51 protein-coding genes (2 of these 51 cut by a window edge) are annotated in these 57,671 nt (G+C 61.2%); 23 read left to right on the top strand and 28 right to left on the bottom strand.

Annotated features, from left to right (window positions below; genetic code table 11):
- A protein-coding gene (locus BM438_RS21955) for a hypothetical protein (protein ID WP_093637794.1) crosses the window boundary here: on the bottom strand, window positions 1–78 show its beginning. The gene continues 210 nt to the left of window position 1, outside the view; the window shows 78 of its 288 coding nt (coding positions 1–78); its start codon is at window positions 76–78; its stop codon lies off the left edge, out of view.
- A 458-nt stretch (window positions 79–536) separates the two neighbouring features.
- Between BM438_RS21955 and BM438_RS21950 the strand changes: the two genes are divergently transcribed.
- Window positions 537–1,040 (top strand): lecithin retinol acyltransferase family protein, encoded by a 504-nt coding sequence (locus BM438_RS21950; protein WP_093637657.1) that lies wholly within the window; start codon window positions 537–539, stop codon window positions 1,038–1,040.
- 55 nt (window positions 1,041–1,095) lie between these two features.
- A complete protein-coding gene (locus BM438_RS21945; RefSeq protein ID WP_093637652.1) occupies window positions 1,096–1,350 on the top strand; it encodes a hypothetical protein in 255 nt (84 codons plus the stop codon).
- Here BM438_RS21945 and BM438_RS21940 read toward each other — a convergent pair.
- The gene (locus tag BM438_RS21940) at window positions 1,347–2,225 is read right to left on the bottom strand and encodes a LysR family transcriptional regulator (protein WP_093637648.1); all 879 of its coding nucleotides are present in this window, start codon (window positions 2,223–2,225) and stop codon (window positions 1,347–1,349) included. The genes BM438_RS21945 and BM438_RS21940 overlap by 4 nt on opposite strands.
- Before the next feature lie 99 nt (window positions 2,226–2,324).
- Between BM438_RS21940 and bla the strand changes: the two genes are divergently transcribed.
- Together bla and BM438_RS21930 are read left to right on the top strand one after the other, a co-directional pair.
- Window positions 2,325–3,260 (top strand): class A beta-lactamase, encoded by a 936-nt coding sequence (gene bla, locus BM438_RS21935; protein ID WP_093637645.1) that lies wholly within the window; start codon window positions 2,325–2,327, stop codon window positions 3,258–3,260.
- 314 nt (window positions 3,261–3,574) lie between these two features.
- The gene (locus tag BM438_RS21930; RefSeq protein WP_054035548.1) at window positions 3,575–4,039 is read left to right on the top strand and encodes a hypothetical protein; all 465 of its coding nucleotides are present in this window, start codon (window positions 3,575–3,577) and stop codon (window positions 4,037–4,039) included.
- A gap of 191 nt (window positions 4,040–4,230) precedes the next feature.
- Here the strand turns inward: BM438_RS21930 and BM438_RS21925 are convergent, their stop codons facing one another.
- On the bottom strand, window positions 4,231–4,779 hold the full coding sequence (locus BM438_RS21925; RefSeq protein WP_143131735.1) for a MuF-C-terminal domain-containing protein: 549 nt from the start codon (window positions 4,777–4,779) through the stop codon (window positions 4,231–4,233).
- 134 nt (window positions 4,780–4,913) lie between these two features.
- Window positions 4,914–5,924 carry a dicarboxylate transporter/tellurite-resistance protein TehA gene (tehA, locus tag BM438_RS21920; RefSeq protein WP_093637636.1) on the bottom strand — a complete coding sequence of 337 codons (1,011 nt, stop codon included), beginning with the start codon at window positions 5,922–5,924 and terminating at the stop codon, window positions 4,914–4,916.
- 303 nt (window positions 5,925–6,227) lie between these two features.
- On the opposite strand from tehA, the gene BM438_RS21915 reads away from it, so the two are divergent.
- The gene (locus tag BM438_RS21915) at window positions 6,228–6,992 is read left to right on the top strand and encodes an IclR family transcriptional regulator (RefSeq protein ID WP_093637631.1); all 765 of its coding nucleotides are present in this window, start codon (window positions 6,228–6,230) and stop codon (window positions 6,990–6,992) included.
- Here BM438_RS21915 and BM438_RS21910 read toward each other — a convergent pair.
- The 9 genes from BM438_RS21910 to BM438_RS21870 form a co-directional block, all read right to left on the bottom strand.
- Complete coding sequence (locus BM438_RS21910; RefSeq protein WP_093637628.1) at window positions 6,980–7,804, bottom strand: citryl-CoA lyase; 825 nt, start codon at window positions 7,802–7,804, stop codon at window positions 6,980–6,982. The two genes, BM438_RS21915 and BM438_RS21910, sit on opposite strands and share 13 nt — an antisense overlap.
- 2 nt (window positions 7,805–7,806) lie before the next feature.
- Complete coding sequence (locus tag BM438_RS21905; RefSeq protein WP_093637625.1) at window positions 7,807–9,006, bottom strand: CaiB/BaiF CoA transferase family protein; 1,200 nt, start codon at window positions 9,004–9,006, stop codon at window positions 7,807–7,809.
- Window positions 9,007–9,031: 25 nt separating this feature from the next.
- Window positions 9,032–10,465, bottom strand: a complete 1,434-nt coding sequence (locus tag BM438_RS21900; RefSeq protein ID WP_093637622.1) for an MFS transporter — start codon at window positions 10,463–10,465, stop codon at window positions 9,032–9,034.
- Window positions 10,466–10,586: 121 nt separating this feature from the next.
- Window positions 10,587–10,937, bottom strand: coding sequence for a response regulator (locus BM438_RS21895; protein ID WP_093637618.1), 351 nt, complete (start codon window positions 10,935–10,937; stop codon window positions 10,587–10,589).
- A 6-nt stretch (window positions 10,938–10,943) separates the two neighbouring features.
- Window positions 10,944–12,419 (bottom strand): ATPase domain-containing protein, encoded by a 1,476-nt coding sequence (locus BM438_RS21890; RefSeq protein ID WP_093637615.1) that lies wholly within the window; start codon window positions 12,417–12,419, stop codon window positions 10,944–10,946.
- Between the two features lie 401 nt (window positions 12,420–12,820).
- A complete protein-coding gene (locus BM438_RS21885) occupies window positions 12,821–14,548 on the bottom strand; it encodes a tannase/feruloyl esterase family alpha/beta hydrolase (RefSeq protein ID WP_093637611.1) in 1,728 nt (575 codons plus the stop codon).
- A gap of 10 nt (window positions 14,549–14,558) precedes the next feature.
- Window positions 14,559–15,698: a porin gene (locus tag BM438_RS21880; RefSeq protein WP_093637608.1), complete on the bottom strand. Its 1,140-nt coding sequence runs from the start codon at window positions 15,696–15,698 to the stop codon at window positions 14,559–14,561.
- An 85-nt stretch (window positions 15,699–15,783) separates the two neighbouring features.
- A complete protein-coding gene (gene mhpT / locus BM438_RS21875; RefSeq protein ID WP_425270744.1) occupies window positions 15,784–17,016 on the bottom strand; it encodes a 3-(3-hydroxy-phenyl)propionate transporter MhpT in 1,233 nt (410 codons plus the stop codon).
- Window positions 17,017–17,411: 395 nt separating this feature from the next.
- Complete coding sequence (locus BM438_RS21870) at window positions 17,412–17,882, bottom strand: MarR family winged helix-turn-helix transcriptional regulator (RefSeq protein WP_175049047.1); 471 nt, start codon at window positions 17,880–17,882, stop codon at window positions 17,412–17,414.
- 167 nt (window positions 17,883–18,049) lie between these two features.
- Here BM438_RS21870 and BM438_RS21865 point away from each other — a divergent pair, with 167 nt between their 5' ends.
- From BM438_RS21865 to BM438_RS21845, 5 genes are all read left to right on the top strand, one after another.
- Window positions 18,050–18,877, top strand: a complete 828-nt coding sequence (locus BM438_RS21865; protein WP_093637597.1) for a p-hydroxycinnamoyl CoA hydratase/lyase — start codon at window positions 18,050–18,052, stop codon at window positions 18,875–18,877.
- Window positions 18,878–18,962: 85 nt separating this feature from the next.
- A complete protein-coding gene (locus BM438_RS21860) occupies window positions 18,963–20,414 on the top strand; it encodes an aldehyde dehydrogenase (protein ID WP_093637593.1) in 1,452 nt (483 codons plus the stop codon).
- 168 nt (window positions 20,415–20,582) lie between these two features.
- Window positions 20,583–22,421: a feruloyl-CoA synthase gene (locus tag BM438_RS21855; RefSeq protein ID WP_244179428.1), complete on the top strand. Its 1,839-nt coding sequence runs from the start codon at window positions 20,583–20,585 to the stop codon at window positions 22,419–22,421.
- Window positions 22,422–22,530: 109 nt separating this feature from the next.
- On the top strand, window positions 22,531–23,577 hold the full coding sequence (locus BM438_RS21850) for a phytoene/squalene synthase family protein (protein ID WP_093637589.1): 1,047 nt from the start codon (window positions 22,531–22,533) through the stop codon (window positions 23,575–23,577).
- A 166-nt stretch (window positions 23,578–23,743) separates the two neighbouring features.
- Window positions 23,744–23,992 carry a hypothetical protein gene (locus BM438_RS21845; protein ID WP_093637584.1) on the top strand — a complete coding sequence of 83 codons (249 nt, stop codon included), beginning with the start codon at window positions 23,744–23,746 and terminating at the stop codon, window positions 23,990–23,992.
- A gap of 277 nt (window positions 23,993–24,269) precedes the next feature.
- On the opposite strand, the gene BM438_RS21840 is transcribed toward BM438_RS21845, so the two are convergent.
- The 4 genes from BM438_RS21840 to BM438_RS21825 form a co-directional block, all read right to left on the bottom strand.
- Entirely contained in the window at window positions 24,270–24,578 is a 309-nt protein-coding gene (locus BM438_RS21840; protein ID WP_093637581.1) for a DUF4148 domain-containing protein, read from the bottom strand.
- A 226-nt stretch (window positions 24,579–24,804) separates the two neighbouring features.
- A complete protein-coding gene (locus BM438_RS21835) occupies window positions 24,805–25,668 on the bottom strand; it encodes an ABC transporter permease (RefSeq protein ID WP_054035533.1) in 864 nt (287 codons plus the stop codon).
- Window positions 25,669–25,685: 17 nt separating this feature from the next.
- Window positions 25,686–26,480, bottom strand: a complete 795-nt coding sequence (locus tag BM438_RS21830; protein WP_054035532.1) for an ABC transporter ATP-binding protein — start codon at window positions 26,478–26,480, stop codon at window positions 25,686–25,688.
- 53 nt (window positions 26,481–26,533) lie between these two features.
- The gene (locus BM438_RS21825) at window positions 26,534–27,553 is read right to left on the bottom strand and encodes an ABC transporter substrate-binding protein (protein WP_093637576.1); all 1,020 of its coding nucleotides are present in this window, start codon (window positions 27,551–27,553) and stop codon (window positions 26,534–26,536) included.
- Window positions 27,554–27,836: 283 nt separating this feature from the next.
- Here BM438_RS21825 and BM438_RS21820 point away from each other — a divergent pair, with 283 nt between their 5' ends.
- The 6 genes from BM438_RS21820 (at window position 27,837) to BM438_RS21795 (ending at window position 33,594) form a co-directional block, all read left to right on the top strand.
- Window positions 27,837–28,514 (top strand): response regulator, encoded by a 678-nt coding sequence (locus BM438_RS21820; protein WP_027778124.1) that lies wholly within the window; start codon window positions 27,837–27,839, stop codon window positions 28,512–28,514.
- On the top strand, window positions 28,504–29,898 hold the full coding sequence (locus BM438_RS21815) for a sensor histidine kinase (protein ID WP_093637573.1): 1,395 nt from the start codon (window positions 28,504–28,506) through the stop codon (window positions 29,896–29,898). Before BM438_RS21820 ends, BM438_RS21815 begins: the two co-directional genes overlap by 11 nt.
- A 185-nt stretch (window positions 29,899–30,083) precedes the next feature.
- On the top strand, window positions 30,084–31,466 hold the full coding sequence (locus BM438_RS21810) for a sensor histidine kinase (RefSeq protein ID WP_093637570.1): 1,383 nt from the start codon (window positions 30,084–30,086) through the stop codon (window positions 31,464–31,466).
- A gap of 25 nt (window positions 31,467–31,491) precedes the next feature.
- The gene (locus BM438_RS21805) at window positions 31,492–32,190 is read left to right on the top strand and encodes a response regulator (protein WP_054035528.1); all 699 of its coding nucleotides are present in this window, start codon (window positions 31,492–31,494) and stop codon (window positions 32,188–32,190) included.
- 155 nt (window positions 32,191–32,345) lie between these two features.
- Window positions 32,346–33,101 carry a COG4705 family protein gene (locus BM438_RS21800; RefSeq protein WP_093637566.1) on the top strand — a complete coding sequence of 252 codons (756 nt, stop codon included), beginning with the start codon at window positions 32,346–32,348 and terminating at the stop codon, window positions 33,099–33,101.
- A 73-nt stretch (window positions 33,102–33,174) separates the two neighbouring features.
- Window positions 33,175–33,594, top strand: coding sequence for a histidine kinase (locus BM438_RS21795; RefSeq protein WP_208620684.1), 420 nt, complete (start codon window positions 33,175–33,177; stop codon window positions 33,592–33,594).
- Window positions 33,595–33,689: 95 nt separating this feature from the next.
- Here BM438_RS21795 and BM438_RS47025 read toward each other — a convergent pair whose 3' ends face one another.
- Window positions 33,690–33,968: a transposase gene (locus tag BM438_RS47025; RefSeq protein WP_093637563.1), complete on the bottom strand. Its 279-nt coding sequence runs from the start codon at window positions 33,966–33,968 to the stop codon at window positions 33,690–33,692.
- 482 nt (window positions 33,969–34,450) lie between these two features.
- Here BM438_RS47025 and BM438_RS21785 point away from each other — a divergent pair, with 482 nt between their 5' ends.
- On the top strand, window positions 34,451–35,281 hold the full coding sequence (locus BM438_RS21785; protein ID WP_244179423.1) for an EAL domain-containing protein: 831 nt from the start codon (window positions 34,451–34,453) through the stop codon (window positions 35,279–35,281).
- A 208-nt stretch (window positions 35,282–35,489) separates the two neighbouring features.
- On the opposite strand, the gene BM438_RS21780 is transcribed toward BM438_RS21785, so the two are convergent.
- The 3 genes from BM438_RS21780 to BM438_RS21770 form a co-directional block, all read right to left on the bottom strand.
- Window positions 35,490–36,758: an isoprenylcysteine carboxylmethyltransferase family protein gene (locus BM438_RS21780; RefSeq protein WP_093637556.1), complete on the bottom strand. Its 1,269-nt coding sequence runs from the start codon at window positions 36,756–36,758 to the stop codon at window positions 35,490–35,492.
- 77 nt (window positions 36,759–36,835) lie between these two features.
- On the bottom strand, window positions 36,836–38,689 hold the full coding sequence (locus BM438_RS21775; protein ID WP_093637553.1) for a collagen-like triple helix repeat-containing protein: 1,854 nt from the start codon (window positions 38,687–38,689) through the stop codon (window positions 36,836–36,838).
- 269 nt (window positions 38,690–38,958) lie between these two features.
- The gene (locus BM438_RS21770) at window positions 38,959–40,119 is read right to left on the bottom strand and encodes an iron-containing alcohol dehydrogenase (protein WP_093637550.1); all 1,161 of its coding nucleotides are present in this window, start codon (window positions 40,117–40,119) and stop codon (window positions 38,959–38,961) included.
- A 263-nt stretch (window positions 40,120–40,382) separates the two neighbouring features.
- Here BM438_RS21770 and BM438_RS21765 point away from each other — a divergent pair, with 263 nt between their 5' ends.
- From BM438_RS21765 to BM438_RS21755, 3 genes are all read left to right on the top strand, one after another.
- Window positions 40,383–41,963 (top strand): methyl-accepting chemotaxis protein, encoded by a 1,581-nt coding sequence (locus tag BM438_RS21765; protein ID WP_093637546.1) that lies wholly within the window; start codon window positions 40,383–40,385, stop codon window positions 41,961–41,963.
- Window positions 41,964–42,226: 263 nt separating this feature from the next.
- Window positions 42,227–42,700, top strand: a complete 474-nt coding sequence (locus tag BM438_RS21760; RefSeq protein WP_093637543.1) for a hypothetical protein — start codon at window positions 42,227–42,229, stop codon at window positions 42,698–42,700.
- Between the two features lie 56 nt (window positions 42,701–42,756).
- Window positions 42,757–44,055, top strand: a complete 1,299-nt coding sequence (locus BM438_RS21755; protein ID WP_093637540.1) for an MFS transporter — start codon at window positions 42,757–42,759, stop codon at window positions 44,053–44,055.
- Window positions 44,056–44,154: 99 nt separating this feature from the next.
- Here the strand turns inward: BM438_RS21755 and BM438_RS21750 are convergent, their stop codons facing one another.
- Window positions 44,155–45,861: an MFS transporter gene (locus tag BM438_RS21750; RefSeq protein ID WP_093637536.1), complete on the bottom strand. Its 1,707-nt coding sequence runs from the start codon at window positions 45,859–45,861 to the stop codon at window positions 44,155–44,157.
- 126 nt (window positions 45,862–45,987) lie between these two features.
- Between BM438_RS21750 and BM438_RS21745 the strand changes: the two genes are divergently transcribed.
- On the top strand, window positions 45,988–46,905 hold the full coding sequence (locus BM438_RS21745) for a LysR family transcriptional regulator (RefSeq protein WP_093637532.1): 918 nt from the start codon (window positions 45,988–45,990) through the stop codon (window positions 46,903–46,905).
- A 55-nt stretch (window positions 46,906–46,960) separates the two neighbouring features.
- Here BM438_RS21745 and BM438_RS21740 read toward each other — a convergent pair whose 3' ends face one another.
- Window positions 46,961–49,150 (bottom strand): TonB-dependent siderophore receptor, encoded by a 2,190-nt coding sequence (locus tag BM438_RS21740; protein ID WP_093637788.1) that lies wholly within the window; start codon window positions 49,148–49,150, stop codon window positions 46,961–46,963.
- Between the two features lie 407 nt (window positions 49,151–49,557).
- On the opposite strand from BM438_RS21740, the gene BM438_RS21735 reads away from it, so the two are divergent.
- A complete protein-coding gene (locus tag BM438_RS21735; protein WP_093637529.1) occupies window positions 49,558–51,786 on the top strand; it encodes an NADP-dependent isocitrate dehydrogenase in 2,229 nt (742 codons plus the stop codon).
- A gap of 162 nt (window positions 51,787–51,948) precedes the next feature.
- Here BM438_RS21735 and BM438_RS21730 read toward each other — a convergent pair whose 3' ends face one another.
- The 5 genes from BM438_RS21730 to BM438_RS21710 form a co-directional block, all read right to left on the bottom strand.
- A complete protein-coding gene (locus BM438_RS21730) occupies window positions 51,949–52,176 on the bottom strand; it encodes a hypothetical protein (protein WP_093637525.1) in 228 nt (75 codons plus the stop codon).
- Between the two features lie 397 nt (window positions 52,177–52,573).
- A complete protein-coding gene (locus BM438_RS21725; protein ID WP_093637522.1) occupies window positions 52,574–53,380 on the bottom strand; it encodes an alpha/beta fold hydrolase in 807 nt (268 codons plus the stop codon).
- A gap of 217 nt (window positions 53,381–53,597) precedes the next feature.
- A complete protein-coding gene (locus BM438_RS21720) occupies window positions 53,598–54,899 on the bottom strand; it encodes a DUF3443 domain-containing protein (protein ID WP_093637518.1) in 1,302 nt (433 codons plus the stop codon).
- A gap of 29 nt (window positions 54,900–54,928) precedes the next feature.
- Window positions 54,929–55,435, bottom strand: coding sequence for a DUF2844 domain-containing protein (locus BM438_RS21715; RefSeq protein WP_244179421.1), 507 nt, complete (start codon window positions 55,433–55,435; stop codon window positions 54,929–54,931).
- Between the two features lie 350 nt (window positions 55,436–55,785).
- Window positions 55,786–56,697, bottom strand: coding sequence for a LysR family transcriptional regulator (locus BM438_RS21710; protein WP_093637510.1), 912 nt, complete (start codon window positions 56,695–56,697; stop codon window positions 55,786–55,788).
- Window positions 56,698–56,796: 99 nt separating this feature from the next.
- Between BM438_RS21710 and BM438_RS21705 the strand changes: the two genes are divergently transcribed.
- Window positions 56,797–57,671, top strand: the 5' portion of a protein-coding gene (locus BM438_RS21705; RefSeq protein ID WP_093637506.1) for a CitMHS family transporter. The gene runs 430 nt beyond the window's last position; 875 of the gene's 1,305 nt are visible here — the first part of the coding sequence; the start codon lies at window positions 56,797–56,799; its stop codon lies beyond the right edge, outside the window.

The following is a 57,671-nucleotide window of genomic DNA, read 5'->3' as shown; positions in this document are numbered from 1 at the left end:
GCCGCCGCGGATCGCGGCCATTGCTTTACGGTCGAGCGCCAGGTTCAGCGAGAGGTCGTTTACTGTGATGGAAGCCATATCGTTCTCCGGTTGGCCGCGTGCGTCGGGCGCGCGGTTGAAAAGGAATTGAACGTGATGGTGCAAGTGCCATGCCAATTTGCGGCTCGAGCGGGCGCTTTCTCGTAACGCGTTGATTGGTGGGCGATCCCGCGCGTCTGACTGGCAGCGCTTGTTCGTGCGGCGCCGCAGAGGTCGGGATGCAGCCAACATCCGGGCGCTCACACCGGTGCAGGACCCAACACATTGGCCGGACTCCCGGCCCTTGGCGAACCTGCTCGCTAAGGCTCAAACAACACGCCAAATGATCGACGTCTGCCAACAGATCGGCTCGATTTGTGTCGGCTCCCGGCGCACACATACGGCACTCAAAATGCCTCCCAATTCCTGCCAGCCCTTTAAATAAAGGCTTTTCGCCACATGGCCCGGATGATGCAAAAGATCTCGCAACAGTGTTGGATATTGAAGCGAGACCAGCCATGAACACGAACCACCTCCCGACGAGCAGCGAAGATCAAGACGAACGCTGCAATGAAACGTCGACCATCGACCTGCCGATCGGCGCGCATCTCGTTACGCAACGGCGCGGCTACGAACACCACGGCATTTATGTCGGCAATGGCCGGGTGGTTCATTACGCCGGTTTTGCGAGCTCGGCACATCGCGGTCCGGTGGAAGAAGTGGAATTAACCAACTTCGCCGCCGGTCATCCCTTGACGATCCGCCCAACCCCGAGCGCCCGCTACGTCGGAGATGAAGCCGTGCGCCGTGCGCGCTCCCGCCTTGGCGAAAACCATTACCGCCTGCTGACGAATAACTGCGAGCACTTCTGTGCGTGGTGCCTGCTTGGCGAAAGCCGCAGCGAACAGGTGCATTGCTGCCTGACGCATCCCCGTGCCGGCGTTCTCACGCTGGTGTGTCTGGTGAAGGCGTTTGTCGAACGCACCGCGAAGAATGGTCAGGTTGCCGCCCAACTCGCGTGAGCGGGCAGTAACGAGTTATCAGCAATTCAGGGATTCAAGGATCGAGGAGAGCATCATGGTTGCCGCAGAAAAGACCTTGCACTGGGCCGTCGATAAATGGCTTGCACCGACCCCCTCGATGCCCGCACGTGTCGTCCAGTTTTGCCACCGCGCGTCGCAGCATCAGCGTTACGTTTGTGTGGAAGCTCTGCGGCCGAGCGGGTTGTTGTCGATCTTCTTCTTCCGTCATGACGACGGCTCGTGGAACGTGTTCCCGCCGCAAGCCGAGCGGCCCGCCATGAACGGCCATCGACGCGCGGCGGTTTGCTAGCTTTGTGTGTGCGCGGCCGCTTCCTTGACGATCCACTGACTGAACAGCAGCATCGCCGACGTCATCGGCTTGCCCTTCAACCACGTCAGCCAGTAGCTGCCGGCGTGAACTTCCACTTCGAACGGCCGCACCAGCCGGCCCGTGTTGATCTCGTGATCGAACATCAGCGCCGGCGCCAGCGCGATACCCGCACCCTGCATGGCCGCTTCCACCATCAGTCGCGATGAATCGAACACCGGGCCGCGAATCGGCCGCGGCGAGATGCCGGCGGCCGTGAACCAGCTCATCCAGTCGTCGACGCGATAGGAACGCAGCAACGTTTCGTTGGCGAGATCCGTTGGCTCGGACAGACGCTCGGCGATCTCGGGCGCACACAGAATGGCGAGCGGTGCGTCGAGCAGCCGGGTGGCGAGCGAGCCTGGCCAGGTGCCGTCGCCGAAGCGAATTGCGAAGTCGAGGCCCTCGGTGGCGAGATCGACCAGATTGTTGTTCGTCAGCAGCCGCAGCTCGACAAACGGATGCGCGTCGCGAAACGACTTGAGCCGCGACATCAGCCAGCCCACCGCGAAAGTGCCTACCACCCCGACCGTCAACACTTCGTGAAAGTGGCCGCCGTCGAACTGTTTGAGTACGGCTTCGATGCGATCGAATGCGTCCGTGAGGACAGGACGTAGCGCGAGGCCTTCGTCGGTCATGGCCAGTCCACGGGGCAGCCGTTTGAAGAGCGCGGTGCCCAGCCGCTCCTCCAGCGTTCTGACCTGCTGGCTCACGGCCGCCTGGGTGACGTTCAATTCGAGCGCGGCGCGCGTGAAGCTCAGATGTCGCGCGGACGATTCGAAGGCGCGCAGCGCATTCAACGGGAGATACGGTCTCATGGCAGAGGCATAAGATTTTCTAGGGGATCGACTAACTTATCATCGTTTGCCAGCGGGCGCCGAAAAACCGATAGTTGCGGCTTCATATAAGGAGCGGCGATGATCACAAGACGGAAATTCGCGGGCGCGATGCTCGGCGTTTCGATAGCTGGGGTTGCGGTTGGCAGTGGTGGCGCGTTCGGAAAAGCGGTGAAGGCGGGCACAGCAAAGCCGGGCGGTAGCGTGGCCAAGGCGGACGCCATTCGTCAACGGCTCGCGCAGATCGAAGCGGAAAGCGGTGGGCGGCTGGGCGTTTCGATCGTCGACACGACCTCCGGATTGCACGCCGGTTTGCGGACGGACGAGCGGTTTCCGATGTGCAGCACGTTCAAACTGCTGGCGGCGGGTTTCGTCTTGACGCGCGTGGATCGCGGACAAGAAGACCTGGAACGGCGCATCGTGTTTTCCAAAAGCGATCTTGTGCCGTACTCGCCCGCTACCAGCCAGCACACTCGCGAGCGCACTGGCGACGCGGGGATGAGCGTCGCCGATTTGTGCAAGGCGGCCATTACGCTCAGCGACAACACGGCGGCGAATCTGTTGCTGGCGAGCTTTGGCGGCCCCGCAGCTTTGACCGCGTTCGCGCGCAGTATTGGCGATGGCATCACGCGGCTGGACCGCAATGAGCCGACGCTGAACGAAGCGACGCCCGGCGATCCGCGCGATACCACCACGCCCAACGCCATGCTCGGCAATCTGCGTGAGCTGCTGCTGGGCGAGCGTTTGTCTTCGCCGTCGCGTGCGCAACTGCTGGCCTGGCTTGCCGCCAACCAGACCGGTGGCGAACGGATTCGCGCGAAGCTGCCGAAGGATTGGGGCGTCGGCGATAAAACCGGCACCGGCGATCACGGCACGGCAAACGACGTCGCGATTCTGTGGCCGCCGGGACGCGGGCCGATTCTCGTGACGGTCTACCTCACCGAGACGAGCGGTGATGCGGCGCGCAGCAATGCGGCGATTGCCAACGTCGGGGCGTTGATCGTGGCGTCGGTTTGATGGAGTGAGCACGTTCAGCGCATGAACCGGTTCGTGGTGCAAACGCGCTGACCACGGGAGAAAGGCGGACCGTTCGTGGGAAAAAACGGCCCGCGTCCTTCGCTGACGGTTGAAAGACGAATCGTGCGACACTAGGGCCACACCGAAGGGGGCGACGAATTTGGCAACTGAACCGACAACTGGGGATCGGCCTCGACTTACGCGGTGAGAAGTTGATTGTGCAAGTGATTGCGTGACACCTCCCGCCGACGTTCGTCCAGGTAAGCCGTCGGCTTGTCCAACCGCGCAGTATTGGTCTTGGTTCGGAGTCTCCTATGCCTCTCTATGTCGTTGCATTGCTAATCGGTGTAGTGGCCGGACTCCGCGCGATGACCGCTCCCGCGGCCATCAGTTGGGCGGCGCATCTGGGGTGGTTGCCGCTGCAGGACACGCCGCTGGCATTTCTCGGCTTTGCTGCCACACCGTATATCTTCACTGTGCTGGCGATCGTCGAACTGATTACCGACCAATTGCCCAAGACACCTAGCCGTACCGTGCCGATGCAATTCGGCGCGCGTATCGTCCTGGGTGGGTTGAGTGGCGCGGCGATCGGGGCCGCACATGGCGGCTTGGTGGGTGGTTTGATTGCCGGGGTGGTGGGTGCGGTGATCGGCACCTTGGGTGGCGCGAGAGTGAGAGCTGCGTTGGCGCGCACATTCGGCCGTGACTTGCCGGCCGCGTTGATCGAAGACGCGGTGGCGATCGTTGGCGCTGTGGTGATCGTGATGGCGTTGCGTTGACTTAAGTGAGTTTTTGTCCGCATCAGTGTGCGGAAGTCATTGGTGCCGTTTGACAAAATACCCATCGACGCGCATAATCAGCTCTGCCTAAGGGCTACGATAAATACCTGACTAGCAGCAGACGGTTGGCTATCCGTGGACTTAGGCATTTTCATTTCTAGGCCGCGTCGCGGTCTTTTTTCATTTTCGGCTTAGGTATTGGACTCGGCGGTCGCAGTTTCTTCCACCTGGCCTGCCGGGTCGATGGTGACTTTAACCATCGGCTCGCGCTTCCAAATCAGAAGTCCATTTGCCTCCCAGCGCTTGACGATCTCGGGATCATCTTTCGCATAGGCGCTCACCATCCAATGCATGTTCGGCTTGTTCGCTGAGTCTGGCACGTCGACACGGATCGTGACAAGCAGCGGATTGCTATCGTCGGGCATTTCGATCGTAACCACCACGATGCTATCGCGCTCAGTGGCCGACTCATACACAGCGACGGGTTTAAGGATCAGTTCTCGTAGCGAGGCAACCGTTTCGGGAGGCAGGCCATGCTTCTCCATGATTTTGACAAGAAGGCGGACTGACGTAACAACGGCGCGATCAGGGATGTCGATCACTGTCAGCGCCTCCTTCGTGAAACGGCCGATGAGCACTTGGTGACGGTAGTCGCTCTCCGCGAGGCGACCTGTTTGGTGCCTTCGCAGCAACTCTGTTGTCAACTCTACTGACAGATCGAATCGTACAAATCTGCTCATTAATGCCCTTGTATTTTTGCCTGACAGGCATCGGAGAAGATCGGAATTTTATCCGCCCCGTCAAAGCAAAAGGCATCTCTTTATAGTATGTTCGGACACGACCGCACCCTGCCTTCCGAAAAAACGTAGGGTTCCTAGCTGATGCTCGCCGTCCGAGAGTCAACGGGAATCCGAGGCGCGGGCCGTGCCTCAACAACAGCCGGAATCAACTTCCCTCGCACCAGCAACCTGAGCGTCTTCACTACCAGAATTCCAATCACCACATTCGCCGCGATGAACAAAACCGGCGCGATCCATTCGAGCGGACCCGTTGCGCCTCGTTCGACTATGCGAATCGCCATCGTCGGCAATGCGGCTACACCGAAGCTGAACGCCCAGTATCCCGGCACGAATGCTTGCTGACGAATCCACGGCAGCAGACGCAACAGCATCAACGCCTGGTAGAGCCCATAACCGAGCAGCATCAGCGCGATCAGATCAGGCGTACCACTGCTCAAGCTCAGATACGTCACACCGCCCACCACCGGCGGCGCGAGTTGAATGCCGAGGACCGGACGCAATGCTTCGGGCAGTGGTTCGTGCACGGCGGCGCGGTGCAGAATCATCGATTCGATCGCGAGCCAGGACAGTACGCCGGCGCCGAAGAACAGCCCGCCCAGCTGATGAAAACCAAAGGTAGCCGCTGCAGTCCCCGCGACAAAACTCGACGCGACGGTTGGCAGATAAATGGCCGCCGTGATCAGTTCAGGCTTGCGGCCACCTTGCCACAGCCGTCCATGCAGGTACACGCCGAGCACCAATTGCGCGACCACGGCGACGCCGAACAGTGCAAGCGCAACCGAATGCGCGTAAGTCTGCAAGATCTGCGCGGCAAGCAAACTCGAAACCGGCCCGAGCGCTGCAAAAGACGATTGCACCGGATGCTGCATTTCCGCGCGAGCTTCGGCTGCGTGCGTCAACCACTTATGCCCGTAAGCAAGCAGAACGACAACCCAAGCCGCAAGCGCTGCGACGCTCAACACGTCTCCAGCGCTTGTTGGCAGATGCCACACCCTGATCGCCACGCGCCACAAGTTGGCGAACGCCAGCGCGCCCACCGCGATCCCGAAGAAAGAAACTGGAATCGTGCCACGATTGCTGTTCATCTCTGATCCTCCGAAACGTTGCGACGCGCTCCAATGCTCCGGCGTTGCGCGTTCGATAACGCACTGTAGAGGGCGGCGGCAAAACGCTGAATGCCGGAACGGCTCAACAAATGGCGCGATCGTCTCAACGTGCATTCACAGTGCGTGCTTTGCCCCAGTGGCGCCAAGTTCCGACGGCTTTCACCGCCCAGCCGCTGATTTCCGGCTGTTTCGGCCCCGAAGAACCACCGCCTGGTATGACAGCCCCGCGTCATGGCGTAAAATTTCCACTTCGATATGAAGTAACGTCATTTACGCCAACTCATGCCAACGCCTGCGGACAAATCAAACTCAAAGGAAAGCGAGGGCGTTGCCGTCATCGATCGTGCTTGCGCGATTCTGTTCGCCTTCAGGCCGGACGACGTCGCGCTCACGCTCGCCGAGCTCGCGGCTCGCACGGGCCTCTACAAGAGCACGCTGCTGCGGCTGGCGGGTTCGCTGATTCAGCACCGCCTGCTGCTGCGACTAGACGACGGCCGCTATCAACTCGGCTCCGCCACCTTCATGCTCGGCGCGTTGTATCAGCGCAGCCTGAACGTCGGCGACATTGTGGTGCCGCTGATGCGTGAACTCGCTGAAACGAGCGGCGAAAGCGTCTCCTTTTATGTGCGCGACGAGGCGGTGCGTGTGTGTCTGCATCGTGTGGACTCGACGCATGCGGTGCGATTTCACGTGCGCGAAGGTGACGTGCTGCCGCTGGAAAGCGGCTCGGGCGGTCTTGCATTGCTGGCGTTCGGCGGCAAGCCGGGCGAGCCGTACGAGAAGATCCGCGAGGATTTCTACTGTGTGTCGATCGGCGAGCGTGACCGCGAGACGGCGGGGGTGTCGATGCCGGTGTTCGGTGTGCGGCAAAGTTTGCGTGGCGTGCTGACGCTTGCTGGCCCGAGTTCTCGCATCGATCAGGCGTTCCTCGAGAGCAATCTCGGCGCGCTGTTCGATTGCGCCGCACGCGCAACGGATGCATTAGGCGGCGACTCGCGCGCAATGCGCAACGCGCAGCGGCGCGCGGCCGAAGTTCAGGACAGGTGACGCTCGGGCTTGCCCGTGTACGTGTAGCTCATCTGGCGCGGCATCGGGCCTTTGTTGCGCTCGTTGCGTCCGCGTTGCTCCCATGCATGCGACAGAATGCCGACCGCGCGTGACAGGCAGAACACCCCGCGTGCCAGCTCCGGCGCAAAGCCGAGTTCCGCGTAGATCACGGCGGTAGCGCCGTCGATATTCATCGGTACGGGCTTGTTCTTGCGTTGCTTGAGCAAGGCTTCAATGCCGCGCGCGATAGCGGCGTATCGTCCGCTGATGCTTTGCTGTTCGACGCTTTCGTCCACGAGCGAAAGAAGCCGGATGGCGCGCGGATCGACCGGATGAAAGCGGTGCCCGAAGCCGGGCAAATACTTGCCGTGTTCGGCGGTGAAAGCATCGACACCTTGCTCGACCGCATCTTCCAACGTGGCACCTGCTTGTATGCGTTCGGCGATGGAATCGTACAGTTCGACCGCCTGCTGACCGGCACCGCCATGCACATCGTCCAGTGCATTGATCGCCGAGGCCATCGCGCCGTTCAACGGCAAACCGCAACTGGTCGCCATCCGCGAGATTGCAATCGACGGTGCATGCGGACCATGATCGACCGATGCCACCAACGCCGCTTCGAACAAGCGCGCTTGCGCGGCATCGGGCAGTTCGCCGCGCAGCATCAGCCAGATCATCTGCGGAAAGCTGACGTTGCCGATCAACTCCTGAATCGGGAAACCGCGCACCTTGATCGAACCGGGATGGATATCGATGATCGAGGTGCTCCAGTACTCGGCGGCGAGCTTGGCGGCGTCGAATGCTTGCGTCATGTTCAGATCACTCCTTCGGAGCGTAGATGGTCGATTTGCGCGTCGTCGTAACCGAGCGAGGCGAGATGTTCGCGCGTGTGAGCGGATAGAACCGGCGCGGGTGCGGTCGGTGCCGTGTCGGCATCGGAGAGGCGAAAGCCCGCACGGGTGACGCGTTGCCGCTCAGTGGCGCCGTCGCCGGCAAATTCGCGGATGAACTCGCGCGATTCCAGATGCGGGTGCGCGAGAATCTCCGGCACCGACATCACGCGCCCGGCCGGCACACCTGCTTCGAAGAATTTGGCTTCCCAGTTCGTCGCGCTGTCGCTTGCCAGTGCCGCTTCGATTTCGGCTTTCAATGCTGCGCGATTCACTTTGCGCGCGTTGCGCTCGGAGAAGCGCGCGTCATCGAGCAGATCCGCACGGCCGATCAGATGGCAGAGGCTCGCGAACTGCTTGTTCTCGTTCGCGGCGATGTTGAGGGGGCCGTCGCCGGTTTTGAAGGTGCCCGAAGGCGCGGCGGTGAAGTTCTCGTTGCCCATCGGCTCGGGCGTGACGCCGGCATTCAGATAGTTCGACACGACCCAGCCCATCGTCGCCAGCGTGGCTTCCAGCATCGAGACGTCGAGCATGCGGCCGTGTCCGCTCGCGCGGGCGTCGACCAATGCGGCGCAGATGCCGAACGCCGCCGTGAGACCGCCTACGGTATCCGATACCGGATAGCCGACGCGCAATGGTGCGCTGTCGGCATCGCCGGTCACGCTCATCACGCCCGAGATGCCCTGAATGATCTGATCGTAGGCCGGGCGTTTCGAAAACTCGCCGTCCATGCCGAAGCCGGAGATCGCGCAATACACGAGCTTGGGATTCACTTCACGCAGGGCGTCGAAATCGAGGCCGAGCCGCGTCATCACACCGGGCCGGAAGTTTTCGACCAGCACGTCCGCGGTTTTGACGAGCTCGCGCAAAATGGCCTTGCCGCGCGGGTCTTTCAGATTGAGCGTGATGGACTGCTTGCCCGCATTCACCGCGACGAACGAGGCGCCCATGTTGCGCATGGATGCGCCCTTGTCGGCGCCCAAACGCCGCGCAAGATCTCCGCCCTCGGGGTGTTCGACCTTGATCACGTCGGCGCCGAGCAGCGCGAGTTGATATGCGCAAAAGGGTCCCGCCAACACATTCGATAAATCCAGTACCCGTACTCCAGCCAACGGCAGCGTCATCTTTGAAGCCTCTTGTTCAATGCGTTCAATGCGAAATTTCGTCGAGATTGCGATTGTTGGTACGCGGCCCGAAGATGCCGATCGCGCCCATCACCATCACCATCGACACAGTGATCAACGCGAACACGCCCGGCACCTGGAAGTGGCGCAGCGCGAAGGCGATCATGAAGCCGGAAAACATCGCGGATAAACGCGACATCGAATAAACGAAACCGACCGCGCGGGCCCGCAAGCGCGTGGGGAACAGTTCGGTCTGATACGCGTGATAGCCGACCGAGAGCAGTGTGCCGCTAAGGGTGATCAGCACACCGAGCGTCATCAGCATGGCGGGCGAGGTTTGCGTCGCGAACAGACTGCCGAACACGGCGATACCGAGTGCCGACAACACGATCAAGGTCTTACGTTCGATGCGGTCCGCGATCGCCATGCCGATCAGCGGTCCGAACGGATTCGAAGCTGCAATCACGAACGAGTACATCAGGCTGTGCGTGATCGTTATGCCTTTCGAAACCAGCAGGGTCGGCACCCATGACGCGAAACCGTAGAAGCCGATCGCCTGGAACAGGTTGAACACGAGCATCGTGATCGCGCGTTTGCGATACGGCGGCTGCCAGATTTCACGGAAGGCCGCCTTCGTGGTGGCGGGCTCGACTGTCGGGACAGGGGCGGGCAATGGCTTGCCGTATTGCTTCGCGACTTTCGCTTCAATCGCCTGCAGGACCTGTTCCGCTTCGGCGGCGCGGCCTTGCTGCGCGAGCCAACGCGGGCTTTCCGGCACGCGCCGGCGAATCGCCCACACCACGACCGCGCCGAGCGCGCCGATGATCACGACCCAGCGCCAGCCGTCGACGCCGTACGGCGTTTGCGGCACGAGCCACCATGCAAGCAGGGCGACCGACGGCACGGCGGTGTACTGCACCAGATGAACGAAAGCGAACGCGCGGCCACGCAGATGTTTCGGCACGAGTTCGCTGACGTACGTGTCGATCGTCACCAGTTCGACGCCCACGCCGATGCCCGCGATCAGGCGCCACAGGTTGATAGCCGGCGCGCTGGTTTGCAGCGCCATGATCAGTGTGGCGGCGGAATACCACAGGAGCGATACGGTAAACACGGTTCGGCGGCCATAGCGGTCCGCCATGCCCGCGAAAAAGAACGTGCCGATGAAGAGTCCCGCGAACGACGCCGCTACAAAAGCGCCCAGCCCGGCCACGCCGAAGAACGACGCGGTGGTCGTCGCGTAGAGCCCGCTTTTGACGAGGCCCGGGCCGACATAGGCCGTAAAAAACAGATCGTAGAACTCGAACCAGCCGCCGATCGACAGCAGGAATACCAGCATCCATACCGTGCGCGTCGCGGGAAGTCGGTCGATGCGCGCGTTGATGCCGGTCGTAAGTCCCTGCGCACCGGCGCTTGAATCGGGCGACGCGCCGGGTGCTTCGATCGGCAGGCTTGCCATGGAATCCTCCTTGGAGTCTCTTGCTGTGTCGTTCTGTTCAACAGAACGACGTTCTATTTAATGGGTGTGCCGAGATTAGTCCGTGTGGCGTCTGCCAGGGATTCGGGGTTTTACCTAGCCGTCAAACTCCCATTCGCTGCAACATCGCGAGAAGGGCGTCGAATGAAAGCGGCTTGCGCGCGTATGCGATGCTGGGATTCGGTTGCACGGGGATATCCGCGGCCGCGCTGCACAGGATGATCGGAATCGCGCGCAGATTGGGGTCGTTGTAAAGCGCGGCGCACAGTTGCAGCCCCGACATGACCGGCATCATGCAGTCCGACACGATGATGTCGGGCCGGGTCTTGTTGATCTGTTCAAGCGCGGCCGCCCCGTTGGAGGCCGTCAATACGGCATAGCCATGCCGCTCCAGCAACAGTCGCCAGACCGTGAGGATGTCGAACTCGTCGTCCACGACCAGAATGGTTTTCATGGGTGGCTACGTTTCTCGTCGCGGCGTCAGCGTGGCCGACAGGCCTTGCGCTGAAACCACGTTGGCGGGGCTGAGCGGGCTTTCGATTACGTCGAGGCCCTGAGACGAAATGAGGAGCTCGCGCAGCGACGTGTCGTGCGCGCTTTCGCGTTGCTTGACCACCGAAATCATGCGTCGCAAACCCGTGTCCGTTTCGGCGTAGCGCAGCAGCACAAGGTTTTCGGTCAAGGCGGAGACCCGCACGCTCTTCGCGTGTCCGGGGTCGGCGTAAAGCGGCAACTCCTCAGTCAGTATCGTGGTGACGCAGGCTTCCCTCAGTTGATGAAGCAAGGCATTCAGGAACAGGCCGAAGCGTTCGGTTCGCAAGGCGGAATCGCGAAAGCCTTCCACGCCGTCGATCACGATCCGCTTCGCACCGCTCTGCTTGACCGTGGCAAGCGCAACCGCCGCGAGTTCGTCGATCGCGAGTTCAATGGCGGGTTGCCATTGAATCATGAGGCGGCCGTCGTCGTACGCGTCGGCGAGATCGATCGAGACGGCCTCGGCTTTGCCGACCAGCCGCTGCGGCCCTTCGTAAAATCCCAGGTACGCGCAGCGTTCGCCGCGCGCCACGCCGGCCGCGAGAAACTGCAGGCAGAGCAGGGTCTTGCCGACACCTGACGGCCCGATCAGCGTGGTCGTGGAACCTTGAGCAAAACCGCCGCCGAGCAGATTGTCGAGATGCGGGAGACCGAAGCCGAGCCGTGTTTTCAGATCGACCGGGCCTGGTTGCGCGGCGCATTGCGATTCCAGGCGCGGGAACATCAGAAGCCCGCTTTCGGCGATGCGAAAGAAATGCTTGCCCATCAGATGGTTGCGCGCCCGCATCTTGTGCACTTCGATTTCGCGTCCACGGCGCATGCCGTCGTTATAGCGGTTCAGCTCGATCAGACCGTCAACCAGCGTGTGCTCGGGGTGCGGTTCGTTGCCGGAGAGCGGCGCGAGCAACAGCGTGGTGCAATCCATTGCCGCGGCCAGCGCGTTCAGTTCGTGGATGAACTTCGATAGCGACAATTCGGTTTCGCTGAATTCGCGTGCGCTGCGAAAGCCGTCGATGATCATGAGGCTCGGCCGATGGTCGTAAATGCTCGACGCAATCAGCTTGAGGAAGCCATCGAGACCGTCCTGCATCAGCTCGTGATAGCCGGACACGAACAGCATTTGCTGCGCGACGGCGGTTTCGTCGAAGAAGCTCAGGCCTTTGAGGTGCGCCAGCAACTTGTCGTGCGACTCGGCGATCAGGGTCACGTAGAGCACCTTTTCGCCCTTGCTGACACGATGAAAGCCGATCTGGCTCGACAGAATCGTTTTGCCTGCACCGGCCATGCCTTCCAGCAGATAGACGCCGCCGCTGACCAGACCTCCGCCCAGGATCTCGTCGAAACCGGGGACACCTGTTTCGATGTTGGAGCGGGAAGGTGTCTGAGATTCGTGGATAGTCATTGTCGATATGTCGTTCAAAGTACGGAGGAGCGACAGCTTGCAAATGAAATCAAGCGGAGGTGCGTCGCTCAACCTAACCGCGCCAGCAATTCGCGTTCCTGGTCGTGGGCGCCGCTAAGCGTGTCGGCATTCGGTGAGGGGAAACCTGGCTGCGCCCGCCTCCCGCTTGGTGAGCAGCAAGGGAGAGGCCAGCGCGCAGCGTGCGCAAGGGGCGCGAGAGAGGGGGCTTACAGGGCGGGGCAGCGGGAGTGTGGCGGTGTTTTTTTCAAATCGATGCAACGAAGGGGGCACGGCAATGGAGGAGATGAGATATCCCTCGCGCATGCAAAGTGCCCGTCATGCGCGAGGATGAGGTGTTTTCCGCTGGGTCGGTAATGGCGCGGCAATGCGCCAGTTGCGCCTTAGCTACACGCGAAACTGCTCGCGGCATTAATATCGCCGCCTTGATAACGGGCGACTTTCGGATACGCACAGAGCGGCCGCGTGCGTCCCGCACCCCAATCGGCCGGCACGTCCGTGTTCGGCACGACATTGCTCGCATCGCGCGCGGTGGCGACCACGCTGTCCGGCGCCTTACCCTGTTCGACCCAGGCGATCATCGGCGTGAGCATGTCGAACTGGTCGGTGCTCGGACCGCCGGAGCAGTGGTTCATGCCGGCGATCGTGTAGAGACGGGCGAAGTTCGAGGCGTCGCCGCCATTGGCTGCCGTGAGCCGCTGGTACCAGTCGGTCGTATCGTTCGACGAAAACACCGGGTCGCTCGTGCCGTGATAAACCATGAGCTTTGCACCGCGTTGCTTCAACGCACTGAGGTTGGTCTCGTCGGGCGGCGTCATGAACGACCAGGCGGACTCGCTATACACGCCACTCGTGGCGAAGATCTTCGGCGCGTCGGTATCCATGCTGAAGTTCAGCGCGTAGGCCGACAACTGGCTCAACACCGATGCGCTCTGTGGCGGCGTGGTGAACGTGAATGCCGCTGCGGCGGGATCAAGGGTGATCGAGTTCGCCTGCTTCCATGCCGACCAGCCCGGGCCGAGCCCGGCGTCGTATGGAAAGCTCGAATACAAGGCCGTGCCGGCGCTGTTGCGTGCGCCTGAGAAGACGTTGCCGATCGCGTCCTTCTGCGCGCTCGTCAGACAGGTTCCGTCGCGCACGTTGTTCGTGCAGATGGGTACGTCTGTCGCCAGGCTGAAATTTGCCTGGCATGCCTTGATATCCTGAATGAGGCCGTCGCTGGCGCCGTCGAGTGAATCGCATTTGGCCAGTATCTTCGAGGCCACCATCTGACGTTCCGCTGCGGTAAAGCCGGTCGTGATGTCGGGCAGGCCGTTCGTGGTTGCGGCGGTCGCCACCTTGGCCAATTGCTGCGCGCTCCACATTTCGCCGATTGCCGCCTTCGGCAAGTGGAAGCCCGGGTCGCCGGCAATGATCCCGTCGTATTGCGCCGAAGAACGTGCCGCCGCGACCAATGCATGACGGCCACCGTTGGAGCAACCGTCGAAATAACTGCGGTCCGGCCCTTTGCCGTAGGCGAGTTTGATCACCTGCTTGGCCATCGGCGTGAGCGTGGCGACTGCGTTGTAGCCGTAGTCGAGGCGTGCTTGCGGGTCGAGGCCGAACAGCGGGTTTTGCGACGCGCTGTGGCCTGCGTCCGAACTGATTACAGCGAAGCCCATGTTGAGCGCGTCGTTGGTCGGGCCGCCGCCGCCGATTTCACCGGTGGCGGTCGCCACATTCCCATCAAGTCCGCCATTGGCCTGATAGAAGAAGCGCCCGTTCCATGCCAGCGGCAGACGCATCTCGAAGCCGATGGCGTACGTCTTGCCATCGACGCCGCTCACGCGCTGATTCATGCTGCCCTGGATCAGGCAGTGCTCGGCGATCGGTTTGCCGGCCACCTTGAGCGTGCCGGCCGCGACGTCTGACACCGAGGTGAAGACGGTGTTGGCGAACGTGAGTTTCGCGGCGAGCGCGGCGCAATTGCCGGCGAGTGTGCCGGGAGTCGCCGCATTCAGTTGTGGCAGGGCATTCGTGCTCGTGGTGGCCGGGTCGCTGACATCATTGCCGCCACACGCGGCGAGAGTCAGTGCCGCCGCTGCAGCCAGTGCGATGGATGTGTGCTTCATGCGGTATCCCCTAGAACGAGTGACGAATGCCGAGCATTACGCCGGTCTGGCCGGTGCCCGCCGTGGGTGTCGTGCCGCCGCCTCCGGCGCTGACCGAGTAGCGGGCCTTCGCGCTGTTGGCGAGATACGAGCCCTGCGCGTAGACGGCGGTGCGTTTCGACAGCAGATAGGTGGTGCGCAGCGTGCCCATCGTGGCGCGCGTGTCGTGCTCGCTATTGGTGATGTGATAGACCTCGCCGTCAACGATGAAGGCCGGCGTTACGAAGTACGAGGCGCCCACGAAGAACAGATTCGAGCGCACCGCTGCAATCGTGACGGCTGATGGTTCGACCCGGCGATTGAGCCAGCCCGCGCCGATCTTTGCCTTGCCGATATTGGCGTAGGCGCTGACGTGGGTGCGAATGTCTTTGTCGGTGGCATTGGTGAGCGGAATGGGCGCAACGCCGTCGAAGAAGTTCGCCGCAGCAGTGCTCCCGCCGCGTTGCTCTTCATACGACGCCGCAACGCCGAACAGCGGCGCGTCGTACTTCAACATCACCGACCACTCGCGGCATTCCGTTGCATGCCCGGCGACAGAGCCGCTGCAGGTGCCCTGGCCCGGCGAGTTGCCGGTGCCCGCCGCGTCGCGGCCGAATGAATAGTTCGCGCCGAGCGTCACGCCCGCATAAGTGCCGAGGTAGCTCACCGAATTGTCGGCGCGGGCGTTCGGCACGTAGGCGTCGAGCGAGCCCAGCCCGTAGATGTCCGGACCAATCAGGTCCGCGCCCATCAGCGCGAGATACGTCATCGTGTACTGTCGCCCGAACGAAACGGTGCCGTACGGACTCTTGATGCCGACGAATGCCTGACGTCCGAACAATCGGCCGCCCTGACCGAGATCGCCGGCGCGCACGTTGAAACCGCTTTCCAGCGTGAATACCGCGCTATAGCCGCCGCCCAGATCTTCATTACCGCGCAGGCCCCAACGCGAAGGCAGTTCGCCGGTGACCGACGGCATGCGAAAGACGCTTTTGCCCGCGGCGTTTGCGTGCGATACGTATTCGATGCCGGTGTCGATGATGCCGTAGAGCGTTACGCTCGATTGAGCCGCCGCGGCACCGCTGACGGCGCACAATGCGCTGCAAAGAAGAATGCGTGTGGATGCTTGCATGCTGGGTGTCTCCAAACCGTTGATCGAATGTGGTTGTTGTTGGTGGGTTTTCTTGAATCTTCTTGAGTCTTCTTGCCTGGTCCGGTCAGTTGTCAGCACGCGGACGGCGTAGCAACAACAGCGCAGCCGCGGCGGCGATCAGCGTGACGGGAATGCTCGCGCCGATCACCGTCGACGAACTGCGCCCCATCGCCAGCAATTGACCTGCTGCCAGCGGTCCGACCACCGAGCCGATACGGCCCACCGCCACCGCCGCGCCGACGCCGGTGCCGCGCATGGCAGTCGGATAGAACGCGGCCGAGAGTGCGTACAGCACCGATTGCCCACCGATCACGAACATCCCCGCGAAGAAAGCGGAGGTGGCGAGCGCGCCGAAACCGGGCGCCATCGAGAGCGCCGCGAGCGACGCGATGATCCCGACATACATGCCCGCCACGACGAGACCCGAACGCATCCGGTCCATCAACATGCCGATGCACAACGCGCCGATGCCGCCGCCGATGTTGAAGAAAATCTGCACATAGCCCACTTGTGCGCGTGACAGACCGCTTGCGGCCATCAATGAAGGCAGCCAGTTGAGCAGGAAGTAGAGGACGATCAGCGTGCAGAAATAGCTGACCCAGATCTGCACGGTCGAGAGGCCGCGTGTACCGCCGAACAGGATTTCGCCCACCGGCGCGGGCTTCGCCTGACCGTCTCGGGAGGCTTGAGTGAATGCCTTCGAATCCGCGAGAAACACGAGTAACAGCGGCACCAGCACGAGCGGCCCTGCGCCGCCGACATAGAAGATGTGCCGCCACTCGGTGTCGCCCGCGCTCAACACGCCGATCACCGAAGCGATCACGCCGCCGAACGGAATGCCGCAATACATCACGCTCACGGCGGTGCTGCGCGAGCGCGGCTCGACCGCTTCCGACGACAACGCGATCAGGTTAGGCAATGCACCGCCAAGACCAATGCCCGTCAGCACCCGCACGATCACCAGCGTGTGAAAGTCGCTTACTAGCGCGGTTGCGATCGACAACAAGCCGAACAGGCATGCGGAAATCACCAGCACGCGCTTGCGGCCGATCCGATCGGCAAGCCGTCCGCCGAACATCGCACCCGGCAGCAAGCCGAAGGTCCCGGCGCTGAACGCGAGACCCATTTGCCCGACCGAGAGACCGAACTCGCGCGCCATCCGTGGCGCGGCGATGCCGACTGACTGCAGATCGAGCCCTTCGAGCAACGCGACGGCAAAACACAATCCGAGTGTGACAAAGGCGCTTGTCCGGCTGGACGTCGCCGGTCCTGCAAGGCTTTCTGTCGAGGGTAGTATTCCGGCTCTTTTCACGTTAGTGATCCTTATTAAAATGCGTGGTTTTCCGGCGTCGATGAAGAGCGGCAGGTGCGGAGCCGCCGTCTGGTGTGCCGGCTTGGCGCAGAGACGGTTGCGTTTGCTCAATGTCGGGGCGGTCCGGTGTTCCAGACCGGCTCGATGAAACGGGACTCAGACCGCCGTCGAGGTCATCGAGGAATGCTTAAGAACCGCCCGGCGAAAGCCGCAGCGCACAGCACATCGGTTCGATGTCTGCGTTGCTGTCCGTTTGATTCGACGCGATGCAACGCGTCTCCACACGCTGCATCGTGGATAGGATTTAATATCAGGTAGACTGATAATACAAGTGCAAATGCTTCGGTGAAAACACCTAGCAATTTGCAAAGACGGAGAAGTTAGTCGCGCAGGTTGCGCACGAAAGTTTCGAGGTGAGTTTGTACGACGCCGGCCGTGTCGAGCTCGAGACCTTCCATCATCTGTTTCTCGATCGTCTTCACCGCTTGCTCGCATTCGCGCAGCACGGCCCGCCCTTCATCGGTCAGTTGCAGCAGCACGATGCGGCCGTGCGTCGGGTCCGGCTCGCGGCTGACCCAGTTCCGGCTCGCCATGGCGTTCATCACTTCATTGGCCGATTGCGGCGTGATGAAGGAGCGTTCGGCCACTTGCGCATTGGACGCCTGCCCCTTTGCGTCTAGCACCGAAAGCGCGGTGAATTGCGAAAGCGTGAGACCGAGTGGTGCGAGTGCTTCGGTCATGCGGCGCCGCAGGATGCGGTCGAGACTTCCGATCACGTAGGCCAACCGCAGATGCGGGCGACGGGTACGCGTAGTGGTGGGTTCGGCGGGCGAATCTGGATTTTTGCTCATGGTGGGCTGGAGGTCCGGTCTAGCCTGCATCTTAGCGCGCCTCTGCGTTAATTCGACCGATAGGGGTTTGCACCGAGTCAGCGAAATTCCGCTTTACATATCAGGTAGCCTGATATTAAATGCACTCATCGGGCCGCTGCAGGGGTCAACATTCACGGAGAAAGTAGATGAGTTACGAAGGTCGTTGGAAAACCGTCAAGGTCGATGTGGCAGAGGGCATCGCATGGGTTACGTTCAATCGCCCAGAGAAGCGCAATGCGATGAGCCCGACTTTGAACAAGGAAATGATCGAGGTCCTCGAGGCAGTCGAGCTGGACGCCGAAGCACAGGTTCTCGTGCTGACGGGTGAGGGCGACGCGTGGACCGCCGGTATGGACCTGAAGGAATATTTCCGTGAAGTCGACGCCGGCCCGGAAATCCTGCAAGAAAAGATTCGCCGCGATGCATGCCGCTGGCAATGGCAGTTGCTGCGCATGTACGCGAAGCCGACCATCGCGATGGTCAACGGCTGGTGCTTCGGTGGCGGCTTCTCGCCGCTGGTGGCGTGCGATCTCGCAATCGCCGCTGACGAAGCCGTGTTCGGCCTCTCCGAAATCAACTGGGGCATTCCGCCGGGCAACCTGGTGAGCAAGGCGATGGCGGATACCGTGGGGCATCGTCAGGCGCTTTACTACATCATGACCGGCGAGACGTTCACGGGGCAGGAAGCCGCGCGGATGGGTCTCGTCAACAACAGCGTGCCGCGTGCCGAACTGCGCGAGGCGACGCGTGTTCTCGCAGGCAAGCTGTTGCAGAAGAATCCGGTGGTGCTGCGCGCGGCCAAGCACGGTTTCAAGCGTTGCCGTGAACTGACCTGGGATCAGAACGAGGATTACCTGTACGCCAAGCTGGACCAGGCACAACTGCGCGATCCCGAAGGCGGCCGCGAGCAGGGCCTGAAGCAGTTCCTCGACGAGAAGGCGATCAAGCCGGGTCTGCAAACCTACAAGCGCTGAGCTATCGCCGGCGCTAAGGTAGCGCAGGCAGATACACGCGCAGGAAGACTGGCGGGACGAGAGATATAGCGAGGAGACGAGACACATGCATGAAGTGACATTGTTGATCGGCGGCGAGAGCCGTGGCGCATCGGACGGCAGAACATTCGAGAGGATCAATCCCGCGAGCGGCGTGGCGGCTTCGCGTGCGGCTGCCGCCACGTTGGCCGATGCCGATGCGGCGGTCGAATCCGCTGCGCGCGCGTTCCCGGCATGGTCCGCGTTGGCGCCGACCGAACGTCGCAAACGTCTATTGGCTGCAGCGGATCTGATGGATGCGCGCACCGCGCAGTTCATCGAAACCGGTGTGGCAGAAACCGGCGCCATGCCGAACTGGTACGGCTTTAATGTGATGCTGGCCGCCAACATGCTGCGCGAAGCTGCTGCGATGACCACGCAGATCGACGGCGACGTGATTCCGTCGGACGTGCCGGGCAGTCTCGCGATGGCCGTGCGCCAGCCGTGCGGTGTGGTGCTCGGTATGGCGCCGTGGAATGCGCCGGTGATTCTCGGCACACGGTCAATTGCCATGCCGCTCGCGTGCGGCAACACAATCGTGCTTAAGGCTTCCGAAGGCTGTCCCGGTGTGCATCGACTGATCGGCAGTGTGTTGCAGGAAGCCGGCCTCGGCGACGGCGTGGTGAACGTCATCACGCATTCGGCTGAAGATGCGCCGGCGATCGTCGAAAGGTTGATCGCGCATCCGGCAGTGCGGCGGGTCAATTTCACCGGCTCGACGCGAGTTGGGCGCATCGTCGCGCAACATGCCGCGCAGCATCTGAAGCCGGCGTTGCTCGAGCTCGGCGGCAAGGCGCCTGTGGTGGTGCTCGACGATGCCGATCTGGATGTCGCGGTGGACGGCATCGCGTTTGGCGCGTTCTTTAACCAGGGGCAGATTTGCATGTCGACGGAGCGGCTGATCGTCGACCGCAAAATCGCCGACGTGCTGGTTGAGAAGCTCGCGGCCAAAGCACGAACGCTGAAGGCGGGCGATCCCGCTGCGGCCGATTCCGTGCTCGGCGTGCTCGAAAGTGTGGCGGCGGCGCGGCGCATCAAGGCGCTCGTTGAAGATGCGCATGAGAAGGGCGCGAAGCTGCCGGTCGGTTGCTCGGTTGACGGTGCGGTGATGCAGCCGGTGATTGTCGATGGCGTGACGCGGGACATGTCGCTCTATGCCGAGGAATCCTTCGGCCCGGTGGTGACGGTGCAGCGCGTGGACAGTGACGAGGAAGCGATTCAGGTCGCCAACGATAGCGAATACGGTCTCTCCGCGGCAGTATTCAGCCGCGATATATCGCGCGCGTTGAATGTGGCGAAACGCATCGAATCGGGCATCTGTCACATCAACGGGCCGACTGTGCACGACGAAGCGCAGATGCCGTTCGGCGGCGTGAAGAAGAGCGGCTATGGGCGCTTTGGCAGCAAGGCGTCGATCGCCGAGTTCACTGACCTGCGCTGGATCACGATTCAGACCGGCCCGCGGCACTATCCGATTTGATTGTGCGCGGTCGAATGACCGCGTTGGAGCATTAAAGGAAGGTCGCGCCGCCGCAGAGAACGGGGCGCAGACTGCTTTCCATGGAGACAGGCGTTGCATTCCGAGCCGAGACAACCGAACACTTCCATCGCGCACGACAACGCGTCGACGCATTACCGCGCGACGACGATCGGCGCGTCATCGTTGCACGCGCAACGGCACGGCGACACGTGGTATTTGCGCGCTGCCGAGCCGCTCGGCGAACACCCACAACGAATGACCGACCGGCTCGCGAGCGGCGCGCGCGAACATCCGGAGCGCTGGCTGGCGGCGCGACGCGGCAGTGACGGTCAATGGATCGGCCTGAGCTACGCGAAGGCGCTGCAAAGTGCTCGCGCGATTGGGCAAGCGCTGCTGGCGCGTGATCTCTCCGTTGAGCGTCCGGTCGTGATTCTCTCGGGCAACGATCTCGAGCATCTGCAACTGGCGCTCGGCGCGATGTGGGCCGGCATTCCGTATGCGGCAATCTCCCCGGCGTATGCGCTCGCTTCCGGCGACTTCGGCAAGCTGCGCCATACGATCGATCTGCTGACGCCGGGCCTGGTCTTCGTAACGGGCTACGACATCTTTGCGAGGGCGATCGATGCCGTGGTGCCAGCCGACGTCGAAGTCGTCGCTGCAACAGAACCCAAAGAGCCGCAGGCGGCGCGCAGCGTGACTTCATTCAGCGACCTGCTGAATACAACGCCCACCACAGTCGATTCCGTTCAGGCGGCGTTGAGCCCGGACGCCATCGCCAAGTTTCTGTTCACGTCAGGCTCGACCAAACTGCCCAAGGCCGTGCCGACCACGCACCGCATGCTGTGCAGCAACCAGCAGATGCTGCTCGAAACGTTTCCTGAGTTCGCGAACGTGCCGCCGGTGCTGGTTGACTGGTTGCCGTGGAATCACACCTTCGGCGGCAGCCATAATGCGGGCATCGCGCTCTACAACGGCGGCACGCTCTATATCGACGATGGCAAGCCAGTCAACGGCAAGTTCGAAGAAACGCTGCGCAACCTGCGTGAAATCGCACCGACGATCTACTTCAACGTGCCGAAGGGCTGGGAAGAACTGGCCATCGCGCTGGAGCAGGACGCGCAATTGCGTGAGACGTTTTTCTCGCGCGTGAAGGTGTATTTCTTCGCGGGCGCGGGGCTTTCGCAAGCCGCGTGGGATCGGCTCGAACGCGTCACCGAGCAATATTGCGGCGAGCGCATTCGCATCATGGCCGGACTCGGCATGACCGAGACCTCGCCGTCTTGTCTGTTCACCACAGGTCCGATCATGCGCGCCGGCTATGTCGGCTCACCGGCGCCTGGCTGTGAGGTCAAACTCGCGCCGGTCGGCGACAAACTGGAAGCGCGTTATCGCGGACCGCATGTGATGGCCGGCTATTGGCGCGCGAATTCCGCGGAGTTGGACAACGTCTTCGACGAAGAAGGTTACTTTTGCAGCGGCGACGCGTTGCGCTTTGTCGATATCGAACGACCGGAGCTCGGGCTGCTGTTCGACGGGCGCATCGCCGAGGACTTCAAGCTGAGTTCGGGCACCTTCGTCAGCGTCGGCCCGATGCGGGCTCGCGTGATTTCCGAAGGCGCGCCGTACGTGCAGGACGTGGTCGTTACCGGGATGAATCGCGACGACGTGGGTTTGCTGGTGTTTCCGCGGCTCGACGATTGCCGGCGACTGGCTGGTTTGCCTTTGTCGGCCAGCGCGCGTGAGGTGATCGAAGCACCCGCCGTGCGCGCGCATTTTGCAGCCTTGTTGGCAACGCTCAATCGCGGTGCGACTGGCGGCGCGACGACGATCGCCCGTATCCGGCTGATGGACGTCGCCCCTTCGCTCGATCTCGGCGAGATCACCGACAAAGGGTCGATCAATCAGCGCGCGGTGCTCACGCATCGGGCGGCGCTCGTCGAAGCGATGTACGGCGCGGCACAGCGCGACCCCGCCGTGATTTACGCGGCTGCGTGTGGCGCGACGTAAGGCACGCATCGTTCGCTAACCCTGGGTCTCTCGTCGCACGGCAAAGGCGCTTCGCCGTATACAATTCGGCAGCGCCTGATTCTTGCCCAATACTGACCTGATCCCACTCATGCCGAATCCGACCCGGGCCTTTCTTCTCGGCCCGCTCCTGAAAGGCGTTTCACGCTCCTTCTATCTCACCCTGCGCGTGCTGCCCGCGGGGATGCGCGATCCGATCGGCCTCGCGTACCTGCTCGCGCGCGCGGCCGACACGATTGCGGATACCTCGCTGATCTCGCCCGAGCAACGCCTTGCAATGCTGCTGTCGCTGCGCGACCAGATCAACGGCGCCCCGAACGACGGCGCGCTGCTCCAGCGCATGGCCACTGAAGTGGCGGGCCAACAGATCCAGTCCGATGAAAAGGTGCTGCTCGAGTCGCTAGGACCTGCGCTCGAGGTGCTGTCGCAACTGAGCGAGTCCGACCGTAAGGCCGTACGCGAGATCGTGTCGACGCTGACCGAGGGCATGGAATTCGACCTTCGCACGTTCCCCGACGAACGTTCCGGCCAGATCGCCGCGCTCTGCGAGTACGACGAACTCGACCGCTATACCTACCTGGTGGCCGGCTGCGTCGGCGAATTCTGGACCACCATGACCTACGCGCACATGCCCGGCACACTGAAAGAGCGGTCTGAGATCATGACGCGCCGCGGCGTGGGTTTCGGCAAAGCGCTGCAGATGACCAACGTGTTGCGCGATTGCGGCAAGGATCTGCGGATCGGCCGCTGCTACCTTCCGCAGACGATGCTCGATCAATATGGTCTGAGCGCACAAGACCTCCTGCAGCCGGCAAATTCTGTTCGCGGCCGGCCGCTGATGGTCGAACTCGTGCGCAAGTCGCTGGATCATTTTCGCGAGGCATTGGACTACACGCTCGCGATTCCCGCGTTTTCAGTGCGTTTGCGCCTCGCCTGCTTGTGGCCGATCCTGATCGGCCTGGATACGCTGCTGTTGCTGGTGGATAACAATGACTGGCTCGACCCGGCCAAGGTCTCTAAAGTGCGGCGCAATCAGGTGTATCAAATCATTGCGTCTTCACTGCTGCTGGTGCCTTCGAACGGTCTGGTGCGAGCGTCGGTTGAAAAGCGGATCAAGCAAATCGAAGCTCGATTCTGAGCGTGGGTTGCGATGGTTTTAACGTGGATTCAGTCATGCCGCATAGCCGATTTACGCGGCATTGCCTTTCAACTTAATCCGCATTATTGAATCGCCAGCAATCGGGAAACCCCTGGCACCCTGCATTGATGGTTCGCGTTAGTCTCTTCAAAAGAGGAGACGATTCATGAGACAAGCGTTCAATATTGCAGTGGTGTTGTTGCTTGGCTATTTGATGGCGGATAGAGCGCTGATGCGCGCGCAAGCCGGAGAGATGGGGACAATTACGTGCCACCAGGGCGCGGAGCTGGTCAAAGCGAATGCGTTGAAAAAGGGTTTCGGTGACGCCGGGGCCAGCAGCCAGGGTGAAAATTTCCTGTCGAGTTGTCTCGTCACGGGTCGTGGCCAGGTGGGCGATCTGATCGCTCGCGAATAACGCAAGCAGCCTGGCGCCGCTAAGGCTCAGGCCAGATATAGCACGACATAAACAAAAAGCGCCCAGACCGTGAAGGTCCAGGCGAAGTCATCGGGAGCCCGATGACGGAGGTATCGAATACAGAACTGGCCCGCGATCGGGGATACTCGGTCGCGGGCCAGTTCGTTTGAATCAGAGCGTGCGGCTGTGTTGCGGGCTTAGCGGTAGATCAGGGCAGACGGCGTGGCCTCTCTGCCTCGATCCGCTGGACGGCTTGGTTGGCAACTCAGTTACCAGCTTAGTTACCGAAATAAACCGACTTCGAACCGCTCACCGGAACCGGCTGGCTCGACTGCGACGAGCCGTTCGCCACACCGCCGTAGCTGCTTTCTGCGGTACCGTTTTGCTGGGCGACACGAGCTTGTGCAGCCTGGATGTCAGCCGGATAGTACGGGTCGGAACGGCCCGGCTGGTAGCCTGCCTTTTCGAGTTGAATCAGTTGCGCGCGGACTTCGGCGCGGGTCACGGGCTGGTTGGACTGCGCGAACGAGGCAACAGGAGCGGCCAGCACAGCGGCGACAACAACGGCTTGAATGAGCGATTTCATGATGAACTACCTCCAGTTCGGTCTTTATCTTGCTACGAGCGGTGTTGTTCGTAGTCAGTGATTCCATTGTAGTTTTGCGATCTGACCGGAGTAATCATCAATTCAGCTAATGTTTGTTGCGAGATTTGCAACAAAAGAAGAGTGCTTTGGTTAATGCGCTCTTGTGCGCATCGCGAAAAAAGGGCGCCGACGGCGCCCTTTCTCCCTTTACGACCTGACGTTCAACTCAAACCGCTGCGGGCCGCCACTTCAACAGCCGCTGTTCGACCGCAGTCAGCAGGTAGTCTGCGGCGAGCGCGACCACCGCCAACACGATCATCGCCGCGAACACGCCGCTTGCGTTGAAGGCGCCTTGCGCAGTGGAGATCAAGAGGCCGATACCTTGCTTCGAGCCGAGGAACTCACCCACCACCGCGCCGACCAGCGCAAAGCCGAAGCTCACGTGCAAGCTGGCGAGAATCCAGCTCAATGCCGACGGGATCACCACCGAGGTTGTCACCTGACGGCGCGACGCACCCAGAATCTGCGCATTCGCGATCATGTAGCGGTCAGCTTCACGCACACCCTGGAACGCATTGGCGAACACGACGAAGAACACCATCACCACTGCCAGCGCCACCTTCGAAGCCATGCCAAGACCGAGCGCAATCACGAACACCGAGCCGAGTACGACGCGCGGAATCGAGTTGGCGATCTTGATGTAGAGGCTGAACACATCGGAGAGCAGCTTGTTGCGCCCAAGCACGATGCCGCAGAACACGCCCGCCACCGAACCGATAATGAAGCCGAGCCCGGTTTCTTCGAGCGTGACCCACACCTGCGTCAGGAGCGGTCCTTGCGACGTGCCGTTCACGAACCAGTCGATGATCTGATCGAAGATCGCACTCGGCATCGAAAAGAAGAACGGATCGATCCACTTCAGGCGCGCGGACAATTCCCATCCGCCGAGCACAACCACCAGCACGACAATACGCAGCGTGATCACCAGCGCATGACGTTGGCGGATACGTTTTTGCGCGACGCGTTCGACTTGCGCGAGCGACGCGGGATCGATGCCCGAAGGCATCGTCTGTTGAGGGGTAGTAGACATGTTTGCCGTTCCTTGGGTTATCCGATCTGCACTTCTTCGCGCAGGTCGTGCCAGATGTCGCGCGAGATTTCGATAAAGCGTGGGTCGTAGCGAACTTCCGACGTGACGCGCGGACGCGGCAGATCGATTTCGTACACCTTCTTCAGCGTCGCCGGACGCGCGGTCAGCACGAACACGCGATCCGCAAGCGCAATCGCTTCTTCCAGATCATGCGTGACGAACACCACCGAACCGGCGCCGCCCCACAGTTGCAGCAGTTCGTCCTGCATCAGCGTGCGCGTCTGCATGTCGAGCGCCGAGAAGGGCTCGTCCATCAGCAGGATTTCCGGCTTGTTGATGAAGGTTTGCGCCAGCGCCACGCGCTTTCTCATGCCGCCGGACAGTTGATGCGGGTAGTGCTTGCCGAACTTGTCGAGGCCCACGCGGCGCAGCCATTCGTTGGCTTCGTCGTACGCGGCGGATTTTGAGCGGCCGCGATAGAGCGGGCCGGCCGCCACGTTGTCGATGACCGAGCGCCACGGAAACACGGCGTCCGCCTGAAACACGAAGCCGATGCGCGGGTCGATGCCGTCTACCGGTGCGCCCATTACGCGCACTTCGCCGGTGGTGGGCTTCAGCAAGCCGGTGATCATGCTGAGCGTGGTCGACTTGCCGCAACCGGTCGGGCCGACAACCGCGACGAACTCGCCGCGCGCAACCGACATGCTGAAGTCGCGCAACGCGATCGTCGCTTTGCCATCCGGAGAGATGAAACGGCACGATACGTTGCGCATCTCGATGGCGGGCGTATCGCGTGACAGAGGTTGATTCATCGGCTGGTGCCTCGCAGTTCTCTTGATGTTGAAAGGGCGTGACGCAGAGGGTGTTACTTCGCCGCGGTCTTGACCGGTGCCGACACGTAGTCGTTGCTATAGGTCTTGGCGAGGTCGATATGCTTGCCCTTCACCGAAGGATTGAACGCCGACAGCACCTTCAGGACAGTTTCCGGGCCGTCGGCGGGCATCTTGCCGTCCTTCGTGAACATCGGCAGCGACGCTTTCAGCGCGCCGACGTACAGATCCTTGTTGTTGCCGTAGTAGTCCTTCGGCATCTTCGCGGCGATCTCTTCCGCGCTGTGGGTCGCGATGAAGTTCAGCGTCTTCGCGAAGGCGTGCGAGAGCTTCGTGGCGTCGTCCTTGTGCGACTCGGCCCATGCGCGCTGCACGTAGAAGCTCGAAGCCGGATATGTGCCGCCGAGCGCAGCGCGCGTGCCTTCCAGCGTGCGCATATCGACCAGCACCTTGGCGTCGCCGGTCTTAAGCAGTTGTGAGACCGTCGGCTCGGTGGTCATGCCCGCGTCGATACGGTTCTGCTTGATGGCGGCGATAAAGCTGTTGTCCGCGCCAACCGGCAGCAGCGTGTATTGCGTGGACGGCACGCCCGCACGTTGCGCGAGGTATTGCGTGAGGAAGCTGGTCGACGAGCCAAGGCCGGTCACGCCGAGCGTCTTGCCCTTCGAGTCGGCCATGCTCTTGAAGGTCTCTGCCGACTTGGTGGCGACCATTTCCACTTCACCCGGCACCTGGCCGAAAATCACCAGTGCCTGGACTTCTTTGCCCTTGCTCTGCAAGTCGATGGTGTGGTCGTAGAAGCCCACCACGCCTTGCACCGCGCCCGCCAGCAGTTCGTTTTCCGCGTCCACGCCGGCCGGTTGCGAGAGGATTTCGACGTCGAGGCCTTCGTCCTTGAAGTAGCCGAGCTGCTCCGTGAGCTTGGCCGGCAGATAGATGATCTTGGTGGCGCCGCCGACCATGATCGTCAGCTTCTCCGCATGGGCCGCGGCCGAAGCGGCGGCAAGGGTAAACGCAACACCTGACACGGCGGCAATCTGGCGCAAGGTACGCATGAAGCAGTCTCCTGAGGTTTATTCGCCGCCCTGTGCGGATACGGCGCTTTCTGGACGAATGACGGCGATTATAGAAATCTGAAACCTTCTGGCAGCTTTCGGGGCTGCGAGCAAATCATGGGTGTTAACCCGAAAATCCTCCGTAATCTTTGGGGCGCCCCCTGGCAAACCCCATAACGTGGGCCACAAAGCACCCAAGCCGCGCGCAAAGCCCTTGTTTTACGGCACAATCGGCGTCCTGACTTTTGCCGCGCATTAAGTTGCCTATTTCGCCGTTCTCCCCATGAAGCTGCTGCTCATCGAAGACAACCCCACGCTGGCGCACTGGCTCGCGAAGATGCTGGAGCAGGAGGCGTTCGCGCTCGACGCTGTGCAGGACGGCGACGCCGCCGACCGCTTGCTGCGCACCAATCACTACGACGTGATCCTGCTCGACCTGAATCTGCCGAAGCTGTCGGGCAAGAACGTGCTGCGCCGTTTGCGCCAGCGCGGTGACGCCACGCCGGTGCTGATCCTGACGGCGAGCGGTTCGATCGACGAAAAAGTGGAACTGCTCGGCGCCGGCGCGGACGACTACCTGGTCAAGCCTTTTGAAGTACGCGAGCTGATCGCGCGCATCAAGGTGGCGATCCGCCGCCAGTCGCCCTCGAAGGCGAGCGAGGTAGTGTGCGGCGATCTCGCGTTCGACATCGACACGCGCCAGTTCACGCTGAAGGGCGCGCCGCTGAACGTGACGCCGCGCGAGCGCTCGGTGCTCGAAACGCTGATCCTGCGTTTGGGCAAGACGGTAACCAAGCCCGCCCTGGTCGACGCGATCTTCACGCTCGCGGACGAGCCGAGCGAGGACGCGGTCGAAATCTACATTTCGCGGCTGCGTAAGAAACTCGACGGCAGCTCGGCCGCGATCGTCACGTTGCGCGGACTCGGTTATCTGCTGCGCAAGAAAGAAGATGACCAATAGCCTGCGCATGCGTCTGCTGTGGTGGCTGCTGGTGCCGCTTGCGTTGTACGTGTTCGTCACGGGCAAAGCGGAATACGACAACGCGCGGCGCACGGCGGACCTGGTGCAGGACAATCAACTTATCTCATCGGCGCGGATGATCGCGGGTGAAGTGGAGTGGGTGGACGGTTTTCTGCGCGTGGACGTGCCGCCCGCCGCGCTTGAAGTGTTCGTGTCGCCCTATCGCGATCAGGTGTTCTACAGTGTGCGGGTCGACGATGGCCGCCTGCTGGCGGGCACGCCGGATTTTCCGCAGCGCGCGGCGCGCTCGCCCGACACGGCCGATCACTACGACACCGAACTGCACGGGCAACCCGTACGCGCGGTCGGCCTCGTGCGCCTGATGTACGACAACGGTGCGACGCGCCGCGTACGCGTGACGGTGGGCAAGACCGTACGCTCGCGCGACGCGATGGCGCAGCAATTGTGGCAACCGCAACTCGTGCGGCAGATCGAGATGATCGTGCTGGCGGTCGCGCTGGCCTGCATCGGCCTCACCTTCGAATTGCGGCCGCTGATGAAAGTGAAGGAAGAGGTCGCCGACCGTGACCCCATGCAGCTCGAACCGATTCGCGTCGAGCGCCTGCATACCGAGTTGCGGCCGATCGTCGAAGCGATCAATCAATGTATCGCGCGGCTCGGCGTGCAGGTGGCCGCACAGCGGCGTTTTATCGCCGACGCCGCGCACCAGTTGCGCACGCCGCTCACGCTGCTCGGCACGCAGTTGCAGTTTGCACGCCAGCAGGACGGCCTGAATCCCGCGCTCGACGAGGCGCTCGCCGCGATGCACCGCAGTAATCGTTCGATGGTCGGACTCACGAACAAGCTGCTGTTGCTCGCGCAGGCCGAGGCTGCCGACAACAAGCAACTCGCGGTGGAAACGGTCGATCTAGTGCCGCTGGCGATGGAAGTGGTGGAAGATCTGGCGTTGCTCGCGCAGGCCCGGGACATCGATCTGGGCGCGGAACTGAATGGCCCCGCGCCGGTGGCAGGGCATCGCGGCTTGCTTCAGGCGTTGATCGCCAACCTTGCGGAGAACGCGATCCGCTATACCGGCAGCGGCGGCCACGTCACGGTGGCGGTCAGCGGTCAAGCCGATACAGTCACCGTGACGGTGCTGGACGATGGTCCCGGCATTCCAGCCGAATCGCGCACCCGCGTGTTCGAGCCGTTCTTTCGGGCGTCGACAGATACTGAAGGGACCGGGCTGGGCCTCGCCATCGTGCGTGAAATCGCGGACGCCCATCACGGGGAGATTGTGCTTAAACCGGGTGAGGGCGGTAAAGGCGTGCACGTGACCGTCTCGTTTCCGCGCGCACCGACGGAAGAATCTCAGGCCGGTTAACTCGGCCGCTTCAAATCGGCGGCTTCAAAAGTACTCGGGACAAACCCGCAATCGGCACAGGAAACGCGTGTTCGAAAGCCTGTAGAAGGATTTGTACCCCTAGAATTTGAGGCAGGCGATTCATCGAACGCCCACCGCGCACGCGGGACATAGCGGAGACATCCAGCACAGAGGAACGAAGAATCGTGTTTTCAGGCAGTCTGCGCGGACGCTTGCTTTGGTGGCTCTTGCTGCCGCTGGCGGCGTTCGTTTCCATTTCCGGCATGATTTCGTATCGCAACGCGCAGACCACCGCCGACCTGGTTCAGAATAACGCGTTGCTATCGTCGATACGCATCATTGGCGAGGACATCGACTGGGATAACGGCAACGTGTCGGTCCAGATTCCGCCGGCCGCGCTCGAGCTGTTCGAGTCGCCGGAACAGGACAGTGTGTTCTATCGCGTCGAAGCAAGCGGCCACCGCCTGCTGGCCGGCAGTCCCGAGTTACCGTTGCCGCGCGGCGTGAGCGACGTGCCGATGCTCTATTCCACCCATCTCGAAGACGGCCGTGCCGTGCGCGCGGCTACTTACGTGCGGCAGCTATACGACTCGGGCCGCACCGAAGAAGTTGTCGTCGCGGTCGCGAAAACGGAAGGTTCGCGCGACGCCATGGTGTGGCGCCTGCTGCGGCCGCAACTGTTCGGCGAAGTGCTCACGCTGGTGCTCGCGATGGTGTTCGTCTATCTCGGGCTGACCTTCGAATTGCGGCCGTTGATGAAGGTAAAAGACGACGTCGCCGATCGTAACGCGTCGCAACTTGAACCGATACGCGTGGCGCGCTTGCATGTCGAATTAAGACCCATTGTCGAAGCGATCAACCAGTGCATCGCGCGCATGGGCCAGCAGGCCGCGACGCAGCGGCAATTCATCTCCGACGCGGCGCATCAGTTGCGTACACCGCTCGCGCTGCTGGTGGCGCAGATCCAGTTCGCGCGGCAACGTGAGAATCGGGACGCGCCGCTCAGCGAGGCACTGGCCGGCATGCATAAAAGCAGCCGCAAGCTGACCACCTTGACCAACAAGCTGTTGCTGCTCGCTCAAGCCGAATCCGCCGCGCCTTCCAGTACGCGCGAACGGGTCGATCTGAGCGCGTTGATCGCGGGGGTGCTGGAGGAGTTGATAGCGTTCGCGCAGTCGCGTGAAATCGATCTGGGCGCCGAGTTGGAAGACGGTCTGTACGTAACCGGCGACGAGGCGCTGACCGCGGCGTTGGTGACCAATCTCGTCGATAACGCGCTGCGCTATACGCAACCTGGTGGTCGCGTCACTGTGCACACGCAGCGCGGTAATGACAGGGCGATCGTGCGGGTGATCGACAACGGGCCAGGTATCAAAGCCGAGGCGAGAGTGCGTGTGTTCGAACGTTTCTATCGCGCGTCGAGCCACGCTGACGGAACCGGGCTCGGTTTGCCGATCGTGCGCGAGATCGCCTGCCGGCAAGGCGGCACGGTTACGCTCGAGCCGGGTGAGGGCGGTGTCGGCCTGGTCGCCACCGTCGAGATGCGACTATGGTCGGCGGTGGTGTGATGCGCCGCCAAATCAGGGGAAACCTATGAAACTGCTGCTCGTTGAAGACGACGCTGACCTCGCGCGCTGGGTGATGAACCTGATGCAGGTCGAGAATTTCGTGGTTGACTGGGCGCAGGACGGCGAGCGTGCGGAGACGCTGCTCGGCATGCAGTGCTACGACGCAGTGTTGCTCGATCTGCGCTTGCCCGGCATTGGCGGCAAGGACGTGCTGGCGCGTCTACGGCGCAAACGCGACAACGTGCCGGTGCTGATGCTCACCGCCAACGGCTCGACCGACGACAAAGTGGCCTGCTTCTCGGCCGGCGCGGACGATTACGTCGTCAAACCTTTCGACGCACGCGAGCTGGTGGCGCGCATCAAGGCGCTGATCCGCCGTCAGGCGGCCGGCGATAAGGGTCAGTCGATCGACTGCGGCGATCTGCGCTATCTGTTCGATTCCCGCGAATTCGTCTTGCAAAACGAGCCCTTGCCGTTACGGCGGCGCGAACACGCCATCCTCGAAACGCTAATGCTGAAGCAGGGCAAGACCGTCTCGAAGTCCACCCTGATGGACAAGGTGTTCACGCTCGACGACGAACCCAGCGCCGATGCCATCGACATTTACATTCACCGCCTGCGCAAACATCTGGCGAGTTCCAGCGCGAAGATCATGACCTTGCGCGGGCTTGGCTACATCCTGCGCGAAGAAGTGCCGTGCGAAGCGTTTGCCGAGTCGTTGTAGCGCAGCAGATCACTCCGTAAGGTTTTCCTAAGGTTCCCCATTGCACTATTCGCCGCATCGAGCGAGCGCAAGCGCGCCTGCTCGCAACGTCGAATTGAATGCCTATTGATGGGAGAACCCGCTTGCTAGAGACCTCGACTTATCGTGTTGCCGAGATGCGCAACAAAGTGCCCGAGGCAACACTTGTCTTCTGGGCGATCAAGATCATGGCGACCACCGTCGGCGAGACCGGCGCGGACTATCTGGCCGTTCACGTGGGGCTCGGCACCGCGCTCACCGGCGCAATGATGCTCACGTTGCTGATTGCCGCATTGGCCGTGCAGCTTCGCATGCGCAAGTACGTGCCGTGGATTTACTGGCTGACCGTGGTGCTGGTCAGTGTGGTCGGCACGCAGATTACCGATGCGCTGACCGACAAGCTCGGCATCAGTCTCTATGCCAGCACGGTCGCGTTTGCACTCGCGCTGGCTGTGGTGTTCGCGCTCTGGTATCGCAGTGAACGGACACTGTCGATTCACACCATCTACACGACGCGGCGGGAGCTTTTCTATTGGGCCGCCGTGTTGTTCACCTTCGCGCTGGGCACCGCGGCCGGTGATCTCGCGACAGAAGCGTTGGGACTCGGCTTCATGATCGGCGTGGTGGTATTCGGTGCGCTAATCGCATTGGTGTGCGCCATCTACTACGTCGGCGGGAATCCGGTGCTGACGTTCTGGCTTGCCTACATTCTGACGCGGCCGTTGGGCGCCTCGTTCGGCGATCTGCTCTCGCAGTCACGCGCATACGGCGGTATCGGCCTCGGCACGATCAATACGAGCGTGCTCTTTCTGAGTGCCATTGTCGTTCTGGTCGTCTTCGCGAGCGCAGTCGAACAGCGCTCCACGCGCGCGATCGCCACACGTGAGCCTTGAGCGCGGGTCGCTCGACAGGTCGTAGACGTAGCCCTTTTCAATCGTATGTTGAATCAAACGGAAGTGAACAATCATGAACCAACGCACGCTCAACAAAGCCGTCATCGCTTCTTTCATTGCCCTCAGCGCCGTTAGCTTCGGGCATCGCGAGGCAGGTGGGATCGGCTTTCCGTCGGCTGCGGCTGCCGAGCCCGTCAAGGCATCAAAGCTCGGCGACCTCTCGCCGTTCCGCAAGATCGCTGCCGACACCGCGGTACTCGTCGACCAAGGCAATCTCGCGGGCGGTAAGGCGCGTATCAAGGATCTGGAACTCGCATGGGACGACGCCGAGCCTTCGCTGAAGCCTCGAGCCGCAGCTGACTGGCATACCGTCGACAAAGCGATCGACCGCGCGCTGAGTGCGTTGCGCGCCGGCACGCCGAACGCAGCGGAATGCAAGCAGGCGCTCGCTGATCTGCTGGCGGTGATGGATCGAATGAACGGGAAGGCCTGACGCGCTGAAGGGTGCGAGCGATCACTGCGACCATCTGTGAAACACATGTTCTCCTTTGAATCGATACGGTATGCAAAACAATTATTACCGCTGATTCAGCAAGTTGAAAGCTCGTGGTCGCACAGTGGCAGGCGCTCGTTCACCTGGTCAAGAACGCCCGTTTTTTTCCAAGCCATGTATCGAAGATAACAAGTCTGTTGCGGCGGAAAAGTGGCCGGCAGCCTGTGCCACTTTTCTTTCGTCTGCAGCACCCAGAGTATCGCGTTGAGGATCTCGCGATCACTGCGGCGAGGGCGCCCGCGCCCTGACGAAACCACGGGAAAAAGACTCTGAACACGCGCCCAATCGGCGTCGGTGAGGGGGATCTGAAGCATCTGCCGCCTTGAATGACTGTGTAGGGAATGCGCAGTCGTTACATGCTGCGTTTGCTGCCGATACTAGTAAATCTTTTTTTCTCGGTCAAATTTTATTGTTGCGGTGCGACGCCTTCATTTATCGCTTGTTGTTTAGCGATCTTATTCACGACGCATGACATGGTTTCGCCGTTTGAAGCGATGGACTTGTGGTAGCCGGCGCGTTCGACGTTTTGTGCGGCCCCGTAACGTCGATGCGAAACGCTACGTAACATCCGCGTTCATACAAACGTTTGGCGATTGAAATTACGCTTCGACAGATTTGATCGGATGGCCGTAAACCATTGAACTAAAGGGCTTGTTGGCCAAGGCCGCGGATAGTCGCGCAGTGAACGTGCCGCTTGGCACGACATGTGCATGCGTTAGCCAGGTTAAAAAATTGCGCCTACGCCATGCTATCGCTCGACTATGACAAGCCTGTATCGCTCGCAACGACATTCGGCATGCGTAACGTTTGCGTTGAACAGACCAATTGGGATGGCTCACGCGACGATCCCATGGAACTGAGCGAACTCGAAAGCCGCGTCCACCAGGGTCTGCACGCGGGTGAATTTCATCTCGTGTTTCAGGGGGCTTATCGCGCGGCAGGTGGCGCGCTGGCTCGCCTCGAAGCGCAGGTTCGATGGACGCATCCCGACTACGGGTTGCTGCTACCCGGTATTTTCATGATGCCGCTCGAGCACCCGCAGGTTGCGCTGGAGATGGCCTTGTTCGTCATCGATGGCGTGTGCCGTGAACTGCGCGATTGCCTGTCGTCGAAGATGGCGTTGCTGCCGGTCGCGATCACGGTGCCGGCGCAGGTAGCCGTGCTCGAATCGTTTGCCGACGACCTCACGCGCATCGCGCGATCGTATGGCGTGCCGGGCAACCTGCTTGAAATCGAAGTGCCCGATAGCGCAGATGCAGCACGTCTCTTGTCTTTGCGTACTTTGACGGCTGGCCTTCGGTCTGCGGGAACCGGCGTCTCGCTGGGCAAGTGGGGCAATGGCGCGTCTTCGCTCGCACTGCTCGGCGCGCTCGACGTGGACACCTTCACGATTGCGCCTGAGTTGATGGCAGCGGTTCCACGCGATCCTCGTGCCTGCGTAGTGATGTCGGCGTTGCTGGATCTGCTTCATGCGCTCGACGTGCAGATCGTGGTGAATGGCGTCGAGACCAAAGCACAGTTGCAATGGTTGAGCGCGTCATGGCCGCAAGCGTTGGTGCAAGGCTTTCTGTTCTCTCGCCCGAAGGCCGGGTTGGCCAATGTGCTGGCGCCAGGCTGCGAGTCGTGAACACGGCAGAGGACGTTACGTAACGTCCTGCCTGCGATGTCATTGAGACGAGCACCCACTGCTCGCGGAAAATTGGCAACGGGCGCGCTCGTCTGCTTCCACCGGTGACTGCCTGCAGGCGGTCAAAGATACTCATCACCATCGTCACGCCGCTAAAGAATGGTGCGCTGCAATAAATGCACTCGGCCGCGTTCGTAGCATAAACATCTCATTCAAACGCACGTGTGATCCTAGCGAACAGCCCGTTCCTCGCGATCCATTCTGCGTACGCCCGGTAGTCGGGATCGTTCATCAGATGCCGCTCCTCGGTTTTAGCGCGCATGAAATACAGCAGATTGACGCAGGCCAGCGCGAAGCAGTGCGTGAGCCCGACTTGCCAGCCCATGGGTTCGATGAACGGCACCGAGACCATCCAGAACGAGAGATTCTTCGTGATGTAGGCGGGATGCTTCGTGAAGCGATAAGGGCCTGACGTGATGATGCCGCGATTGGTCAGGTTCGAAAACCGCAATCCGAACGCGATGGTGGAAAGCGCATAGCAGAAGACCAACGCGATAATCACGGTGCCCCAGATGATTCGAACAATGGGCACGGATATCAACCAGCTGTCCCAGAACATCGCGCCCTGGTAGTGCATGTACTGGGCCGAGATCACCGACCAGAACGGTTGATAACAGAGAAGTGCAACCAGCCAGCCGAGCGTGGTCGGCTCCGCGCTCCGCACGTGGGTATCGAGAATGCGCAGTGTGCACAGATAACCCACCGTGCCGAACATCAGGTCCATCGTGAAGGACAGGTCGTACATGAACCTGAACGTCGCAAGCGAGAACGGCGCGTTCATGGCGGTCGCAAGCGAGGCGCCGATATGGTCCGCATCGGTGGAAAGATAGGTGATCATCAGCGGCAGGAAGAACGCTTTCACCATCCATCCGGCGAGCATTTCACGCACGGGCTTCCAGTTGGCTGGACGCTGCCCGAGGAATACGAGGCGGCCCCACAACATATAGGCATCGTCGACTTCGCGCTGACGCCTGTCCATCCACGCAAAGTAAAACGGCGCGGCCACGATCAGATACGGCGCGAGCGTACGGATCAGAGACCAGAAGGGGTTATAGAACGTGCCGTGATACTCGGGCAAGAGCCAGTAGAGCACACCGATGCTGACATACACGGAAGCCAGCGCGGCGAGACGCAAGCCTACACGCGCGATGCTGAGTGGTCGAACCGCCTGACCCGTAAGGCCGGCGCTTGGGCGTAGATACACGCGTGCGACGAACAGTTCGTATAGAGCGATCGTTGCGATGATCGCGAGGCAGGCGGCGGTGCTGCGGCGCGCGCCGTCCAGTGCGGTACTGTCGCGTAGCAGCCAGAGTGTTAGAAGGCCGACGGCGATGCCAAGCAGGCCGACGGAAAACGGCGTCGCCGAACGCGGCCGCTGCTCCTGCACGTGCGCCACGTTATCCAGAGTGGAGTTCATGTCATCCTCGTAGTCATGACATTGATAGCGGCCGGGCTTTTGATTTTTTAAGTCCCGGCCGCTGTGCTGATTACCGCTTATTTACCTGCGACGCCACCCAGCAATCCGGTGACAAGGTTCGTCACCGGCGCCAGCGGATTCGTGCTGGACGAACCACTCCCGGCACTGCCCGCGCCACCGGTCAGACCGCTCACGAGGCCAGTGACCGGCGCGAGCGGCGAGGCCTTACCGGACGATGCGCCGGTCAGCGTCGAAGTCAGCGCCGTGACGAGACCGGTGACGGGCGCGAGCGGTGAGCTTTGGCCCGCGGCGCCACCCAGCGTCGAGGTCAACGTCGTGACGAGACCCGTGACCGGTGCAAGCGGACCGCCGGCGCCGGAAGTGCCGCCGAGCGAACCCAGGTTGCCGAGAAGTCCGGTGACCGGTGCGAGCGGGCTGCCGGTGCCGGAGGTGCCGCCGAGCGAACCCAGGCCGCCGAGGAGTCCGGTGATCGGCGCGAGCGGGTTACCGCTGCTACCGGTCCCGCCGAGCGAACCGAGGTTGCCGATCAGGCCGGTCAGCGGCGGGATGCTGAGGCCGCCACCCGATCCACCCGATCCGCCCAGTCCGCCGAGCGGGCCCACCAGGCCGGCGATCGGCGCCAGCGGGTTGGTCGTCGCGCCCGTCAGCAGTCCGCCCGTGCTCGTGACCGTCTTGCCCAACTGGCTCACTACGCCGCCGATATCTTTGCCCACCTGATCACCTGTCGCGCCGGACACTTTCTGGCCGGCCGAATCGAGTCCGTTGCCGATGGTGCTCAGCAAGCCGTTGAGCGGCGCGCCGAGACCCGTGGTGTTGCCGATCGTCTGCGTCGTATTCGAGACGACGAGGGTGATCGGGTTGATGACCGTGCTCAGTTGGGTCTCGACCTGTTGAACCGGCGAGCTGGTCAGCGCCGAGTTCAATCCCGCGCCCACTTTGATGACGCCGGCGCCCACACCGGCGACAACGGTACCCACCGTCGACGTGACGGGTGCGAGCGGCGCAAGCGGCCCGGTTCCGAGACTTGTCACCACACCGCCCACCGCCGTAACGGCCGCGCCTGCATTAGTAACGAGGCCCGATGTGGAGGTCAGGGTCGGGCCAAGCGGATTGGTCGAACTGCCCAGCGTGCCGAGGCCTGCGGCCGTGCCGTTGCCGAGTACCTTGACGCCGTTGCCGAGATCGGTGATCGCCGCGCCGAGATTCGCAGTCGTTGCGCCGTTGACGCCAGGGACTGAAGTGCCGGTGATCTTGGAACCCGTATCAGCGACGGTCGTGCCCACGGCAGTGATGAGGTTGCCGCCTTGCGTGACGATGTTGCCGATAGGGGTGGAGGAGGTGCCTGAGGTGCCGGAGCTCGTACCGGAGCTCGTACCGGAGCTGGTGCCGGAGCTCGTGCCGGAGCTGGTGCCTGAGCTGGTACCGGAGCTCGTCCCGGAGCTGGTGCCTGAGCTGGTACCGGAGCTCGTACCGGAGCTGGTGCCGGAACTCGTACCGGAACTCGTACCAGAGCTGGTACCGGAACTCGTGCCGGAGCTCGTGCCCGAGCTAGTACCAGAGCTAGTACCAGAGCTGCTCGTACCGGAGCTGCTCGTACCGGAGCTGCTAGAACCAGAGCTACCTGAAGTGCCCGAGCTACCAGAGCTACCAGAGCTACCCGAACTGCCAGAGCTACCCGAACTGCCGGAGCTACCCGAACTGCCAGAGCTACCCGAACTGCCAGAGCTACCCGAACTGCCGGAGCTACCCGAACTGCCGGAGCTACCCGAGCTAGAGCCCGAAGTGCCGCCTAGCCCACCGCCACTAAGCCCGGTTTTGGGAGTACCGATGTTACTGGTTCCACAACCGTAGAGCGCGAGTAATGCGGATGTCGCAACAGCGATGGCTGTCCGACCGGCGAATTTTTGCATGATGGTCCCCGTTGAACGACTATTGGTGGGGCCAACACTGCAAGTTGCACGCCAAATGCCACTTATCGCTTCATCTCAGTAATTCAGCGCATAAGTGGTTAAAGAAATTATGATATGAAGAATTTATCGCGTCATAAACGCGATTCTGTCTAAAGGCGCGATGCCGTGTTCCACGTAGCATGCTACGTAACGTGTCCGCCGGCCGTAACGGCGCGGAGTCGTCGCCAAACATCTCGGCGACTCCCGCCCTCAATTACGCGCGTCGCCGATTAAAACGCAGCGCTATAAATCGCCAATGCATCGGCCTCGCTAACAGGCCGGGGGTTGTTCACCAGAAGCCGCGTTTGCAGCATCGCGTCGCTCGCCATCCGTTCGAGCCCGCTACGTTCGATGCCGACATCGCGCAACCTGGCCGGAATCGCGGTCGCGGCAATCATCTGTTCGAGCCGTTCGATCAACGCCTGCGTCCGGCTCTCGGCGCTGCCCGTGATGCCCGGCAGGACCACGTCCGCGAGTTCCGCGTACAGATGTGCCGCCGCCTCGGCGTTGAACCGCAACACGTGCGGCAGCACGAGCGCATTCGAAAGACCGTGCGGGACGTGATAGATGCCACCGATCGGATAGGCGAGCGCATGCACGGCGGCCACCGGTGAATTGGCGAACGCCTGGCCAGCGAACGCCGCGCCGAGCAACATCGCTTCGCGCGCCGCGCGGTTCTGGCCGTTCTCACACGCGGGCAACAGATTGCGCGACAGAAGTTCTAGCGCCTTCACCGCCAGCATGTCGGACACCGGGTTTTTCAAATGCGCGGACGTGTACGCCTCGATCGCGTGAACCATCGCGTCGACGCCGGTTGCAGCGGTTGCGGCAACCGGTAGTCCGAGCGTGAGTTCCGCGTCGAGAATCGCCAGATCGGCGACCAGTTGCGGCGCGACCACGCCCATCTTCTTCGCCTCGCCCACCGTCACGATCGATACGGCCGTGACTTCCGAGCCGGTGCCCGCGGTGGTCGGCATCTGCACGAGCGGCAGGCGCGACACCGTCACCTTGTTCACACCGTACATCTCGCTGAGCGCTTGTTGATCCTGCGGCGCCAGTACGGCGATCAACTTGGCCACGTCCATCGACGAACCGCCGCCGAGCCCCAGCACGATCTCAGCGCCGGCCTCACGCGCGCGCGAGGTCGCCTCGAGCACGATGTGCTCGGGCGGATCCGCGATCACATCGTCGATCACGGTGGCATTCCAGCCATGCACCGCGAGATCGGCGAGCGCCGGATTCAGCAGCCCACTCTGGTGAAGAAACCCATCCGTCACCACGCACAGGCGTGTAAGCAACGGAAATTGCGCGCGCAGCAAAGCGCCGAGACGGCGCGCTGCGCCAAATTCGACGACCATCGTCGGCACGGTTTGAAACCGGAATGCGTTCATCGTTTCACCTGCAGGTCGGCACTGGCCATTGATACGCCAGCAAGATCGGTACTTCCAACGTTCGGAGTCCGGACTCCACCATTCGCTATCGCGGGCGGACAGGCAGACATCTTATAAGGATATCCCTACCTCTGTTTCAGGAATGGCCCACGGAATAGCGTCTTCAGGGTTGGCGTTCGCAGCCGTATACGTGTAGTGAGCGAACTCCGATAGTCCGTATTGTCAGCGGGTATTTTTCCCTTTGGTTATTGAAGAAACCGACTATGCCAACGTTTATTTCCAATCTGCCCATCGCCAAGCGACTGGGGGCGGGCTTTGTTCTGGTATTGATCATGTCGATGATCAGCATCGTCATAGGGCTTGCGCGCCTGTCCTCTGTAGCGCAGGCAACCCGCAATCTGGTTGCCAATCCAATCCAGACCGAGCGGCTTGTCAACGACTGGTCGCGCAATATCAGTACCGCAGTCACCCGCACGACCGCGATTGCCAAGAGCGCTGACCCTGGCCTTGCCAGTTACTTTGTGGAAGAAGCCGTGGCTTCGTCCAAGGTGTCGGGAGCGTTGCAAAAGTCGATCGAAGCCTTGATGACCTCTGACGAGGAAAAATCCTTGTTTGCCGCAATCGGTGAACAGCGCAAAGCTTTTATCGCTACCCGCGACCAGATCTATGCACTGAAAAAGTCGGGCAAAGCCGAGGAGGCGAACCAGTTGCTGGAGCAACAGTTCATACCCGCTTCCAGACTCTTTGTGGCGAAGGTCGACGCTTTAGTGAAGCAGCAGCGCGATGAAATCGACAGGGTGGCCACGCAGATTGAGGCCAACTACGAATACAGCCGCACGCTGATGATTGCTCTTGGCGTAGTCAGCCTGCTGCTGAGCGTGGTGTGTGCGTGGCTGATCTCCGGCAGCATCACGAGGCCGCTGGTCAAAGCCACCGGGGTAGCCCGCCAGGTCGCCGAAGGCGATTTGACCGCTCGTATCGATAACCACAGTACCGACGAAGTCGGCCAGTTGCTCACCAGCCTGAGAGACATGCAAACCAGCCTCGTGCGTGTTGTCTCCAACGTACGTTCCGGCTCGGAAAGCGTGGCCACCGCCAGCGCCGAAATCGCCCAGGGCAACGACGACCTCAGCGCCCGCACAGAAAGCCAGGCCAGCGCGCTGGAAGAAACCGCCGCCTCCATGGAAGAGCTCAGTTCCACCGTGCGCCAGAACGCCGACAATGCCCGCCAGGCGAACCAGTTGGCCATGAACACGTCTGAGGTCGCCATCCAGTGTGGGGAAGTCGTCAATCAGGTCGTGGAAACCATGAAAGGTATCAACGACAGCTCCAGGAAAATCGCCGACATCATTGGTGTCATCGACGGCATCGCCTTCCAGACCAACATCCTCGCCTTGAACGCTGCGGTGGAATCAGCCCGTGCCGGTGAACAGGGACGCGGCTTCGCGGTAGTGGCCAATGAAGTGCGCAGTCTGGCCGCACGCTCCGCTGATGCAGCCAAGGAAATCAAAAAGCTCATCAGCGCGAGCGTGGAACGCGTTGCACAGGGTTCGGCCCAGGTCGAGCAGGCCGGCGTCGCCATGACCGAAGTTGTTCGCTCCATCCGCCGCGTCACCGACACCATGGGTGAGATCAGTGCTGCCAGCAACGAACAATCTTTGGGCGTGGCCCAGGTCGGTGAGGCTGTTACCCAGATGGATGAGACCACCCAGCAAAACGCTGCGCTGGTGGAACAAATGACCGCCGCGGCTAACAGTCTGCGCAACCAGTCCCACGAACTGGTGCAAGTCGTCTCGATCTTCAAGCTCGACGGCGGCGCGAGTCTCGCCATGTCGCTGGGTTGAGGGAGATGCGACGACCGTCGTACGAAGCCGCATGCCGGCATGCGTGAGTGGCGCGGGTCCAGTTGATCCGCGTTTTTTTATTGTGCGAATTTGCATCTATGCAAAATTCTCACGCATAAACACCGTGATGAAGTTTCTTAAAGTAAGTATGAGAAATTTTCTTCGCAATTTGATTTCGGATCAAATTCTTTAGAATTTGAATCAGAGCGCGGGTCAGGCTTGTCTGGTGTTTTGAAGCGACGTTGACCTTTCCGGAGGGTGCAATGGGTAGCCTAGATTCGCATGATGTGTCGAGCGCGGATTGGGATTGGATACTGCGGGCATCGGAATTCACGCAACTGTGCATCGTCGTCGACGGGAGCATTCCGACTTCGGTTGCACACGCGCTGGCGAAGCGCTTCACCGCCGTGTCTCAGGTCTCGATGCTGCGAATTCCCGAGCCTGTATCTCTGCATCGAGCATGGATTGAATCCAGCGAACACGAGACATTCTCCGGAGCTACGGCGACGGGGGATGCCGCCAAATCGTTGCGACAGTTATCCCGGGCTGTACAGCTGTTGTTGTGGTCCAGTGTGCCAGAAGAACTGGATTGGCTCGGCGGTGTTCACGGGCAGCCCGTCTTGCACATGCGCTATCGAATCGAAACGGACGAGGCGTCGGCCGTTTCGATCGGGATCGAGCGAGTCTTTGCTGTTCTTCGCGCAGTCGTCCTACGCAACGTAGCGACCGGTTATTGATACCACATCGGGTGTATGGCCCGCAGGTTCACTGCTAAGCCCTTATGGAGCATGTCATGGATACATCCGCAAGTGTGAGCGCCAATCTCCTTTCTCAGCCGAAGAAAACCAGCTTCTATCTCACCATATTTGCTGCGACTATCGGAAACGCTTTGGAATGGTTTGATATCCTGATTTATGGATTCTTTGCCACGACTATTGCGAAGACGTTCTTTCCAGCATCCAGTCCCGCGGTATCGCTGTTGGTCACGCTTGGCACCTTCGGTATTTCCTATCTTGTGCGACCCATTGGTGCTCTGGCACTTGGCTCCTACGCCGACCGGCACGGCCGGAAAGCGTCGATGCTGGTATCGATCATGATGATGATGGTCGGCACACTCACGATCGCCGTCATGCCGTCATACGCGTCAATCGGCATGGCTGCGCCTATCGCCGTGCTTGCTGCACGGCTGTTGCAGGGCTTTTCCGCAGGCGGCGAGTTTGGCAGCACGACCGCGTTTCTGGTCGAGCAGGCGCCGCATAGAAGCGGCTTCATGGCGAGCTTCCAGTTCGCGAGTCAGGGACTCAGTTATCTACTGGCCGCAGCGTTCGGCGCGGTGCTAACCAGTACGCTGGACACGGCATCCATGGAATCATGGGGCTGGCGCGTTCCGTTTTTCTTTGGAATTCTGATCGGGCCGATCGGGCTGTACCTTCGCAGACAGATGAAGGAGGAGCATAACCTTCATACCCTGGACAAATCGCCTGTCGCGCGTACGCCTGTCAGGACTGTTTTCGCGCAACAGAAGCTGCGCATGCTGCTTTCGATCGGCGTGTTGGCCGTGTCAACTGGCACGAGCTACGTGATTCTTTATATCCCGACCTACGCGGTCAAGCAGCTTCATATGCCGGCGAGTTTCGGCTTCACCGCGACAGTGTTGACGGGGGCAATTCTGATGTTCGTACCACCGTTCATTGGTCTCCTCTCCGATCGCGTGGGCCGAATTCGCTTGATGGCGGCCTCTGGCGTGATCTTCACGTTGTCGATCTACCCGGTATTTGCCGCATTGATCCGTCATCCGAGCCTGGGCGCGTTAATGGCAATGATGGCGTGGATCGGTCTGCTGAAGGCCGTGTATTTTGGGGCGCTGCCCGCGTTGATGGCAGACGCCTTTCCGAAAGAGACGCGCGCTACCGGCATGGCAGTCAGCTACAACATTGGTGTAACGGTCTTCGGCGGGTTCGCGCCGTTGATCGTTGATTCGCTAATTCAACTCACCGGCAACAAGCTTTCGCCTGCGTTGTACCTGGCATTTCTCGGTGCGCTGAGTCTTGTGGCCTTGTGGAAATGCAAAACCGCTTTGCGGTTGCGCTGAGCGTTGCGAACTGCTTCTCGACCTTATCAAGGTGCCAGCGGCGCACTTTGACGCCGGAGGCAAAAAAATGCGCATCGAACGTCAAATGGCCGTTGGCATTTAGCAGGAGTCGCATCGAACGGACTGCTGCGTCGGGACCGTTTCTATTTTTCCCAGCCTTCTCGAAGCACTGCCCGAAATCACAAAACTCAGCGCGGCGAGCACCCAGACTCCGACGCCGCCATAGAGCATCACCCAGCCAAAGCCGTCTATTAGCGCGGCGTGAACGGCGGTTCCGGATGGGTCGAGTGTGGCTAGTGCTGGGATTCCCTGTCTGACCGCTTCGACGTCTCCTGCGGCAATCTTCTCCGCCAGTCGTCCGAGTGGGGCGGTGTCGAGCGTCGCAGGCAGTCGCGCCCGCAGATTGACGAGGATGCCGCCAACCAGGATCGCGCCCATCAACGCGATGTTGATCGCAAGCGTAATCATGCGCGCGCTCATATCGATCCCGGATGCCATGCCCGCCCGCTCCGCCGGAACCGCACCCGTCGTCGTATTGGTGACGGGCGTGTTGGTGAGGCCGAGGCCGGCGCCGGCGAGGATGCAACCGGGCAGCATCGTCCACACGCCGGGATGCAGGACGTGACTGCCGTATTTCATCAACATGAAGCCGAGGCCGATCGTAAACAGGCCTGCAGGTATCGCGATTCCTGATCCATAACGCAGCGCAAGACGTTCACCGAGCGGCGGAAATAACAGCGTCGGCAGCGTGTACGCGAGCAGCGCAAGACCGGCGTTCACGCTGTCGTAGCCGAGGCCGATCTGGAAATAGATCGGCAGATAGATCATGAACGGCCAGAAGCTGAAGTTCATGCCCGCGGAACCCATCAACGCACCGGAAAATTTCCGGATCCTGAATACGGAGAAGTCGAACATCGGGCGCGTACTGAGTCGCTCAGCGCCTAGAAAAGCCAAGAAGGCGACGGCCGTTGCCACCAGAATCAGGATCGCGCGAAGACTCGCGAAACCAAGATCCGAGCCCTGCGTGATGTAGTACGTGAGGCCGAATACCGCCAGCGAAAGCGTGACGATGCCAGCCACGTCGAGCGTATGCGCGTGCGGATCGCGCGACTCCTGGACGCCGCCGAAAACGAGCGTCAACGTGACGGAGGCAAGCAGTGCGTGGATCCAGAAGACCCATTGCCATCCCGATACCGCAACGATCATCCCGCCGATGATTGGTCCAAAACCAAGCCCGATGCCGAGAATGATGCCCCACGCGCTGAAGGCCCGGACGCGCTCAGGTCCCTCGTTAAATTGATGCGAGAGCACGGCGACCTGGCATATCAGCATCGCGCCGCCACTCGCGCCTTGCAGCAGGCGCGCGACGATCAACGTTGGCACGCTCTGCGCGAAACCGCAGATCAGCGAGGTGAGGCCGAACAGCGCGATCCCGATGACGAAAATACGTCTGCGGCCGAAGCGGTCCGCCAGCGCGCCGGTTGCCATCAGCACCGTCGTCACCCCGAGCGTGTAGGCATTCATGATCCACTGCATGCCCTTGAAGTCGCCGTGCAGCACGCGCTCGAGCGTCGGCAGGATCACTGGCACGCTGGAGATTTCGAGGCCGAACATCAGCGAAGCCAGGCACACGGCGCCCAACGCCAAGGCGTTCTTGCTGATGGAGAAGCGAGTTGTCGGTTGCGCGGCATCGCTCGAAAGGGCGTCTGCTGCTCGCCTGTCCGACAAGCTTGATGGATGTTCTTCCGCGATAACCGCTTGGGAACCTTCGTCATACGGCGGCGGCGCGTTTCTGGACCTGGACATGGGAATTCACCTCGATAGTCGATGGCTTTGGCCACCATGGACTGTGTAATATAGAGGGAATTTAAGTCCCGATTGACGCGAGTAAATCCCAGAAATGCGTCCTCGGCGGAACCAATAAGGTAAGGTATGAGCGACATTCTCGACGGCGTGACAACGTTCGTGCGTGTGGTTGAGACGGGCAGTTTCGCGTTGGCTGCCGAGCGCATGGACGTGACACGCTCGGCGGTCGGCAAGGTCATCGTTCGGCTCGAAAAGCGTCTCGGCGTGCGTCTGCTCAATCGCACGACGCGCAGCCAGAGTCTCACCGAGGCCGGGCAAGCGTATTACGACCGTTGCGTGCGCGCGCTGGCTGAACTCGAGGCCGCCGAAGCCGATCTCGACTCGGGGCGCCGCGAACCGAAAGGACGTCTGCGGGTGAGCGTGCCGCAGGCCTTCGGCCATCATTGCGTGGCGCCGGTGCTGCTTGGGCTTGCGCGCAGGCATCCGCAATTGAAGATCGACATTTCGGTCACGGACCGCTTTGTGGATGTCGTGGAAGAGGGCTTCGATCTCGTCGTGCGGATTGGTCCACTGGTCGATAGTGTGAGTCTCGCGGCGCGGCGGCTCGGTGTTCAGTACGCAAGCATTGGCGCCGCGCCGGCGTACTTGGCGCGCTGCGGCACGCCGGGCCGCGTGGCTGAATTCCACGGGCACACGATCATTGCTTATTCACGCAACGGGGTTATCGAGCCGTGGAATGTGCTCGATGTCGATGGGCAAATCCGCCGCGCGGATGTCGTGCCGCAGCTTAGCTTTGACGATATGCAGGGGATCGTGGATGCCGCGATTGCGGGCTTCGGGCTGGCGTGGCTACCAAGCTGGCTGCTCACGCGTTTTGAGGCAACAGGTCAGTTGCAGACCGTGATGGAGAACTGTTTTCGACCTTCACAGGAGATCAACGTCGTGTGGCCGAAGAGCCGGTATCTCGCGTTGAAGACGCGCTGCGCGATTGATGCGCTCGTTGCCGAGATTCCTGGGATGCTTGGAGCGCCCCCAGCGAACTGATGAGGAGGCGTGCCCCCGCTGCTACGGTGGGCGCGCTTCCGTTGCTACGTATTGCTTAGAACTGCAACGTAGCGCTCGCCACGGCAGTTCGTGTCGGCGAAGGCGCCACGTAATAGCCCCACGCCGTGGTCCAGTAGCGGCGATTGAATAGATTGTTGATCCCCGCACGGAACGTCACATCCTTGCCGGCGATTTTCGTCTCGTAGCGGCCACTCAGATCGTACGTGACATAAGCCGGCACGAACTGCGTGTTGGCCGCGTCGACCGCCTGGTTGCCGACGTACTTGCCGCCGAACGCCAGCGTCAACGGACGCAGATACGACGGGTTGTATTCGATCCGGCCGGTCACGGTGAATCTCGGCGCGCCATACACGCGCTTGCCTTCGACGCTGGCGTCGTCCACATCGACCGCCTTTGCGTCGAGCCACATCACGCCGCCCATCACGCGCCATTCGCTCGTCAGCGCAAGCCAGCCGCTCGCGTCGACGCCGGTATAGCGCTTCGTGCCGTCCTGCACGAAGATGTTGGCCGAGTTCGTATAGTTGTAGCCCTGATCGACACGGAACAGCGCAAGATTGGCGCCCCACTTGCTGTGGTCCGTCTTGAAGCCGACTTCGTACTGCTTGCTCTTCAGCGGGCCGAACGTGTCCGGGTAATTGAGGTTGGTGTTCGATGCCGCGCCACCCTGTTCCAACGATTCGACATAGCTCGCGTACACCGTCGAATACGGGTCGGTCTTGAACATCAGCGCGAAGGTCGGCGTGACCGGATCCGCGCTGTACTGTGACGAGACGGCGCCGCTCGTGTTGTACACGTGCTCGCGGTATTGCGTATAACGCACGCCGACCAGAGCGGACAGACGCGACGTGAGCTGCACCGTATCGCTCGCGTACACGGCAGCCTGCGTGGTGCGCTGCTGACGATACAGATCCGAGCCGATGCTGACTTCATCGTTGGTCAACAGCGTGCTGTTGTACAGATTGCCGTTGCCGAGGAAGTAGCCGCTATTCCAGCCTTCGCTGTTGCTGTACTCGCTGGTTTGCGTCTGGAAACCCGCGCCGACCACGACGTCGTGCTTGATGCTGCCGGTGTTGAATTTACCCTGCACCATCGCGTCGACGTTCTGATAGAAGTAACGCGTCATCGCTGCATAGAGCGTGTTCGAGTAGTTACCCGCGCTATCGGTGACATACAGGAAGCTGTCCGAATTGGTGCGGTTTTCCTTCGCGAAGCGGTACTTCACGCTCGTGTGCCAGTTCTCGGAGAGGCGGTAATCCAGGCCCGTGCCGAACGAGGCCATCTCGGTCTGGTAGTAATTCTGCGGTTGCGTCAGCGCGTGGGTGACGGTGCTTGCGTCGGGAATACTGAGTCCGCTGCCGAACATCAGGCCGAATAGCGTGCCGTTGGTTTTGCGCTTCTGATAGAAGGCGTCGGCGGTAAAGGTCAGGTCTGGCGTAATGCGGAAGTCGAACGCAAGCGAGGCCACCTTGCGGCGGATGTGGCCGTGGTCCTCAGCAGTATTGCCGTCTTCGTTGACGAGGTTCAGGCGGTAGCCGAAGCGATTGTCATTGCCAAAGCGGCCACCCAGATCGACCGCCTCGCTGAACACGCCAGCCGATTTGTAGCCGATCGAGATGCTGCGGTAGGGATCGTCGGTCGGGCGCTTCAGCACGTAGTTGACGATGCCGCCCGGCGAACCGAAGCCGTACATGAAACCGGACAGACCCTTGAGCAATTCGACCTGCTCGAATGGTTCGAGCGAGAGATCGGTGTCCCACGAGGGGAAGGTCTGGCCATCCACCTTGATGCTGTTCAGCGTGTCGATCGGCATGCCGCGCACGGTGAACATGGAGTTTTCGCTGATCCCGTTTTCGCTGATGGCCGATACCGCCGGGTCGTACTTGAACAGATCGTTGGCGGTTGCCGCCATCAGGTCTTGCGCTTCGTCGCTCGTGACTACGCGCGTCGAAAACGGCGTGTCCACCTGTTTGCGTGAACCTAGCGCGCCGGCGCTGACAGTATCGGACTGCGCCGCGGTTGTGTCTTTCGTGGCCGACACACTCACGGCGGGCAGGGTGGCGGCCGTATCGCTTGCCGCGACTTGCGCCCATCCCGAGGATGACAAAGTAGATAACGATAAGCCGACGCTGACGAGGAGCCCTGCACTGAGCAAAGACGGGGTACGGCGGTGGCCGCGTAAAAAGCTTGGGCGCGCAGGGCGTGCCGCGACAAATGAATTCTGCATGTTGTTTGAATTAGGCAGCACGACGCCGCGCACCAAAAAGTGCGGGATGGCGTCGGTCGAGCGAGTGGTGATTAAGCGGACGGTTCAACCTACAAAGCTTACGAATGTTAATGCATCTGATTCGCATTCACAATCGTTAATTTCAAACGGTAAGTCATCTATAAGACATCTGTCTTAAGACATAGGGCAATCGGCTAAAAGCCTTATCTGGCGGGGCTTGCCCCTCTGTGGGGCGTCACGGCGGCATGTTTGTTTAGCAGCGAGTACTGGAAAACACGCATATACTCACGTCCGTGCCGTAAAAAGTAGTGCCGTGGGTCGCGCTGCGTTCTTGCTGCTCTGTCGCCACCTCGTGGCTCAGCGCCACCAACGCTCTGTCTAACACTTCACCTAGCAAAGCATCAAACATGTCCACATCGCCGAAGATCATCTACACCCTGACCGACGAAGCGCCTGCTCTGGCGACTTATTCGCTGCTGCCGATCGTCAAGGCGTTCACGCGCTCGTCCGACGTGATCGTTGAAACGCGCGATATCTCGCTCGCCGGCCGGATCATCGCTGCATTTCCGGACTACCTGACCGCGGAACAGAAGGGTTCCGACGATCTGGCGGAACTGGGTGGACTCACCACGCGTCCGGAAGCGAACATCATCAAGCTGCCGAACATCAGCGCATCGGTGCCGCAACTGAAGGCCGCGATTACCGAGCTGCGCGATCAGGGCTTCAAACTGCCGCCGTATCCGGACGTGGCGAACACCGACACTGAAAAAGACGTCAAGGCTCGTTACGACAAGATCAAGGGCAGCGCGGTGAACCCGGTGCTGCGCGAAGGCAATTCGGATCGCCGCGCGCCGTTGTCGGTGAAGAACTACGCACGCAAGCACCCGCACAAGATGGGCGCGTGGAGCGCGGACTCGAAGTCGCACGTGGCGCACATGAGCGGCGGCGATTTCTACGGCAGCGAAAAATCGGCGCTGATCGCAGCAGCCGGCGCCGTGAAGATCGAACTGATCGCCGCCGACGGTTCGGCGAAGGTCCTGAAAGAAAAGACGGCCGTGCAAGCGGGCGAGATCATCGACGCTTCGGTGCTCTCCAAGAACGCGCTGCGCAGCTTCATCGAAGCAGAAATCGCCGATGCGAAAGCGAAGGGCGTGCTGTTCTCAGTGCACCTGAAGGCCACCATGATGAAGGTGTCGGATCCGATCATCTTCGGTCACGTGGTCTCGGTGTTCTACAAAGACGTGCTGACCAAGCACGCTGACGCACTGGCGCAAGCCGGCTTCAACCCGAACAACGGTATCGGCGACCTGTACGCGCGCCTGAAGGACCTGCCGGCTGAAACGCGTGAAGCGATCGAAGCCGACATCAAGGCTCAATACGCGCAACGTCCGCAACTGGCCATGGTCAACTCGGACAAGGGCATCACCAGCCTGCACGTGCCGAGCGACGTGATCGTCGACGCTTCCATGCCGGCCATGATTCGCGAGTCGGGCAAGATGTGGGGCGCGGACGGTGCACTGCACGACGCCAAGGCAGTGATTCCGGACCGTTGCTACGCCGGCGTCTACCAGGCAGTGATCGAAGACTGCAAGAAGAACGGTGCATTCGACCCGGTCACCATGGGCACGGTGCCGAACGTCGGCCTGATGGCGCAAGCCGCTGAAGAATACGGTTCACACGACAAGACGTTCCAGATCCCGGCAAACGGCGTGGTTCGCGTGACCGACGCAGCCGGTACGGTGCTGATCGAGCAGGCGGTTGAAGCGGGCGACATCTGGCGCATGTGCCAGACCAAAGATGCGCCGGTCCAGGATTGGGTCAAGCTCGCGGTGAACCGCGCACGCGCCACCAACACGCCGGCTATTTTCTGGCTGGACGCGGCACGTGCGCACGACGCCCAGATCATCAAGAAGGTCGAGCAATACCTGAAGGACCACGACACCAGCGGTCTGGATATCCGCGTCATGACGCCGGTTGAAGCGACGAAGTTCTCGATCGAGCGCATCCGCGCCGGCAAGGACACGATCTCGGTCACCGGCAACGTGCTGCGCGACTACCTGACCGACCTGTTCCCGATCATGGAACTGGGCACCAGCGCGAAGATGCTCTCGATCGTTCCGCTAATGGCAGGTGGCGGCATGTTCGAAACGGGCGCGGGCGGTTCGGCGCCGAAGCACGTTCAGCAATTGGTCGAAGAAGGTTTCCTGCGTTGGGATTCGCTTGGCGAATTCCTGGCGTTGGCGGCTTCCCTCGAACACCTGAGCGGCGCGTATCACAACCCGAAGGCGCAGGTTCTGGCCAAGACGCTGGATCAGGCAACGGGCAAGTTCCTCGACAACGACAAGTCGCCGGCGCGCAAGATTGGCGGTATCGACAACCGCGGCAGCCACTTCTACCTGGCGATGTATTGGGCGGAAGCTCTGGCCGCGCAAACCGACGACGCTGCCTTGCAGGCGCAGTTCGACGGCGTGGCGAGGGCGATGGCCGACAACGAAGCGAAGATCATCGAAGAGCTGGGTGCAGCGCAAGGCAAGCCGGTGGATATCGGCGGTTACTACCGTCCGAATGTTGAGCTGACGAGCAAGGCCATGCGCCCGAGCGCCACGCTGAACAAGATTGTGGACGCGGTTGCTTAATGGTTGGAACGACGTGCTGAGTGGCGTGCCGAATGAGGTACTTAGGCCGTTCCTGAAAGTACCGAAGCAGGCACTGAAGTAAGCAGCAAACAAAACGATGGCGCTCCCGAGGAGCGCCATCGTCGTTTCTACGCTTACGTGGGTGGCGGTCATGCCTGGCCCTCACACGTGAACGATTTCCCAATCGCTGAGTTTTTCTGGAATTTCGAGCGTCGACGTGTCGACTTCGGTCAACTGCGGGCAGGTCAGGCCGCGTGCGACTTCATCGGCTGCCTGTTGCGGGCTGGAAAATTCACCGAGCGTCTCGTTGCCGTAGGTTGCCTCCCAACCGCCCTGGCCCGGCAAAATGTAGAACGCTCCCTGGGTCGATCCAAAGCGAAAGCCTTTCATTTTTAGTCTCCCAATTGCCATTTAAAAACCGCTGTGCCGCGATGGCTTCATGCATGGAGCGTAGGACATACTGCGACTGCGTTTTCGTCCCGTCTATTTCGCTGCACCACATGAAGCGCCGGCTCTTGTAAAAGAGTCTACGTCAGCGGGTCTCGGCGCAAGGGGCTGTTAGACAGTTCATTCGATCAAAAAATATCGTTTAAAAATAAAGGCTTGTCGTCGTCATTTTGCGATGTGCAACGTGGGGCGGCATTGCGAAATGGCGAATTTGTGCCACGCACCACGATTTTTTACGAAGCAAGGACTCGTTCCACATCGTGAAATTTTGGCGGATCGGCCAAATAGTGGGGCGGGGTGCATTCAGGGCGGAGCGCGGCTTCGCCCGTGAGCGTTCTGTTCAGGAAAGAACCTGGCCTAGGAACGCCAACAACACGCGGTTGAATTCGTCCGGCCGTTGCAGCGGGGCGAAATGGCTCACGCCAGGCAAAAGAATCAACTTCGCGCCGGGAATGGTGCGGGCGAGGTAGTCGGCGTGTTCCGGCTTGATGAATTCGTCGTGCTCGCTCTGGACGATCGCAACCGGCACTCGAATTCCGGCCAGACCGCGCGCGGAGTAGTTGGGCTGGGTTCTCATCATTTCGCTGACCGCGCCGACAAATGCGTCGAAGTCGTCCGGCGTTGCCGAGAGTTGCGCGTAGTCTTTGGCATGCCGTCCGAAGCAGCGATCGATGATCGGCGTCGGCACGAATTCCTTCGTCCCGCTCGGGTCCATGTTGCAGCCGAAGAAAAACACGCCTGCAACCCGCTCGGGGACCTGGCGGCCCAGCACCAGGGCGACGCACGCGCCGTCGCTCCAACCGGCTATCGCGGCGCGGTCGAGCTGCAGTGTGTCCATCACGGCCAGCACGTCGGAGGCCATCAGCTCATACATATAGGGACGCGCGTCGCGGGTGCTGCGGCCATGGCCGCGGCTGTCGATGACTATCACGCGATGCCCCGAGCCGACCAGCGCAGGGACCTGATAGCCCCAGTTGCCGCTGTGCCCCAGGCCGCCGTGCAGCAGGATCACCGGTTTGCCTGTTCCATATGACGCGTACCAGATTCGAGCGCCATCGTGCTCGACGTAGCCGTGGTCGTTCGGGACAGGCAGCGGGGCTGCGCCGTGGGCTGCGAAATGGGTGAGGTCGTCGTCGTGGGATTGCATGAGGGGTGCCTTCCTGGTGAGCTCAGTAATGCAAGGATCCCCCAGGTTGTCGGCGCCGCCACCAGAAAATCAACAAAGCTACGAATTTTCGCGCCTGGACGGTGGGTGGCGCGACTTCTCTCCTCGGCGCGGGAAATACGACCGGCATCAACACGATCGACGCTACTAAAAACAAACCCGGCGCACAGGCCGGGCTTGTTTACAGAACCACTACCCCTCAACTCGAAACATAAGCCACATAAGGCCCCGTACCCCCACCCGTGGACGTCTTACCCGAAATGCCGTAGTACACGTGCCGGCCGTAGAAGAACGGCATACCAAAGTCGAACTGCCGCGAGATATAAATGCCGAGGTTGTTGAACGCGGAATTCCCCGACGCGTTCAGTGTCGCCCCATTCGCGATATTGAAGCCGAGTGAGACACTCGCCGGACTGGTTGCCACCAGCGTCGACGTCCGCCCAACCGTGGCCGTCGGGATGTAGTAGCCGGTCGCGCTATCAACCGGGATCGTCAAGTCAGGGAAGAACAGCACCGTCGATCCGGAATCGAAGAACGTCTTCGTCAGCGTCGAGCCACCGTAGGTCGACGCGAAGTCGCCGTTCCCGTTCGTCCTGATCAGCGTGGCGCCCGTGCCTGACAACGTATTATTGGTCTGCGTGTCGATTCCGAACACCAGCGTGCCCTGAGCCGTCGCGCTGCCGCTGTCGGAAACCTGCGCCATCTCCAGAATGACACCGTTGTTATCCAGCGCGAACTTGGTGACCGGATTGGTGATCTGTCCGCTTACGGGCACCGAGGTGCCCACGCCCGCGTTGGTGTAGTAGAACGTCGACACCGCCGCATTCGCACATGCCGAGCCGCAGTCATTCGGGCTCACACCGATGCCGAGAATGCCGTTTGCGCCGAGATCTGTCGTGGTGGTCAGTGAGCGGCCAACCTGGCACTCGGTCGGCGCGGCCACGGTCAGGTCCGAATCGCCGATCACGTGGATCGGTACGCTCGAGGCAACCTCACCCGACATCGCAATGTCCGCAAGATGGACGGAACCCCATGCATAGCCGCTGCCGAACAATGCGCATTCGGCGAGCGGGAGACCTCCCGACTGGGCGGTTTCGGCTGTCAGCGCGCTGAAGGTGGCGGCCGGAATCGCTGAGCGAACCAGGCGCAGCCCGAACGATTCGGTATCGACGATCACGTTCGGGATCGTCGCGCAGTTGGTGCCGGCGCTAGATCCTGGGGCGCAGATCGTGACGCTGACCATGGGCTGATTGTGGATGCCCGTTTTGCTGACCGTCACGGCCATCGTATTGCCAGGACCGACCGCAGTAGGCACCGCCGAAGCGTCCACCGCGAGGACGTTGGACGACGAACTCGTTCCACTCGGTGTCGCCGGCGAACCCCCTGGTGCGTTTATCGATGTGTTGCTGTTGGTTCCACTGTTGCTGCCCCCGCTACCGCCACCGCAGCCAGCCAGACTCAGGCCGAGCGCTGCGGCAATGATCCATGCGATTTTGCGCACTTTTATTCTCTCGATTGATTTTTAAAGACTTACTTGATGTCGTCAGCGCTAACGCCTTGCGGCAACGCTTGCGGCAGATAGGCTCGACCCGCGAAGGCGCCCATATGGCCGCCCGTTTCAACGACCAGAGCCGACTGACGCACGACCGCTGAGCCATAGCCGCCGCCTTGCGCTGCGTGCGCGTCAGTGAGTCCCTGCACGTAAGACGGGAAGTAAGTGGCGAGCAGCGTGTTGAGCGGCGGCATGGTAGGGCCTTCCCAGCTCAACGCGAACACGGTGTTGCCTGCCGTGATGTACTCGTTCACGACCGTGCCCGATGCAAGCGTGGTCTGACTCACGGTGTAAGTGGACGAAGCTGCATTGCCGCTGGCGGCAAAGCGGGCCACTGCGCTGCCGCCCTGGCTGGCCGCCCCTGCGCTGGTACTGCTGGCGGTCACGGGGTAGGTCGGTGCGCCGCCTAACCCTGCATACGCCGGAGCAATCGTGGCGACCGAGGCCGCAGCCACCACGAGCATTCGAAATTGGCTGATTATCATTTTTTGGTTTTCGACGTTTTTTGGAAAATACGCGCGAACGTTTCCTCGCGCCCACGCGATGTAAATACTAGCGCGCTGCTCTTTGATTAAATCAGATGAATAGCGAGGCGAATCGGGTTCTATTTGAAATTGAAAGATAATGCGCGATAGATAATCAATGGCCTGCGTGACCACGCCGCGCTGATATTCGGATCCCGGCTAGCCGTCTGCCCAACCGGTAGCGCAAGGTAAGAACCTGTCCTTTCGACACGTGCCTGACTCCCCAGTGTGGCCGCTTTATCCGGCATGCGGCGCTAGACTTTGTCTCTGTCTGGTTGCGTTGTCGATTGAATCATTGAATACGCGTAATCTCAAGCCTGGCCGCCCACTTCAATCCTGCCGAGCTTTTCGATCAGCACCGCAACGAAGGTTTCCGTGACAGGCGGCAGGGTCCTGCCGCGCTTCTTGATAAGGGCGATAGGGCGGGTGAACGCGGGATCGTCGATGGGTCGGACGATCAGTTCAGGTTCCGCTCTGACCTCGCGGGCCGACGCCGGCAGGATGGTCACACCGAGCCCCGCGCGGACCATTGCGACCGCACTCATCATGTAGGTCGGCTCGCACGCGATCTCCGGCATGGCCTGCGCGTCGGCAAACGCGCTGTCGACTACCGCCCGCACGCTCGTGCCCTGTGCGGTGAGCACGAGCGGGACACTGGCAAGGTCGGCCAGCGTGATGCGCTTGCGGCGCGCCAGCGCATGGCGCTTCGGAAATACCGCCACCAACCGGTCGATGCCCGCATGCAGCACCTCGAAGCTGGCGTCGCCCAGTTCGCCGCCGGTCAGGCCGATATCCACTTCCTCGTTGCGCACCAGTGTGTTGACCATGCTGGCGACCACGTCGCGCACATGAAAGCTCACGCGCGGCACGGTCTTCTTCACGTCCTGCACGAGTTCCGGCAATACGCTCGCCGCGAAAGTAGGCAAGCACGCGATCCGGACCGTGCCGCTCGAGCCCTCACCGAGCGCACGCGCGTCGATCAGCACGTGCTCCATGTCATGCAGGGACTTTTGCAGGAGCGGCAACAGTTCGCGGCCGGTCGGCGTGAGTGCGACGTTGCGGCTGTTGCGATCGAACAGGCGCAGTCCGACCGTCTCCTCGAGGCGTCGTATTTGCACCGTCAAGGCCGGTTGAGAGAGATGCAGGCGCGTGGCCGCGCGCGTGAAACTGCCGGTTTGCGCCACGGCGATAAACGCGCGAATGTCTCGAAGGTTCAGATCCATGATGGTTTGTAATAGCTGCGATCAATTCATTTCAATTGATTTATCGCCGCCTCGAACTTACGCTGGATCACAGTAAAAAACAACATCGGAGACAAGGACATGCTGCCATTGCTGGGGCTAGCCACCATCGTCGTGCTACTTGGCGCGATTCTGTCGAAACGGATGTCGCCGCTGGTGGCGCTCATCATCGTGCCGCTCGCCGCGTCGCTGATCGGCGGGTTCGGTTTTCAGACAAGCAAATTCGTGATCGACGGGCTCAAGAGCCTCGCGCCCGTCGTCGGCATGTTCGTGTTTGCGATTCTCTACTTCGGCACGATCACCGATGCCGGCACGCTCGATCCGATCATCGACCGCATTCTGCGCGCCGTCGGCACGCGGCCCACACGGATCGTGATGGGCACCACCTTGCTTGCGCTGCTGATTCACCTCGACGGTTCCGGCGCGGTGTGCTTTCTCGTCACGATTCCCGCGATGCTGCCGCTCTATGATCGCTTGAAGATGGACCGGCGCGTGCTGGCCGCGGCCGTTTCGATGGCGGCCGGCATCAATTTTCTGCCGTGGACGGGGCCGATGATCCGCGCGTCGGCCTCGCTGCATCTGCCGATTTCGGCGTTGTTCAACCCGCTGATTCCCGTGCAATTGATCGGCCTGGTGTTCGTCTTCAGCGTTGCGTTCTGGCTTGGGCGGCGCGAAGAAAAGCGGCTCGGCCTCACCGCCGCGAACGGTTCCGCGCCGATGCCAAAACGAGAGTTGACGCCTGAAGAGCAAGCCTTGCGCCGACCGAAAAACTTCTGGTTCAACATCGTCCTGACGCTCGTCGTACTCGGCACGATGGTCGTGATGGGCGAGAAGATTCCGCCGGCCATCATGTTCATGGTCGGACTATGCATCGCGTTGATGGTGAACTATCCGAACGTCGACATGCAGCGTAAGCGGATCGACGCTCACGCGCGCGCCGCGTTGATGATGGCCGG

The sequence above is a fragment of the Paraburkholderia aspalathi genome (assembly GCF_900116445.1).
Lineage (GTDB): Bacteria > Pseudomonadota > Gammaproteobacteria > Burkholderiales > Burkholderiaceae > Paraburkholderia > Paraburkholderia aspalathi.
Note: the sequence above shows the minus strand (reverse complement) of the source record. Positions and strands in the feature narration are given on the sequence as shown.

Coding starts and splice junctions, on each gene's coding strand:
- BM438_RS21905 (WP_093637625.1), bottom strand. CDS start 9,006: ATGACGCTGCCGTTGGCTGGAGTACGGGTACTGGATTTATCGAATGTG.
- BM438_RS21765 (WP_093637546.1), top strand. CDS start 40,383: ATGCCAACGTTTATTTCCAATCTGCCCATCGCCAAGCGACTGGGGGCG.
- BM438_RS21860 (WP_093637593.1), top strand. CDS start 18,963: ATGCATGAAGTGACATTGTTGATCGGCGGCGAGAGCCGTGGCGCATCG.
- BM438_RS21800 (WP_093637566.1), top strand. CDS start 32,346: ATGCGCAACAAAGTGCCCGAGGCAACACTTGTCTTCTGGGCGATCAAG.
- BM438_RS21880 (WP_093637608.1), bottom strand. CDS start 15,698: ATGCAAGCATCCACACGCATTCTTCTTTGCAGCGCATTGTGCGCCGTC.
- BM438_RS21770 (WP_093637550.1), bottom strand. CDS start 40,119: ATGAACGCATTCCGGTTTCAAACCGTGCCGACGATGGTCGTCGAATTT.
- BM438_RS21725 (WP_093637522.1), bottom strand. CDS start 53,380: ATGCAATCCCACGACGACGACCTCACCCATTTCGCAGCCCACGGCGCA.
- BM438_RS21730 (WP_093637525.1), bottom strand. CDS start 52,176: ATGAAAGGCTTTCGCTTTGGATCGACCCAGGGAGCGTTCTACATTTTG.
- BM438_RS21795 (WP_208620684.1), top strand. CDS start 33,175: ATGAACCAACGCACGCTCAACAAAGCCGTCATCGCTTCTTTCATTGCC.
- BM438_RS21940 (WP_093637648.1), bottom strand. CDS start 2,225: ATGAGACCGTATCTCCCGTTGAATGCGCTGCGCGCCTTCGAATCGTCC.
- BM438_RS21750 (WP_093637536.1), bottom strand. CDS start 45,861: ATGTCCAGGTCCAGAAACGCGCCGCCGCCGTATGACGAAGGTTCCCAA.
- BM438_RS21840 (WP_093637581.1), bottom strand. CDS start 24,578: ATGAAATCGCTCATTCAAGCCGTTGTTGTCGCCGCTGTGCTGGCCGCT.
- BM438_RS21900 (WP_093637622.1), bottom strand. CDS start 10,465: ATGGCAAGCCTGCCGATCGAAGCACCCGGCGCGTCGCCCGATTCAAGC.
- BM438_RS21845 (WP_093637584.1), top strand. CDS start 23,744: ATGAGACAAGCGTTCAATATTGCAGTGGTGTTGTTGCTTGGCTATTTG.
- BM438_RS21885 (WP_093637611.1), bottom strand. CDS start 14,548: ATGAAGCACACATCCATCGCACTGGCTGCAGCGGCGGCACTGACTCTC.
- BM438_RS47025 (WP_093637563.1), bottom strand. CDS start 33,968: ATGCTTCAGATCCCCCTCACCGACGCCGATTGGGCGCGTGTTCAGAGT.
- BM438_RS21775 (WP_093637553.1), bottom strand. CDS start 38,689: ATGCAAAAATTCGCCGGTCGGACAGCCATCGCTGTTGCGACATCCGCA.
- BM438_RS21915 (WP_093637631.1), top strand. CDS start 6,228: ATGCCAACGCCTGCGGACAAATCAAACTCAAAGGAAAGCGAGGGCGTT.
- BM438_RS21945 (WP_093637652.1), top strand. CDS start 1,096: ATGGTTGCCGCAGAAAAGACCTTGCACTGGGCCGTCGATAAATGGCTT.
- BM438_RS21740 (WP_093637788.1), bottom strand. CDS start 49,150: ATGCAGAATTCATTTGTCGCGGCACGCCCTGCGCGCCCAAGCTTTTTA.
- BM438_RS21815 (WP_093637573.1), top strand. CDS start 28,504: ATGACCAATAGCCTGCGCATGCGTCTGCTGTGGTGGCTGCTGGTGCCG.
- BM438_RS21865 (WP_093637597.1), top strand. CDS start 18,050: ATGAGTTACGAAGGTCGTTGGAAAACCGTCAAGGTCGATGTGGCAGAG.
- BM438_RS21910 (WP_093637628.1), bottom strand. CDS start 7,804: ATGACGCAAGCATTCGACGCCGCCAAGCTCGCCGCCGAGTACTGGAGC.
- BM438_RS21745 (WP_093637532.1), top strand. CDS start 45,988: ATGAGCGACATTCTCGACGGCGTGACAACGTTCGTGCGTGTGGTTGAG.
- tehA (WP_093637636.1), bottom strand. CDS start 5,924: ATGAACAGCAATCGTGGCACGATTCCAGTTTCTTTCTTCGGGATCGCG.
- BM438_RS21715 (WP_244179421.1), bottom strand. CDS start 55,435: ATGATAATCAGCCAATTTCGAATGCTCGTGGTGGCTGCGGCCTCGGTC.
- BM438_RS21785 (WP_244179423.1), top strand. CDS start 34,451: ATGCGTAACGTTTGCGTTGAACAGACCAATTGGGATGGCTCACGCGAC.
- BM438_RS21895 (WP_093637618.1), bottom strand. CDS start 10,937: ATGAAAACCATTCTGGTCGTGGACGACGAGTTCGACATCCTCACGGTC.
- BM438_RS21735 (WP_093637529.1), top strand. CDS start 49,558: ATGTCCACATCGCCGAAGATCATCTACACCCTGACCGACGAAGCGCCT.
- BM438_RS21930 (WP_054035548.1), top strand. CDS start 3,575: ATGCCTCTCTATGTCGTTGCATTGCTAATCGGTGTAGTGGCCGGACTC.
- BM438_RS21835 (WP_054035533.1), bottom strand. CDS start 25,668: ATGTCTACTACCCCTCAACAGACGATGCCTTCGGGCATCGATCCCGCG.
- BM438_RS21820 (WP_027778124.1), top strand. CDS start 27,837: ATGAAGCTGCTGCTCATCGAAGACAACCCCACGCTGGCGCACTGGCTC.
- BM438_RS21925 (WP_143131735.1), bottom strand. CDS start 4,779: ATGAGCAGATTTGTACGATTCGATCTGTCAGTAGAGTTGACAACAGAG.
- BM438_RS21710 (WP_093637510.1), bottom strand. CDS start 56,697: ATGGATCTGAACCTTCGAGACATTCGCGCGTTTATCGCCGTGGCGCAA.
- BM438_RS21890 (WP_093637615.1), bottom strand. CDS start 12,419: ATGACTATCCACGAATCTCAGACACCTTCCCGCTCCAACATCGAAACA.
- BM438_RS21805 (WP_054035528.1), top strand. CDS start 31,492: ATGAAACTGCTGCTCGTTGAAGACGACGCTGACCTCGCGCGCTGGGTG.
- BM438_RS21850 (WP_093637589.1), top strand. CDS start 22,531: ATGCCGAATCCGACCCGGGCCTTTCTTCTCGGCCCGCTCCTGAAAGGC.
- BM438_RS21760 (WP_093637543.1), top strand. CDS start 42,227: ATGGGTAGCCTAGATTCGCATGATGTGTCGAGCGCGGATTGGGATTGG.
- BM438_RS21830 (WP_054035532.1), bottom strand. CDS start 26,480: ATGAATCAACCTCTGTCACGCGATACGCCCGCCATCGAGATGCGCAAC.
- BM438_RS21870 (WP_175049047.1), bottom strand. CDS start 17,882: ATGAGCAAAAATCCAGATTCGCCCGCCGAACCCACCACTACGCGTACC.
- bla (WP_093637645.1), top strand. CDS start 2,325: ATGATCACAAGACGGAAATTCGCGGGCGCGATGCTCGGCGTTTCGATA.
- BM438_RS21780 (WP_093637556.1), bottom strand. CDS start 36,758: ATGAACTCCACTCTGGATAACGTGGCGCACGTGCAGGAGCAGCGGCCG.
- BM438_RS21755 (WP_093637540.1), top strand. CDS start 42,757: ATGGATACATCCGCAAGTGTGAGCGCCAATCTCCTTTCTCAGCCGAAG.
- BM438_RS21950 (WP_093637657.1), top strand. CDS start 537: ATGAACACGAACCACCTCCCGACGAGCAGCGAAGATCAAGACGAACGC.
- BM438_RS21825 (WP_093637576.1), bottom strand. CDS start 27,553: ATGCGTACCTTGCGCCAGATTGCCGCCGTGTCAGGTGTTGCGTTTACC.